At 34.3% G+C, this 57,671-nt stretch carries 33 protein-coding genes and 1 pseudogene; 24 read left to right on the top strand and 10 right to left on the bottom strand.

Translation table 11 applies throughout. The features are described from left to right. Positions 1-427: 427 nt before the first annotated feature. The 24 genes from GTZ96_RS09340 to GTZ96_RS09225 all read left to right on the top strand — a co-directional run bounded on the left by GTZ96_RS09340 (position 428) and on the right by GTZ96_RS09225 (position 47,496). Complete coding sequence (locus GTZ96_RS09340) at positions 428-2,161, top strand: glycoside hydrolase family 13 protein (RefSeq protein ID WP_161643518.1); 1,734 nt, start codon at positions 428-430, stop codon at positions 2,159-2,161. A 195-nt stretch (positions 2,162-2,356) separates the two neighbouring features. Beyond that, positions 2,357-2,872, top strand: coding sequence for a cupin domain-containing protein (locus GTZ96_RS09335; protein WP_161643411.1), 516 nt, complete (start codon positions 2,357-2,359; stop codon positions 2,870-2,872). A gap of 268 nt (positions 2,873-3,140) precedes the next feature. Then, complete coding sequence (locus GTZ96_RS09330) at positions 3,141-7,313, top strand: hybrid sensor histidine kinase/response regulator transcription factor (protein ID WP_161643409.1); 4,173 nt, start codon at positions 3,141-3,143, stop codon at positions 7,311-7,313. A gap of 231 nt (positions 7,314-7,544) precedes the next feature. Beyond that, on the top strand, positions 7,545-8,144 hold the full coding sequence (locus GTZ96_RS09325) for an RNA polymerase sigma factor (protein ID WP_161643406.1): 600 nt from the start codon (positions 7,545-7,547) through the stop codon (positions 8,142-8,144). 87 nt (positions 8,145-8,231) lie between these two features. Further along, positions 8,232-9,404 carry a FecR family protein gene (locus tag GTZ96_RS09320; RefSeq protein WP_161643404.1) on the top strand — a complete coding sequence of 391 codons (1,173 nt, stop codon included), beginning with the start codon at positions 8,232-8,234 and terminating at the stop codon, positions 9,402-9,404. A gap of 180 nt (positions 9,405-9,584) precedes the next feature. Continuing rightward, a complete protein-coding gene (locus tag GTZ96_RS09315) occupies positions 9,585-12,890 on the top strand; it encodes a TonB-dependent receptor (protein ID WP_161643402.1) in 3,306 nt (1,101 codons plus the stop codon). Positions 12,891-12,918: 28 nt separating this feature from the next. Beyond that, entirely contained in the window at positions 12,919-14,409 is a 1,491-nt protein-coding gene (locus GTZ96_RS09310) for a RagB/SusD family nutrient uptake outer membrane protein (RefSeq protein WP_161643400.1), read from the top strand. Positions 14,410-15,027: 618 nt separating this feature from the next. Continuing rightward, on the top strand, positions 15,028-17,484 hold the full coding sequence (locus GTZ96_RS09305) for a family 43 glycosylhydrolase (RefSeq protein WP_161643398.1): 2,457 nt from the start codon (positions 15,028-15,030) through the stop codon (positions 17,482-17,484). Between the two features lie 35 nt (positions 17,485-17,519). Continuing rightward, positions 17,520-18,482: a family 43 glycosylhydrolase gene (locus GTZ96_RS09300; RefSeq protein WP_161643396.1), complete on the top strand. Its 963-nt coding sequence runs from the start codon at positions 17,520-17,522 to the stop codon at positions 18,480-18,482. Position 18,483: 1 nt separating this feature from the next. Further along, complete coding sequence (locus GTZ96_RS09295) at positions 18,484-21,105, top strand: alpha-L-arabinofuranosidase C-terminal domain-containing protein (RefSeq protein WP_235972931.1); 2,622 nt, start codon at positions 18,484-18,486, stop codon at positions 21,103-21,105. A gap of 50 nt (positions 21,106-21,155) precedes the next feature. Next, positions 21,156-24,299: a glycoside hydrolase family 2 TIM barrel-domain containing protein gene (locus GTZ96_RS09290; RefSeq protein ID WP_235972929.1), complete on the top strand. Its 3,144-nt coding sequence runs from the start codon at positions 21,156-21,158 to the stop codon at positions 24,297-24,299. A gap of 74 nt (positions 24,300-24,373) precedes the next feature. Continuing rightward, entirely contained in the window at positions 24,374-25,408 is a 1,035-nt protein-coding gene (locus tag GTZ96_RS09285) for a family 43 glycosylhydrolase (RefSeq protein WP_181033167.1), read from the top strand. Positions 25,409-25,539: 131 nt separating this feature from the next. Further along, positions 25,540-27,042 (top strand): family 43 glycosylhydrolase, encoded by a 1,503-nt coding sequence (locus tag GTZ96_RS09280; protein WP_161643394.1) that lies wholly within the window; start codon positions 25,540-25,542, stop codon positions 27,040-27,042. Positions 27,043-27,914: 872 nt separating this feature from the next. Then, positions 27,915-28,952: a GntR family transcriptional regulator gene (locus GTZ96_RS09275; protein WP_161643392.1), complete on the top strand. Its 1,038-nt coding sequence runs from the start codon at positions 27,915-27,917 to the stop codon at positions 28,950-28,952. Between the two features lie 216 nt (positions 28,953-29,168). Continuing rightward, positions 29,169-32,426, top strand: coding sequence for a SusC/RagA family TonB-linked outer membrane protein (locus GTZ96_RS09270; RefSeq protein ID WP_207720169.1), 3,258 nt, complete (start codon positions 29,169-29,171; stop codon positions 32,424-32,426). A 16-nt stretch (positions 32,427-32,442) separates the two neighbouring features. Then, positions 32,443-34,218 carry a RagB/SusD family nutrient uptake outer membrane protein gene (locus tag GTZ96_RS09265; RefSeq protein WP_235972927.1) on the top strand — a complete coding sequence of 592 codons (1,776 nt, stop codon included), beginning with the start codon at positions 32,443-32,445 and terminating at the stop codon, positions 34,216-34,218. Between the two features lie 66 nt (positions 34,219-34,284). Further along, positions 34,285-35,613 carry an alginate lyase family protein gene (locus tag GTZ96_RS09260; RefSeq protein WP_161643390.1) on the top strand — a complete coding sequence of 443 codons (1,329 nt, stop codon included), beginning with the start codon at positions 34,285-34,287 and terminating at the stop codon, positions 35,611-35,613. 53 nt (positions 35,614-35,666) lie between these two features. Continuing rightward, positions 35,667-36,905, top strand: a complete 1,239-nt coding sequence (locus GTZ96_RS09255) for a DUF5013 domain-containing protein (RefSeq protein ID WP_161643388.1) — start codon at positions 35,667-35,669, stop codon at positions 36,903-36,905. Between the two features lie 542 nt (positions 36,906-37,447). Further along, positions 37,448-38,758 carry an alginate lyase family protein gene (locus tag GTZ96_RS09250; RefSeq protein ID WP_161643386.1) on the top strand — a complete coding sequence of 437 codons (1,311 nt, stop codon included), beginning with the start codon at positions 37,448-37,450 and terminating at the stop codon, positions 38,756-38,758. Between the two features lie 564 nt (positions 38,759-39,322). Then, positions 39,323-41,278, top strand: a complete 1,956-nt coding sequence (locus tag GTZ96_RS09245; protein WP_161643506.1) for a glycoside hydrolase family 97 protein — start codon at positions 39,323-39,325, stop codon at positions 41,276-41,278. Between the two features lie 657 nt (positions 41,279-41,935). Next, a complete protein-coding gene (locus tag GTZ96_RS09240) occupies positions 41,936-43,114 on the top strand; it encodes a DUF4861 family protein (RefSeq protein ID WP_161643382.1) in 1,179 nt (392 codons plus the stop codon). A gap of 10 nt (positions 43,115-43,124) precedes the next feature. Further along, positions 43,125-44,789, top strand: coding sequence for a glycoside hydrolase family 43 protein (locus tag GTZ96_RS09235; RefSeq protein WP_161643380.1), 1,665 nt, complete (start codon positions 43,125-43,127; stop codon positions 44,787-44,789). 59 nt (positions 44,790-44,848) lie between these two features. After that, a complete protein-coding gene (locus GTZ96_RS09230; RefSeq protein WP_161643378.1) occupies positions 44,849-46,090 on the top strand; it encodes a glycoside hydrolase family 88 protein in 1,242 nt (413 codons plus the stop codon). An 86-nt stretch (positions 46,091-46,176) separates the two neighbouring features. Next, positions 46,177-47,496, top strand: coding sequence for a sugar porter family MFS transporter (locus tag GTZ96_RS09225; protein WP_161643376.1), 1,320 nt, complete (start codon positions 46,177-46,179; stop codon positions 47,494-47,496). Positions 47,497-47,759: 263 nt separating this feature from the next. Here the strand turns inward: GTZ96_RS09225 and GTZ96_RS09220 are convergent, their stop codons facing one another. From GTZ96_RS09220 to GTZ96_RS09175, 10 genes and pseudogenes are all read right to left on the bottom strand, one after another. Beyond that, positions 47,760-48,599 (bottom strand): energy transducer TonB, encoded by an 840-nt coding sequence (locus GTZ96_RS09220; RefSeq protein ID WP_161643374.1) that lies wholly within the window; start codon positions 48,597-48,599, stop codon positions 47,760-47,762. A 431-nt stretch (positions 48,600-49,030) separates the two neighbouring features. Beyond that, complete coding sequence (locus tag GTZ96_RS09215; protein ID WP_161643372.1) at positions 49,031-50,419, bottom strand: MFS transporter; 1,389 nt, start codon at positions 50,417-50,419, stop codon at positions 49,031-49,033. A 728-nt stretch (positions 50,420-51,147) separates the two neighbouring features. Further along, entirely contained in the window at positions 51,148-51,828 is a 681-nt protein-coding gene (locus GTZ96_RS09210; RefSeq protein WP_161643370.1) for a hypothetical protein, read from the bottom strand. A 245-nt stretch (positions 51,829-52,073) separates the two neighbouring features. Further along, positions 52,074-52,625 (bottom strand): RNA polymerase sigma factor, encoded by a 552-nt coding sequence (locus tag GTZ96_RS09205; protein WP_161643368.1) that lies wholly within the window; start codon positions 52,623-52,625, stop codon positions 52,074-52,076. Beyond that, positions 52,616-53,722 (bottom strand): glycosyltransferase, encoded by a 1,107-nt coding sequence (locus GTZ96_RS09200; RefSeq protein ID WP_161643366.1) that lies wholly within the window; start codon positions 53,720-53,722, stop codon positions 52,616-52,618. Before GTZ96_RS09200 ends, GTZ96_RS09205 begins: the two co-directional genes overlap by 10 nt. Before the next feature lie 108 nt (positions 53,723-53,830). Beyond that, positions 53,831-54,895: a UDP-N-acetylmuramate dehydrogenase gene (gene murB, locus GTZ96_RS09195; protein ID WP_262890578.1), complete on the bottom strand. Its 1,065-nt coding sequence runs from the start codon at positions 54,893-54,895 to the stop codon at positions 53,831-53,833. An 81-nt stretch (positions 54,896-54,976) separates the two neighbouring features. Beyond that, entirely contained in the window at positions 54,977-56,047 is a 1,071-nt protein-coding gene (locus GTZ96_RS09190) for a glycosyltransferase (RefSeq protein ID WP_161643362.1), read from the bottom strand. A 47-nt stretch (positions 56,048-56,094) separates the two neighbouring features. Next, positions 56,095-56,772 carry a DUF2461 domain-containing protein gene (locus tag GTZ96_RS09185; protein WP_161643360.1) on the bottom strand — a complete coding sequence of 226 codons (678 nt, stop codon included), beginning with the start codon at positions 56,770-56,772 and terminating at the stop codon, positions 56,095-56,097. 19 nt (positions 56,773-56,791) lie between these two features. Further along, positions 56,792-57,181, bottom strand: coding sequence for a rhodanese-like domain-containing protein (locus GTZ96_RS09180; protein WP_161643358.1), 390 nt, complete (start codon positions 57,179-57,181; stop codon positions 56,792-56,794). Between the two features lie 371 nt (positions 57,182-57,552). Beyond that, positions 57,553-57,671: pseudogene (locus GTZ96_RS09175) on the bottom strand (IS1595 family transposase); the annotation flags it as partial.

The following is a 57,671-nucleotide window of genomic DNA, read 5'->3' as shown; positions in this document are numbered from 1 at the left end:
CTGATTTTGGGTCACGCTATCAACAATGACCGATTTTTAAAAATTGATTACTTTTTTTTTTAAAATGTCTCTAAATAAGATTTGCCCGTTAGTGATAGAATTTATGTGTTTATAAAAAATTATCATTACCTATTGAAACTGTCAAAAGCTGTTTTGTAAACTATTGGTTACTCAGATTAGGTGTAAATGAACCTTTTAAAATTCTAAAATTGCTACTTTTTTTTATTAGCTGTGTTTTTTAAGTTGTTGATTTCTTTAATTTTATAATTAAATAGATGATTTGAAATCTACTTTTTTTCAACAGCAAAAACCTAAGGAGAGTAAAGCAGCTAACTTTACTTGTTCGCAATTGAAAAACACCACTAACCTATTTTGTCTTTTTTATGAATTGGTTTCATTAAAAAAACAAAAACTAAAAACCAACCAAATGAAATTACAATTTTCAAAATGCATGGCACTTCCTTTACTTTTCCTGGGATTGCTGTCAACAAACCCAATCAATGCACAAGAAAACAAAGCAGTTACAAATCCTAAATGGTGGAAAGAAGCAGTTGTATATCAAATTTACCCGAGAAGTTTCAAGGATAGCGATGGCGACGGCATTGGCGATTTAAAAGGAATTATATCTAAACTAGATTACGTCAAAAGCTTGGGAATCGACGCGGTATGGCTGAATCCGATTTATACTTCACCAAATGACGACAATGGTTACGACATCAGTAATTATCGTGAAATCATGGCCGATTTTGGAACCATGGAAGATTTTGATCTGCTGTTGAAAGAAATGCACAAACGCAACATCAAACTTATCATGGATTTAGTGGTCAATCATAGCAGTGATGAACACGAATGGTTCAAGCAATCCCGAAGTTCCAGAAACAATCCCTATAGAGATTATTACCATTGGTGGCCTGCCGAAAAAGGGAAACCGCCTTACAGGTGGAGCTTTTTTGATGTAAACAGTGATGCGTGGAAATATGATGCACAAACAGATGCTTATTACTTGCATTATTTTTCACAAAAACAACCTGATTTAAATTGGGAAAACCCAAAAGTGCGAAATGAAGTCTATGATCTCATGCGTTTTTGGCTTGATAAAGGAATCGACGGATTCAGAATGGATGCTTTTCAGTTTGCTTCCAAAGACACTACTTGGCCTGAACTCCCAAAAGGTTTCGAAAAGAACATCATAAAATATTATGGCGTAGGCCCGCATTTGCATGAGTATTTACAAGAAATGAACCGGGAAGTTTTCAATAAATATGATATAATGACCGTTGCCGAAGGAGCAGGAAGTTCTCCGGAAGATGCTATGCTTTTTGTAGATCCTGACCGAAACGAACTGAACATGGCCTATCATTTTGAAAGTGTAGATATTGGAAGGCATGTAAAAGATTTTGGTTTGGTAAAATACAAAGAGATTTTCTCCAAATATGACAAAGCTTTTAAAGACAAAGGATGGCTGTCCATTTTCCTTGCAAACCATGACCAACCAAGAATGGTCAGTAAATTTGGAAACGATGCTCCTGAATTCAGAGAAATATCATCCAAAATGCTGTCGACTTTTGTAATGAGCATGCGAGGAACACCTTATTACTATCATGGGGACGAATTAGGAATGGTTAATATTCGTTTTGACTCCATAGAGGATTATCATGATGTAGATACCCGAAACAAATATTTTGGATTAAAAAACCGCGGTGGGGATTTAAAAGCATTTTTAGAAGAACAAAAACAAACGGCCAGAGAAAACGGAAGAACTCCTTTTCAATGGGATACTACAGTTAATGCCGGTTTTACAACAGGTACACCATGGCTAAAAGTAAATCCAAACTATACATTCATCAATGCGGAAGCACAGGAAAAAGATCCTAATTCGGTTTTGAATTACTTTAGAAAATTGACCCAATTGCGCAAAACTCATCCCATCCTGATTTACGGAAAATTCAGCTTACTAGACAAGGACAATCCTGATGTTTTCGCCTATACCCGGGAATTAGAAGGAAAAAAAGTATTGGTATTGCTTAATTTTTCTACCAAAAACGCCAAAGCAAATACTGGTTTAAATATCAAAAAGGCAAAAGTCTTGATTGATAATTACGGTAGTGTTGCTAAAGATAGGGTGTTAAGACCTTATGAAGCGGTTATATACCAATTGTAAATTTATTGAAAAAAAGAAGTTACGGTGATTAACTAAGTTTATCACCGCATTTTTACGGTAAAAAAAGTGTGATCATTTGTTATTTTTAATATTTTCTGAACTCAGTATAGTTCAGAACGGTTAGTTTATTTTAAATGAATAATTTTATCGCTTTTAATATTGATATATAAACACTAAATAAAAACAAAGAATAGAATGGATTTTAATTTATCTGAAGAATTAGAAAAGGACATCGTTTTTGAACAGATTGCTTCTTTCTTGAAAGATGAAAATTTTACCGTAGTACAACAGGATCAAACCAGACCTTGGGGAGGTTTTTTTGTAATAGATGAAAAGCAGGCACAAGCTTTTGCTGCCAAATTTTTCCCGCATCTTGAAATGTCTGAAATTCAGATTACCAATAAATTGAGTCCGAAAATTTTGGTTGTTGCACCCAATAAGCGTTTGTCTTGGCAATATCACTTTAGAAGAGCTGAGATTTGGACAATTCTTTCGGGTTCAGTAGGAGTGAAAACCAGTGCTACAGATGAGGAAGGAGAACTTCAACAACTTAATCAGGGAAGTTTTATTCAAATGAATAAAGGCGAACGTCATCGTTTGATAGGTTTAGGTTCTTGGGGAATTGTAGCTGAAATTTGGCAACACACAGATTCTAATAATCCTTCTGATGAAGAAGATATTGTTCGTTTGCAGGACGATTTTGGACGATAAAAAGTTATTTAAATTATTTCTAAAATGAAGAATCATTTTTAAATTAGAGTAAAAAACAATATTGTTTTTTGCTCTAATTTTTTTATGAAGATGCGTTTTCGACATATAAAATGAAAATTCAGCTTTCTTTTCTTACACACAAATGAAACATTAAAAAACAAACTTAAAAAAGAATTTTTAAGCTAGTGTTTTCCTATTTAATTTACTTATTTTTGATAATATTAACTGTAATCCTAGAAATTATTTAATGTTTTAGGAAAAAAATAGAATGAAAATAAAAAATAAAATTGGGTTCTTATTTGTATTATTTACTTGTTACGTTCAAGCTCAATATTCAAATTTGAAATTCGAAAATTTTGATACCTCAAAAGGGCTTTCAAGCAGTACTTGTGTTGATATTTTTCAGGATCATGAAGGATTTTTATGGTTTGGAACTATTGATGGTCTAAATAAGTATGATGGATATGATTTTGAAATTTATCGCAATATTTTAGACAATCCAAATTCAATTAGTAATAATAGAATTACTGTTATAACGGAAGATAAGCAGGGGCGTTTGTGGATTGGAACCAGTAATGGACTGAATATTTTTGATAGGAATACGGAGAAATTTTACAAGATTGATTTATACAAAAAAAAGAAAGAAGGAGTAAATTATCGTGAAGAAATCAATGGGCTTTTATATCATAAGAATGATAATACCCTTTGGGTAGCTACTAAAAATGGGGTTACTAAATTATTGTTGGACAACATAGAAGATAGTACTTACGATAAAATCAATTTTAGTCATTATAGTTATAATTCAAAGAATCCTCAATCAATAGACAGTAATGATGTTACAAGTATTATCGAGGATCGTAAAGGGAATATCTGGATTGCAACTAAAGCGAACCATTTGCATAGATACAATCCTAATACAAATAATTTTACAAGATTTCCGATTGATTTCAAAGGAAGCCAATATTTGAATCATTTACCTAAACAAGTTCTTATCGATAAAGATGGAGATTTTTGGATTGGGAATGATATCTCTCATTTATTTCTGTTAGATATTAATAAGGGTACTGTTAAAAATGTATCTCCTTTAAATAAAAGAGTTCCGATTTTTCACCTATATCAAGATAAAAAAGGAGTCATTTGGGCCTCAACAGATGGGGATGGAATATTTCTCTTAGACAAAAAAAAGGGTTTACTGCAGCATTTACAACACAATCCATTTAATCCTTTTTCATTGTCTAATAACCAAGCTTCAGAAGTTTTGGAAGATAAAAATGGAATTTTTTGGATTGCAACTTACAATACAGGACTGAATAAACTGGCTATTTCTAAATCTTCTTTTGGACATTATTTTTATAAGTCTGAGAGTAACGAGGGGCTGAGTGCTAAAATAGCACAATCTGTTTTGGAGGATAGTAAAAAAAGAATTTGGATAGGTACTGATGGTGGAGGATTAAATCTTTTTGATGAAAAAAATGGAACTTTTAAGCATTACAGAGCTAGACAGGGAGATCCAAACTCGTTGAGTTCTGATAAAATTGTAAATTTAGTAGAAGGGGATAATGGAGTTTTGTGGGTTTGTACCTGGGATGGAGGACTTAATAAGTTTTACCCTGATTCAGGTATGGCAAAGTCTTATCAGTATAGTAAAACAAATCCTTTTTCTATTGGACAAAATACGGTTTGGAATGCTAAAAAAGATTCAGAAGGACGTATCTGGTTAGGAACATCAACAGGCGGGCTGAATTTGTTTGATCCTGTTGCGGAAAAATTTTATCAATATAAAAATGTACCAGGAGATTCAAAAAGTCTAATAAGTAATTTTGTGTTTTCGCTTTTTATAGATTCTAAAAATAGACTTTTCGTAGGGACCTCACAGGGTTTGTGTGTTACCAATCTAAACCGTATAAAAGGACAGATTCCTGGTAAAATTAATTTTGCTGAAATTAAAATTAAGAATATTCAAGGAACTCGTGTTAACTACATTACTGAAGATTATAAAAAAAACATATGGGTAGGTACTGATATGGGATTGTATGAATTGGATTCCAGATTCAATTTAAAGCACTTTTATTCTTCTTTAAATGGGTTGCCTAATAATCTAGTGGTAGGTATTCAGGAAGATAATAATAGAAATTTATGGATTACCAGTAAGGGAGGATTAACTTATTTTAATCCTAAAACTGGAATTTTTAAAAATTTCAATACTCATGACGGATTACAAGGAACTGAATTTCAAAGTAAATCTATTGGAAAAACTCATGATGGACGTATTATTGTGGGAGGAATAAATGGATTTAATATTTTCAATCCCAATGCTATTTCTTTAAAATCAAATGTTGTAAATCCGGTTATTACTGAAATACGATTGTTTAATAAAAAAGTAAGTGCGGGAGAAAGCATTAATGGCAGAGTGTTGCTTGATAGTGAGGTAACTAAAGTTAAAGAGATAGAACTTAAGTATGATCAGGGGTATATCTCATTTGGTTTTGTCGCTTTAAATTATCAAAATCCGGAACGGGTAAAATATGCTTATAAAATGGAAGGGCTTGATGAGGATTTTATCAATGCTGGAAATACCAGAGTGGCGAACTATTCTAATTTAGAGCCTGGAACCTATACTTTTGAAGTAATGGCTTCTATTGACGGACAATGGGATCAGGCGAGAAAAACTGCTGTGAAAATAAAAGTACAATCGCCGCCTTGGAAAACCTGGTGGGCCTATACATTGTATCTTTTGGTATTTGTATTTATCCTGTGGTATTCAATTTATTTTTATACTAAAAAAGTTAGAGAAGAGAAAGAACAGGAATTGGATCAAATGAAATTAAACTTCTTTATCAACGTTTCTCATGAATTTAGAACACCTTTGACTCTAATCCTCAATCCGGTTGATAAAATTCTTTCTTCTTTTAATGATCCTGAGGAGGTTAAAAAATCGGCACTTATTATTCAAAGAAGTAGCCGAAGACTTTTACATCTTGTCAATCAGTTATTAGATCTTAGGAAAATGGATTTAGGGAAAAAACCTTTGGAGATTTCCCGTATGAATATTGTGAAATTCAGTAAAGATATTTTTTTATTGTTTGAAGATTTGGCTAAAGCTAAAGGAATCGATTTTGTTTTTGATGCACCTAAAAAGCAATTGTACGGCATGTTTGATCCAGACAAAATCGAAAAAATATTGACTAATTTACTTTCTAATGCACTTAAATTTACTGATAAAGGAGGCGAAGTAACTTTGTCAATACATGAAGTAATGATTGAGAAAGAACATACTTATTTAAGATTTTTTAAAAGAAAAACAGTAGAAAGGGATGTGGAAATTAGAGTAGCTGATACCGGAATAGGATTAAAGAGAGAGCAATTGAATGCCGTTTTTCAGCGTTTTTTCCACGCCGATAGTTCTAAATCAGGAACTGGAATTGGACTGAATTTTATTAAAAGTTTGGTCGAGTTGCATCAAGGAGAAATTCTGGTTGAAAGTGAATATCAGGTTGGTTCTACTTTTATAGTGCGATTACCGGCTGATCTTCCCGTTGAGAAAAATCAATCTGATTTATACGAATCCGGTAATTATAAAATTGATAAGGTTTCTATCACTTCTGCCGAATATGAAATTGCGATATCTAATGAAGACGTAGATGATGAAGCGGTTACTACTGATAAAAGTAATCGTCCTGTTGTGCTTATTGTTGAGGACAATAAAGAGTTGCGTAATCATTTAAAAAGTGAATTGAGTTATCAGTTTCAGGTTAAAGAAGCCGCCAATGGACTTCTTGGATTAAAAATGATTAAGAAATTTTATCCTGATATTGTTATTAGCGATGTAATGATGCCTGAAATGGATGGATTTGAAATGTGTCGCCAGGCTAAAAATGATATTGAAACCAGTCATATTCCTATTATTTTGTTGACAGCAAGAAGTTTGGAAGAAGATAGAATCGAGGGTTACGATACAGGAGCCGATGAGTATTTATCAAAACCATTCAATATTAATGTTTTAAAAGCTAGAATTAAAAATCTTTTGGAAGCCCGAAAAAGAGCTAAGGAACGATTTGCTTCTATAGGGACGATTCTGCCTTCGAGCGAAATAACGACCAACTCTATTGATGAAGCATTTTTAGATAAAACAACTAAAATTGTGATGGATAATATCTCCGATCCTGATTTTAGTTTAGAAGATATCATAAAATCATTAGGAATTGGTAGATCTCAGTTTTATAGAAAAATCAGTTCGATTACAGGACAAAATCCGAGTAATTTTATTCGAACCATTCGTTTAAAATATGCTTCGGAATTATTGTTGACCAAAAAATATTCGGTGAAGGAACTAACACATATGTGTGGGTTTAACTCTTCGGCTTATTTCACCAAAACTTTTAAAGAACTTTTTGGTATGACACCAACTCAATTTGTGGAACAAAGTCAGGAAGAGAAATAAAAATACCTGATTTGGTTTTTTTAAAGAGTGAATTCATACTTTTAATTTTATAAGTCCGAAGTTTATTTTTTATTTAAAGGATAGACTTAGGATGGAATTTTTAATAAAGATAAAAGAAATCAATTATACGAATGATTTAACAAATCCCATTCTTAACTTCTATACTTTTATTTATTTTAGCTATGTTTGCTCTAATCGTATTGCATTAAAACTAATTGCCGATCATATAATATGAACTCTAATTTGATATCTTTAAATGAATCTGCTCTTTTAGTGAGTATTTCGGCAGGCGATGAATCGTCTTATACCTTGCTAGTTGAAAAATATTGGCAAAAGGTGCTTCAACATGCTCTCAGTTTTGTGAAATCATATCCGGTTGCCGAGGAATTAACACAAGATGTTTTTATTCAGATTTGGGAAAAACGAAAAAAACTATCTGAAGTAAACAGTTTTGAAAACTACCTTTTTATTGCAAGTCGCAATTTAATTATTAGCCATATACGGAAAAAATTAATAGAAACGGATTCGCTAAAAGGAGAAAAGTTTCAAGAGCTATTTTTAAAACCAGACGAGCAATATGAGTTTCAGGAATTGGTCAAAATTATAAATGAAGGGGCTGCACTTTTGCAAGAACCCAGACGCTCTGTTTTCCTGTTAAGCCGCATGGAAGGTAGGGATGCCGACTATATTAGTAAAGAATTGGGGATTGCTACAAGAACCGTTCGTTGGCACTTGGTACAGGCTTTAAATTTTCTTAGAAATTACCTTCATAAGCATTATAATATCAATTTATTAACGCTAATTTCTTTAGGGTTAAAATTTTTTTCATAATTTTTTCATTTTTCATTGCCACTTTGGTAACCGATCTGCGTCTTTATATATAGAGACTTGAATTAGGTCGCCCCAAAACCTTATATTATGTATCAAAAAGAAGTATTTAAAGAACTTATGGAGCAGTTTATTTCAGGAGAGATTACTCCTGAAGGTAAAACAATGCTACTCGTGATGTTGGATAATCCCCAATATTCGGAGGAACTGAATGCGATTCTTCGAGAAAATTATGACTCTGTAGAAATTCCTACAGTTAGTCCTGATGTAACTAAAAAGTTTATCGAAGAACTTAGGAAGAAAATGTATGCTTCTTCAAAAACAAAAGAGTCGTCTGTTATAAGGTTATTTAACTGGAAAAAAATAGCGGTAGCTGCAAGTGTTTTAGTAGCCATTGGTATTGGAACTTTTGCTCTTTTTCAAAAAAGAGATCAATCTCCTGTGATGGTAGCTTCAAAAGAAAGTAATGATAAAGAGCCTGGAAAAACGGGAGCGATACTGACCCTTTCCAATGGTTCCAAAATTGTTTTGGATAGCGCAGGGAATGGATTGTTAGCCAATCAAAACAATACGGCTGTTTCAAAAAAGAATGGCGGGGTTGTATATACGGCTGGCAGTGGTGCGCAAGCGGTGTACAACACCATGACCACTCCCAGAGCGCGACAGTATAATCTGGAATTATCTGACGGTACAAAAGTATGGCTTAACGCCTCTTCATCAATTACTTTTCCAACTTCTTTCGCGGCAAACGAAAGAAAAGTAACCCTAACCGGGGAAGCTTATTTTGAAGTTGCCAAAGATAAAACCAGACCTTTTAGAGTTTTGGTCAATGATATGATGGTCAATGTATTAGGGACTCATTTTAACGTAAATGCGTATGATGATGAAGCTGCCGTAAATACCACCCTTCTAGAAGGAAGTGTTTTGCTTACTGAGAAAGGTAAAAAAGTGTTGTTGAAACCCGGGCAGCAAGCTCAAAAACAAAAACTAGGTCCTATTGTCGTAAATGATAATGTGAATTTAGAAGAAGTGATGGGGTGGAAAAATGGCGTGTTCTACTTCGAAAATGCTAGTATTCAAACGGTCTTACGACAACTAAGCCGTTGGTATGATGTAGATGTTGTATTTGAAAAAGGAATACCTGAAAGAACATTTGAAGGAGAAATACAAAGGAATTTACAGTTATCACAAGTATTAAAAATTTTAGAAAAGAATAAGGTACATTTTAAAATCGATGGAAATATTTTAAGAGTGATGCCATAATTAGATTAGAACGGGGAAACCCTTTTTTATAAAATATGTATTTGTTATTAATAAAAAAAGCCAGCAGATGTTGGAAGCATTGCTGGCTTGTTCCTAAAATAAAAAGGAACAGTTATGGAAAACAGATAGATAAACCAAGCAAGGAGAATTTATTATTAACCAAAAACCATTACCAAAAGTATGAAATTATTACCAAAAATCAAGCCGAAAAATCATTGGCTAACTACTAACGCCTGGAAAGTTATGAAATTAACATCCATATTAGTTATCGCGCTGACTTTCCAAGTTTCAGCAGCAGTGTCCTCACAAACGATTACTTTCTCAGGAAAGAATGTTCCGTTTAAGAAAGTAATATCGGTCATGAAAAGTCAAACTAATTATGTTTTTTTCTATGACATGGCTATCTTAAAAAATGTTAAGCCAATTTCTATTAATGTTGTAAGTGCCCCGATTGAGAAGGTGCTGGAACAAGCTTTTGCAGAAACTTCAATTACATGGATTATTGAAGGAAAAACAATTTCTTTAATTCCTAAAGTTGAAAAGGCAAAAGAATCAACTAATTTGTCGATACAGCAAAATATAATTAAAGGTAAAATTACTGACGAAAAAGGAGCTCCTTTACCTGGAGTTACAGTACTTGTTAAAAACACAAAAAAAGCAACGACTACAGATTTTGACGGTAATTTTGAATTAAAAACCGCAGATAGCGAAAGTACATTAGTCATTTCTTATATCGGTTTTGCCACCCAAGAAGTAAAAGTTTCTAAATCGGAAAACTTAAAAATTGTCCTGCTACAAGAAACAAGTAAATTAGAAGATGTGGTGGTAGTTGGTTACGGATCCAAAAAACGTAAAGACTTAACTGGAGCTGTGACAACATTGTCTTCGGATAGTTATAAAGACCAACCTGTTCTAAATTCTGCAGCTGCTATACAAGGTCGTGTTGCCGGTGTGGCTGTAAACAATAATTCGGGTGCTCCTGGAGGAGGTATAAAAGTCCGTATTAGAGGTGCAAATTCTGTTAATGCAGGGAATGAACCTTTATATGTTGTAGATGGTATTGCTTTAAGTAGTTCCGGTTTTCAGGATGTTAATATAAATGATATTAGTTCCATGGAAATTTTAAAGGATGCTTCAGGTACAGCTATTTACGGATCAAGAGGGGCTAATGGTGTAATATTAATTACTACTAAATCTGGAAAAACCGGAAAAACAAAAATTCAATATTCTTCTTTTGTTAGTTTTAACAGCCCTATGAAGAAATATGATTTGATGGATGCAGTAACTTATGCTAAAGTAGCCAATGTTGCTGCAGGTACTACTGTATTTCCAAATCCTGATTCATTTGCAAATAAAACAACTGATATGCAAAATAAGATTTTTGCTAATGCAGTAACACAAAACCATCAAGTTACAGTATCCGGAGGAACCGACAATACTAAGTACTTTATTTCTGGATTTTACACAGATCAAGAAGGTTTACTTTTAAATTCGAATCAAAATAAATTTGGACTTCGTTCTAATTTAGGAATAAAATTGAGTGAGCGTTTCAATTTAGATCTTGGAATGTTTGTTAGCAGAATTAATTCTAAAAACAATACTGATATAGGAGATAAAGGGAATCCCGTGATGTCAGGGATGACTTGGGCTCCAACAGAATCAATATATGATGATGAAGCCAATGGTTTATATAATGTTAGAGCGGTATCACCAATTTGGCAAAATCCTTATATGATACTTAAAGAAAGAAATAGCAATGATTTTTCAAATGTGGGTATTTTTAATGGTAAATTAAAATACAAAATTACCGATTGGTTGACTTTTACAGTTAATACAGGTTTAGATATGAAAATTTCTAAAGGTGCATTCTTGAACAATCAATGGATTAGCCCTGGTAATATGGGATCGGGTCAAAGCTATAGAGAAGCCTATACTTTTCAAAATAGTGATATTCTTACGTTTCATAAAACATTTAATACTGTTCATGACTTAACAGTTACAGCTGTTTATGAGAATACTTCAAATAAAACTTCTGGATTTAGTGCCAGCGGTTCTGGTCTCTCATCTACTATCAATGGATATGATAATCTATCGCTAAATGCCAGTCAGGGTATTTCTTCTAATTATACAAATTGGGGCATACTATCTTATATGGGACGTTTTGAATATGCCTATGATAGTAAATATCTTTTAACTGCAACGATGAGAAGAGATGGTTCGTCTAAATTTCAAGGGAAAAATAAATGGAGTAATTTTCCATCTGTTGGTTTAGGATGGAAACTTTCTGAAGAGTCATTTATAAAAGATATGGATGTTTTTTCAACTCTAAAACTAAGAGCGGGATGGGGAATTACAGGAAATCAATCTGTACCTCCATATAGTACTCTTGGATTACTTAATCCTTTTACCTATTCATATGGTACGCCTACTGGATATTTAGGGTATTCCATAGGTAATCCCGCAACTCCGGATGTAAAATGGGAAACAACGAGTCAAGTAGATGTGGGTATTGATGTTAGTTTATTAAATAACCGATTAAATTTTACTGCTGATTATTATAATAAAGATACTCGCGATTTGTTGTTATTTACCAATATCCCAAATTACAGTGGCGGTGGTACATTCTTGAAAAACGTAGGAAAAGTAAATAATAGAGGTTTTGAAATGGCTGTTGATTTTGATGCTATTCAATCTGAAAATTTCAAATGGTCATTAGGTGGTAACTTTTCGACCAATCAAAATAAAGTAATGAGTTTAGGTGATGAGTCTATAGTATTGAGAGGACCAATTAATGGTTTAATTTCAAATCCGATTCAAGCTATTAAAAAAGGGGAACCTTTAGGTTCATTTTACCTAATACCATGGACTGGTATTTATAAAAATGACGATCCTACACTTGGTTTCAAAGCTGGGGATAACCGTTATACTGATGTAAGTGGAAATAATTCAATTGGAGATGAGGATAAAGTGATTTCAGGTTCGGCAACACCTAAATATCAATGGGGATTTACTAACAACTTTAGTTATAAAAATTTCGAATTGAATATATTTATTCAAGGAGCACATGGAAACAAAATGTTTAATGCTACCTATGCTGCAACTGCAGTACCAACATCAGATGTTGCTTATCCTACTTTGAACGAAGTATCTAATTATTGGACACCTCAAAATACAAATGCAGTTTGGGCTAATCCGGGAAGTACCACAAATAGAAATATTATTGAATCAACTCGTTTTCTTCAAGATGCAAGCTATGTAAGAGTTAAAAATATTAGTTTGTCATATTCTATACCAAAAAGTGTGGTTAATGTATCATCAGCTAAAATATCAATTAGTGCACAAAACTTTTTGACTTTTACTAAATACAAAGGATTTGATCCTGAAGCATCTTCAACTTCATCAAGTAGTGATGCCGATGCCGGAATCGATTTGGGAGCATATCCATCTCCAAAAACAGTCACTTTATCACTAAACATTGGATTGTAGAAAATTCAACTTAATTAAAACTAAAAAAATGAAACTATATATATATTTAATCGTAGTGATGATTGGTTTTTCATCCTGTGACAACAGTTATTTAGACGAAACTCCAAAGGGGAGTATTACCCCTTTGAATTTTTACAAAACAAGTAGTGACCTGGATATGGCAACTATTGCATTGAGTCTTAAGATTAATGGTGCATTTAATACGTCATCTGGTATTGCAACTTGTTATGGTGCAGATGATTTCTCTGTTCAAAGAGCAGGTAATAAATTTAATTTTTCAGACTTCGACACCTTTAATGCTACATCATCTAATGACAGGATGACTGCATGGTGGAATAATTTCTATGCCACTATTAAATCGGCTAATGCCTTGATTGCAAATTATCAAAATGCAGTACAAGCTAGTGAAGTTGAAAGAAACAATACTGCCGGATATGCTTATTTTAGTCGCGCACTTAGTTATTTCTTTTTGACCAGAGTTTGGGGTGCAGTGCCTCTGCCAACTGAATCAAAAGTTTATACTGATTTACCAAATTCTCAACCTACTGATGTTTATGCCTTGATTGTTGAAGATTTAAAAAAGGCAGAGATTATGTTACCTGCACATTGGAGTGGTGTTAGAGTTCAAAACGGTGTTGATATTTATCCTACCAGTGGATCGGCTAAAGCATTGTTAGCAAATGTTTATCTTACAATGGCGGGATGGCCACTTAAACAAACCGATAAATATGCATTGGCTGCTGCAAAAGCTAAAGAAGTTATTGATAATAAAGGAACATGGGGCTATAAATTAGAAACTAATAGTGCTGACTTGTTTGATATACAAAATAAGTATAATCATGAGACCGTTTACGGATGCTATTACAATAATAATTTACCTGTTTTTAATTTTGAAAATGGTAGTATGACCGGTCCAAATTCTTATGCTCCTGAAGATGAAGGTGGTTGGAGTGATGGCTACGGTGAAATTGCCTTTTACAACAAGTTTCCTGCAGGACCTAGAAAAGATGCAACCTATCAAAAAGTGTATTTTTTAAATGGAAATCCTAATACTCCTGGAGATTACACTCAAAATTTGCGTAAGCATCCTTATTTTTTGAAATACCGTTTTGATGATAGTTACAATAAAACAACTCACACAGCTGCAAATTGGTGGGGAAGTATGACTGTTCCTGTTATACGCTATGCTGAAGTATTACTTACCTACGCCGAAGCAAAAGCGATGTCGTCTGGTCCAGATGTCACTGCTTATGCAGCTATCAATGAAGTAAGAACCAGAGCAGGTTTAGCTAATCTTACATCTGGTTTGTCTCCAACTGATTTTAAGGCTGCAGTTGTAGCTGAAAGAGGTTGGGAATTTACAGGAGGTGAACCTGCTGCAAGATGGTTTGATCTTATTAGAACTGAAACTGTTGCAAAAGCTCTTATTGATCGTGATCCATCTGAAGTACCTTTAATCAATCATCCAGATGATACAAATCATACCTATTATTGGGCTCCAATTCCTAATGTAAAATAAAGTGTTTTTTTGGATGTACACTGGATTACATTAGATAATGTTTTAAAATAGATCTAAGTAAGAATAAATCCAGTTACTAAATAGAAACTACTAAATAAAGTAAGCTAGGTTCAGATTGAATTTTGAACCTGGCTAATTTTTAAATATGCATTGGTGAAAAGATTTGTACGGTCAATTTTCCAAAATAATCAATTTATGATTTTTAATTATTTATTCTTGATAATCTGTAAAATGAAATTATTTTTTACTTAAAAATATAGTATCACAAAAAAAAGCCTTGTTTTTAGTAAGTTAATGCTATAATTGGTCTATAATTTATAAATTATGAATGATAATTTATCTCCAAAATTAACGGTTCTGGCTAATTTTGTTTATTAGACATTTAAAATAAGTGTATATTTAACATTAATAATAATTTGCTTCTGAAAAATATAATCATTTTAAATCTATTTGATGTTTTTTAATGCTAAAAAAGTCATGATTTTAATGAGTCAAAGTGAAAAGAGGTTTTTTGTTAAAAAAGACTTTTTGAATATGTTGTATCTTACAAGAGGGTATCGGTTGTTTTAATGATTATCCCCAATGTTTTTAAATTCTTAATAAATAACTAACTAAAATATGACCAAAATTAAATCTCTTTTTCTTTTATTATCTTTTTTATTTTGTTGTACTTTAACAATAATAGCTCAGGAATATCCCAAAGCTATTTTGTCTGGAGATTATCCTGATCCAACGATTTTACGTGATGGAAAGGATTATTACATGACACATTCTCCATTTTATTATAAGCCGGGTTTTTTGATTTGGCATTCTCAGGATTTGGTTAATTGGGAACCTATTACCCGTGTAATACCAGAGTATGAGGGTTCGGCTATGGCACCTGATCTTGTAAAACATAACGGTAAATTTTATCTTTATTATCCAGCAGCACAAACAAACTGGGTAGTTTGGGCTAATGATATTAAAGGGCCATGGAGTAAACCAATTGATTTAAAAGTTCCTGGGATTGATCCTGGACATGTGGTAGGGAAGGATGGACAACGTTTTTTATATGTTAATGAGGGAAAAGTAATTCGTCTTTCGGATGATGGTTTGAGTACTATTGGAGAACTTAAATCAGTTTATGACGGATGGGTATATCCCAAAGGTTGGAAAACAGAATGTATGTGTTTAGAATCTCCTAAATTAACCTATAAAGATGGCTATTACTATATGACTTCAGCTGAGGGAGGAACAGCAGGTCCGGCAACAAGTCACATGGTCGTTACAGCACGTTCTAAGAATCCTACTGGTCCTTGGGAGAATTCTCCGTATAACCCAATTGTGCATACTTATAGTGAAACAGACAATTGGTGGTCAAAAGGTCATGGTACATTAGTAGATGATGTAAACGGAAATTGGTGGATTGTGTATCACGCTTATGCTAATGGTTACCATACTTTGGGTCGTCAAACATTAATTGAGCCTATTGAATGGACTTCAGATGGCTGGTATCGTACTATAAAAAAAGCAAATCCAATTGTAACCAATAAAACAACAAAACAAGGACTTGAATTGTCTGACGATTTTAAAGGTTCAGAATTAGGTTTACAATGGACATTTTGGAAAGAGTATGCGCCTGAGGCTCTAACATTAAAAAATAAATCACTTACGGTAAAAGCAAATGGAGATTCTCCGGATAATGCACGAAAATTATTAATTACTCCAACTGATAAATCTTATGTAACTCAGGTTGAGGTTCAGGTTGATAAAGACAATCAGGCAGGATTGATTCTGTTTTATAATGAGAAAGCTTTTTCAGGGATTGTTTCAGACGGTAAAAATTTCACCGTTTATAAAGACGCGGAACACAACACTAAAATACCAAATAAATTTGGAAAACACTTTTTTGTAAAAATATTAAACAAAGGAAATAACTGTACTTTCTTAGCGAGTAAGGATGGATTAAAGTGGACAGTTATAGCTAAGGATATTGATGTTTCTAAAATGCATCATAATAATTACAAAGGATTCTACGCCTTGAGACCAGGTTTGATTTCTTTTGGAAAAGGAAAAAGTATTTTCAAAGATTTTCGCTACGCAAATGCTACTCCTACAGAGAAGGATATGAGTGCTTATTTGATGGTTTTTCATAAAGATGAAACACATAGTTTACACATGGCTTTGAGTCCTGATGGATACAGTTTTACAGCATTAAATGATGGTAAACCAATAATTGGAGGCGATACTATTGCCAGTCAAAAAGGGATTCGTGATCCACATATTTATCGTGGTCCTGATGGAGCATTTTATTTGGCTATGACTGACCTTCATGTATTTGCAAAAAGAGATGGTTTCCGCGATACCGAGTGGGAGCGTGATAAAGCAAAATATGGTTGGGGAAATAATAAAGGTTTGGTATTAATGAAATCTTGGGATTTGATTAACTGGAAGCGTAAAAATATTTACCTTAATGAATTTTCAGCTGCATTTAGTGAAATAGGTTGTGCCTGGGCACCTGAAGTTATCTATGATGAAGAGAAAGGGAAATTAATGATCTATTTTACCATGCGTTTTCAAAACGAAGCTAACAAATTATATTATGCTTATGTAAACGATGATTTTGATAAACTAGAATCAATACCACAACTGTTATTTGAATATCCGGATTATAAAGTTTCGGCGATTGATGCAGATATTACAAAAGTAAAGGATAAATACAGGATGTTTTATGTGGCCCATGATGGAACTCCGGGTATTAAGCAGGCGGTTTCTGATAAAATAAATGCAGGCTATGAATACGATCCACGGTGGTATGATCCAGAACCTAAGCCATGTGAGGCACCAAATGTATGGAAGCGAATTGGTGAAGATAAATGGGTACTAATGTATGATATCTATGGTATTGATCCTCATAACTTTGGTTTCAGTGAAACTTCTGATTTTGTGAATTTCAAAGACCTTGGTCATTTTAACGAAGGGGTGATGAAAACAACCAACTTTACTTCTCCAAAACATGCGGCAGTAATTCATTTGACAAAAGAAGAAGCAGCAAAGCTTGCCGAAAAATGGAAACTTCAGTTGAAATTTAAATAGGGTTGAATTTATACTGTATAGTGAATGTGAAAATTATGAAAAAAATTAATCTTCAGGTAATACTGCTATTGTTTTGCTCATATAATATTTATGCTCAAAATCCAATATTGCCTGGTTTGTATGCAGACCCACATGTTTTATATGCAGAAAAGACTGGTAAATATTATATCTATCCTACATCTGATGGATTTAAAAATTGGTCTGGAACTTATTTTAAAGTTTTCTCTTCGGATAATTTAAAAAATTGGAAAGATGAAGGTGTTATATTGGATTTAAAAAAAGATGTTTCATGGGCTAATGCTAATGCGTGGGCGCCAAGTATTGTTGAAAAAAAAGACAAAAATGGGGAATACAAATATTATTATTATTTCACTGCGAATAAAAAAATAGGGGTTGCTGTTGCTGATAATCCTACAGGCCCTTTTATAGATTCGGGAAAGGCGTTGATTGATAAATTTCCTGAAGGAATGAATCGCGGACAAAATATTGATCCGGATGTTTTTACGGATCCAAAAACAGGAAAATTTTATTTGTATTGGGGAAATTATTTTATGGCGGGTTGTGAGTTAAATGACGATATGATTTCGGTGAAACCCAATACTACTCAAATTATAATAAAGAATGATACTTATTATAGCGAAGCGCCATTTGTTTTTTATCGCAAAGGTTTTTATTATTTCTCCTGGTCAAAAAATGACACAAGAAGTGAAGATTATGAAGTTCGGTATATAAAAGCTACATCGCCACTTGGACCAATAGATTCTTCTCAAAGTGTGGTTGTCATACAAAAAGAACCTAATAAAGGCATATTTGCTACAGGTCACCATTCTGTTTTACAAATACCAGGTAAAGACAAATGGTATATTGTATATCATCGTTTTCAGCGACCGAATGGGATTAAAATGGGTACAGAAGCAGGTTTCAATCGAGAAGTATGTATCGATAAATTAAAATTTAAAAAAGACGGAACAATAAAAAAAGTTAAACCAACTATTTAAAATGAAAAAAGTAAGAGATTTAATAATTAGCGATAATAAAAAAACGAATTACAAGAAAAGGATTTTAATGCTCTTGTTGATTTTTTTCATAGGACAGTTAGGTTCATCTATTTGGGCAAAAGAACCAGATTCAGTTTATTTATTTGCCTATACAAAAAATGAAGGAAAAAGGGCAAATGGTTTGATGTTTGCTTGGAGTCCTGATGGTAAAAAATGGCATACTATAGGAAATGAGTACAAATATTTAAAAAGCGACTACAGCCATGATAAAACTATCATACAGCCTTTTTTATTGAGAGATGAACAAGGAATTTGGCATTGTTTCTGGACATTGAACGAAAAAGAAGGGCTTTTAGCACATGCAGCTTCGGAGGATTTAGCAAAATGGAAAAGGCAATCCTACATAAAAATGCTTTCTGACGATAATTGTTTATCAATTGAGGCAGTAAAAAAAGGAGATGGTTATAATCTGACTTGGGGAGGTAAGTTAAGCGGAAAGGAGAAAATTTATTCGGTTACTACACGTGATTTTAAAGGCTTTTCGGAGGTGAAAGAAGTTTCATCCAGAGTTAATACAAATCTACGTACTACTATAAATATCAATGGAGAAAATGCTACGGGAACGGTGCATAAGGTGAAATGGAATGTTGTTGATGGTTTATTAAAAACACAACAAATGGCAGCTTACAAAGGAATGTTGAAAGGAGAATCAACAAAGGATGACAGTAATCGTTTTGCTTATTTGAAACCGATAGAAGCTAAAGTGAACCTAAATAGTGCTGAAAGTAAATCTATTAGTGATATGTTAATAGGGATATTCTTTGAAGATTTGAATTACGCAGCTGATGGCGGACTTTATGCTGAGTTGATTCAAAATCGTGATTTCGAATATAAAGCGAGTGATAAGGAAATCAAAGAAAATGATTGGAATAGCCGTAAAGCGTGGGAATTGAAAGGAAATGGAGCTTCTTGGGTGGTAGATAGTTTGTCTCCGCTTCATCCTAATAATAAACATTACGGTAAATTAAAGTTAGAAGAAGCTGATGCAGCTTTGGTAAATGAAGGTTTTAGTGGTATATCCTTACGTGCGGGTGAGAAGTATGATTTTTCTCTTTTTGGTAAAATACTTGAAGGTAAAGGAGGTATTATATCAATTCGGTTAGTTGATAAGTTAGGTCGTGTATGTGCTGAAAACACAATAAAATGTACTTCTGCAAGCTGGAAGAAACAAGAAATTGTTCTTAATGTTAATCAAACTATTGCTGATGCAAAGTTAGAGATTTGTCCACTTTTTAAGGGAACTCTGGCAGTGGATATGATTTCATTGTTTCCACAGAAAACTTTTAAGGGACACAAAAATGGATTGAGAGCAGATTTGGCACAAACTGTAGCTGACTTAAAACCAAAATTTATGCGTTTTCCTGGTGGTTGTTTGTCACATGGCGATGGTTTAAGTAATATGTATCGTTGGAAAAATACTATTGGTTCATTGGAAGCCCGTGTACCGCAAAGAAATATCTGGAATTATCATCAAACGGTAGGTTTGGGTTATTTCGAATATTTTCAATTCTGTGAAGATATTGGTGCACTACCTTTACCTGTGGTTGCAGCGGGAGTACCATGTCAAAATTCACATGGAGGGCAACAAGGTGGAATACCAATGGAGCAAATGGGTGAATATGTGCAAGAGGTTTTAGATTTAATCGAATGGGCTAATGGAGGAGTAAATACCAAATGGGGTAAGATACGTGCTGAAGCAGGACATCCAAAACCATTTAATTTGAAATACATTGGTGTGGGTAATGAAGATATGATAACTGATGTATTCGAAGAACGATTTACGATGATTTACAAAGCTATCAAAGAGAAATATCCCCAAATTACCGTAATAGGAACAACTGGGCCTATGTTAGATGGTACAGATTATGAGGAAGGTTGGAAAATTGCAGACAAACTGGGTTTGTCAATGGTGGATGAGCATGGCTATCAATCTGTAGGTTGGTATATTAATAATCAGGATTTTTATGATAGCTACGATAGAAATAAAGCCAAGGTATATTTGGGAGAATACGCCGCTCGTGCTAAGGGTGGTCCTAACTTGGAGTCGGCATTGGCAGAGGCATTACATTTATCAAATATAGAACGCAACGGTGATGTGGTGGCCATGACTTCATATGCTCCATTATTGGCTAAAGAGAATTTTACCCAGTGGAATCCCGATATGATTTATTTTAATAATACAGAGGTAAAACCAACAGTGGGTTATTATGTGCAAAAAATGTTTGGGCAAAATGGAGGAGACACTTATATTCCTACTACATTAGACTTATCTGATAGATCTGAAGCTGTAAAGAAACGTATTAATGTTTCTGTAGTTCACGATAAAGCTTCTGGAGATTATATAGTTAAGATTGTTAATTTGCTTCCTGTATCAGTTAAGACTAAACTGGATTTGAGTTCTTTAGGTAATTTGGAAACTAAAGTTTCTTATACTTGTTTGAGTGGTCGTCCTGAAGACAAACAGCTTCTTCCTGTGACTAATAGCATTTCGTTGTCTGAGGTGGCTGATAAAGAAATTCCTGCCTATTCTTTTTCGGTATTGCGATTTAAAAAAGTGAAATAAATAAAAGTTGTTAAACAGGCTCAGTTGGCTTGTTTAAAATATAAATAAATATGAAAATAGTTATGAGTGATTTTTTTAAAATGTTTGCCGTTGTCTTAGTTTTACTGACAAGCGGGGCTTCAAAAGCACAAAAAGCAATGTGGCTTGACGAAACCAAAAATGAAGAAAACAGGCTTCCGATGCACGCCTCTTATTTTGTTTATGAATCGGATGCGGCAGCATCAAAGAATGATTGGAAACAGTCTTCCAATTATTCCAGTCTCAACGGAGCATGGAAATTTTTCTGGGCTGAAAATCCAGAGGGAATGCCTAAAGGATTTGAGTCCAAAGATTTTAACGATAATTCATGGAAATCATTTAATGTTCCTGCAAACTGGGAATTGAATGGCTACGGATTTCCAATATACACTACAAATGGTTTTGAATTTACTTACTTGTTAAAGAATGGTAAGCAGCCACCTATTGTTCCGATGGATTATAATCCTACGGCTGTTTATCGCAGGGAGGTTATTCTTGATCCATCCTGGAATGCTAAAGAGGTTGTATTGCATGTTGGAGCTGCAAAATCAAATCTTTCGGTTTGGGTTAATGGCAAATACGTTGGTTATGGAGAAGATAGTAAACTTCCTTCGGAGTTTAATATTACTCCTTTTTTGACCAAGGGAAAAAATCTGATAGTGATGAAGATAATGCGCTGGTGTGATGGAAACTATTTGGAAGACCAGGATATGTGGCGTCTTAGTGGTATTGACCGCGATTGTTATTTGATGGCCAGAAATCCGGTTCATTTATATGATGTTGAAATCATTCCTGATTTGGATGCAGTTTACAAAAATGCTACTTTGGATATCAAGTTAAAATTGAATAAAAAGCCTGTTGCTCCGCTTACAGCGTTATTTGAGCTTAGAGATGGGCAAAAGTTAATCAGTTCGAAAAGTTTAGTATTCGATAATTCTGTTAATGCTTCTGCAAAACTTGAAATAAATGCTCCGAAATTATGGAGTGCAGAAGCTCCTAATCTTTATCAGGCAGTAGTAAAAATTAAAGATGCCGCCGGAAATATTCTTGAAGTTATTCCTCAAGTAACAGGATTTAGAAAAGTTGAAATTAAAAACGGCTTGTTTTTAGTGAATGGAAAACCCGTATTGATAAAAGGAGTTAATCGTCATGAATCAGATCCTATTTCTGGTCACGTAATTTCAAGAGAAGCGATGATCCGTGATATTAAGCTTATGAAGCAGTTTAATATTAATGCTGTCCGTACCTCTCATTACCCAAACAGTGAAATCTGGCTGGAGCTTTGTAATCAATATGGACTTTATGTAGTGGGTGAAGCAAATATTGAATCTCATGGGATGGGATTTAATGTTACTAAAACGCTTGCCAATAAACCAACGTGGGTAAATGCACACCTGATGAGAGTGCAGCGAATGGTTGAACGAGATAAAAACCAACCATCCATTGTAATCTGGAGTACAGGAAATGAAGCCGGGAACGGATATAATTTTTATTCCTGCAATCTCTGGCTGAAAGAACGCGATAAAAGCAGACCTATTCAGTATGAAGGAGCCTGGATTGATTATAAAACATTGACTTGGGATTGGAATTCAGATATTATAAATCCGATGTATCCAACTCTTGATGTGATGTTGAATTATATAAAGGCAAATCCAACACCTCAAAGACCTATGATCATGTGTGAATATGCTCATGCTATGGGGAATTCTTTAGGGAATTTTAAAGATTATTGGGATTTGATACGCGGCAATAAAAAGCATTTCCAGGGAGGTTTTATCTGGGATTTTGTGGATCAGTGTTTCGAGCGTGTAAATGCCAAAGGTGATACAGTATATACTTATGGAGGGGATTATGAACCTAAAGAAGCAGCCACTAAGTGGAATTTTGCTGCAAAAGGAATTTTTTATGCTAATCGAACTCCTTATCCGCATGCATGGGAGATGAAAAAAGTATACCAGGATATTCACACAAAATTGGAGGAAACTAAAAGTTTGAGTATTTACAATGAAAAATTCTTTACCAACCTTGATAATGTTAAATTGCATTGGGATGTAATAGTAGATGGTAAGACAGTTCAGCAGGGAGATGTATTGTCATTAAAAGTTAATCCTCAGGATTCAACGTCGATTACGCTGCCAATCATGAAATTAAATAATGGTGAGGCATTTCTAAATCTAACTTATAGCCTTAAATCGGAAGAGCCTTTAAAACCAGCTGGACACATTATTGCAATTGAACAATTAAAACTGGGCGGAGAATACAAAAATGATGTCACCTTGGCGAATAAAGGAAATATCTCTAAAAACGAGACTTCGGATGAATTGAATATCAGTTCCGATAAGGTTTCTATTGCATTTGATAAGAAAACAGGAATGTTGAAAAAATATACAGTTGGAGGTTTAGTATTACTGGATCAAAATTATTTGTTCAGGCCAAATTTCTGGAGAGCACCAACTGATAATGATTTCGGAGCCAAATTTCAAACGAAACTGAAAGATTGGAAAGATGCAGGATTAAATCCTGTACTGAAAGAAATCTCATCTGAAACTCAAAAAAATGGTGTCATTGTAAAAGTTAAGTATGAGCTTCCTCAGGTTTTTGCTAATCTTAACATCGAATATTTGATTAATGCTTCTGGGGAAATCCTTGTTAATGAGAAATTATCGGTAACAGACAGCAGTAAGAAAGTTGAAATGCTTCCACGCTTTGGGATGCAATGGGTTTTACCTCAAGGTTTCGAATCTGTTGAATATTATGGACGCGGTCCTCATGAAAACTATGTCGATCGAAATTTTAGCGCACATTTAGGGATTTACAAACAATCGGTAAAAGATCAATATTTTCCTTATGTTACGCCTCAGGAAACGGGTAATAAAACAGATTTGAGATGGCTTAAAATAAGTAATGTTAAAGGAGCAGGCCTTGAAATAAGAGGAGTACAGCCTTTGAGCATAAGTGCGAAACATTATTTTGACAGTGATTTAGATAGTGGGGATGAAAGAAATCAACGCCATGCAACAGATGTTGATCCGCGTCCACAAACGCAATTAAATATTGATTTAAAACAGATGGGTGTTGGTGGTCTGGATAGTTGGGGAGCAAAACCTTTGGATCAGTACCTGATGCCATATGGGAATTATGAATTTAGTTTTCTTATAAAGCCCTTGCTTCCATAAAGGTTTTAACTGCTAATGTTTGATTTTTATATAAATAATTTATAAATAAAATGAGTTTAATAAAACAAGTTATTATGAAAGCAAAAGGAAAAAGTATGCTCCTGATACTTTGTAGTATTCTGGTATCTGCTGTTGCTTTTGGTCAGGAAAAAAATAAGGGGAAATTGGCTAATAAGCCGGTATTTAGTGATCCAATTTATGATGGTGCGGCTGATCCTGTAATTATTTGGAATAAAAAAGAGAAAAAATGGTTTATGTTTTATACCAATCGTCGTGCGACAGATATGACTCAGGAAGGATCTAAATGGGTACATGGGACACGAATTGGGATTGCTGAATCAACTGATGGCGGTGCAAACTGGAAGTATCGGGATACGGCGAACATTAAGTATCGTCCAACAAAGGAATATACGCACTGGGCACCCGATGTGTTTGAACACAAAGGAGTATATCACATGTATCTGACTTATGTTCCCGGCGTTTTTGCCAGTTGGAATCATCCCCGTGAAATCATTCATCTTACAAGTAAAGATCTTTTGAATTGGGATTATAAATCAACATTGAAATTGGTTAATAATAATGTTATTGATGCAACAGTATATCAATTACCAAATGGTACGTGGCGACTTTGGTATAATAACGAAAAAGATGGGAAAACTATTTATTATGCAGATAGTAAAGATCTCGAAAATTGGGATCTGAAAGGCAAAGTTATAGAAGAACGAGGAGAAGGGCCAAAAGTATTTCGTTGGAAAGGGAAATATTGGATGTTGGTTGATAACTGGGCTGGTATGAGTTTTTATTCTTCCGATGATGCAACTACCTGGGTTAAGCAGTCTGGAGAAAGAATTTTAGAACTTCCGGGTAAAGGAAAGGAAGATCAGGCTATTGGAGGTCATGCAGATGTAGTGGTTTCAGGTGATAGGGCTTTTGTGTATTATTTTACTCATCCCGGTAGAGTTACTAAAAAATATGCTGATAATGTTGAAACTCGTAGGAGTGTAATTCAGGTAGCTGAGCTGGAATATAAAAATGGAATTATCTCGGTAGATAGAGATAAACCAGTGTATGTTAAACTAGATAAGCAAGCAATTAATAAAAGGAAATAAGAATAGGATAAATTTCTATTCACTTAAATAGCATTTTTTATTATATCTTCTTTCGGATGAGATAATAAACCATGTAATCTTGCAGCAAATTGACATTGGATAAAAATTAAAAGTTTAGTAAAGTAATGTGTATGAATAATAATTTTTTAAAGAGTTTAGAGCTATTATGCTTATTGTTTATTGGTTATCAGGTTGAAGCACAACAAAATCTGCCTTTACCACAACCGGTTATACCGGATTATGTTGCTGATCCCTCTGTTTCTTACTTTAATGGGACCTACTATTTATACGGGACGTCCGATATTGACCATGGTTTGCTGGAAATGGGACCACCGGTGGTATGGACGTCTAAAGACCTTGTAAATTGGAGTTATAAAGGAGTACTTTTTAAAGGTTTTGATTGGCAAAAGGCTCATACTTTTGGTCCTGAAGGAAAAAAGAAAACGGGTTATTTCAGGTATTGGGCTCCTGGTGCTGTAATCAAAAAAGATAAATTGTACCATTTGTATCCTACAATTCTAAAGCCGGATAATAAATTGGGTACGTACCATTTAACATCAAAAAGTCCGGAAGGTCCTTTTGAATTTAGCAATGGGAAAGGGATTTTCTTTAATGAGCCAGAAAAAGAAAAAGAAGAGACTCAGCCTGTTTTTGCAGATATAGATGGAGATCCTTTTGTAGATGACGATGGTCAGGCCTATATTTACTGGCGCCGAAGAAAAGCTGCTAAATTAAGTAAAGATTGGAAAACAATTGACGGTGCTGAAGTTACTATTCCAACTAAAAGAGGTGGCTATTCAGAAGGTCCCTTTTTATTTAAACGTAAAGGGATTTATTATTATTTGTACACTTTATCAGGCGGAGCTAATTATGTTTATGCTTACATGATGAGTAAAACAGGGCCCTTAGGACCATTTTTTGCTCCAGATCAGGACATGATAACTAAATCAAATATTGAAAAAGGAGTTTGGGGTCCAGGTCATGGAAATGTGCTACATATTCCAAAGACAGATGACTATTTGTTTTTTTATCTGGAATACGGTCAGGGAAATACTACTCGTCAAGTTTATGTTAACCGCTTACAATTTAATGCCGATGGAACTATTAAGCCTGTTGAGGTAACAACTACTGGTATTTCAGAAATAACTAATTTGAACAAAAAGGCTCTTATTCGTCCTGCTAAAGTTACAGCTTCGAGTGTAAGGAGAGATACGATTATTAAAACTACTATCGATACGGTAATCGAGAAGTTAATCAACATGCCTCCAAAATTTGTTGAATCTGAATTGGCAAATGTTCAGCGAACTATGGATTTTAAACCAGAAAATGCTATTGATGGTTCAAACGGAACCTTCTGGATGTGTGATACTGCCGATAAGCAGCCTTGGTATCAAATTGATTTGGGTCTTGTAAAGCGAGTGAAGAGTCTAGAACTCTTTTTCTTGAAATCTACTTTGGGACATACATTTAAAATTGAGAAGTCAGAGGATGGCAAGGAATGGCAAACAGTAAATACAGCTATGTCAGAACTAATTCAATCTCCAGAAATTATTAATAAAATAGGAAAAACCCGTTTCCTTAAATTAACCATTTTGTCAGGTGCACCAGGTTTATGGGAAATTAAGATGTATTAGATAATAGTCTCTGATATTTTAGATATAATAAATTGGTTTTAATGTAAGTGTAAGTGGTCGGAAGTAATTCCGACCACTTTTTTTGTTAGTTATCTAAATTATTGAAAGTAAGACGGCTTGTTTTTGTTGTAATTGTATAGGGAATAAAGAGTGGATTCAGGTATATATTGAGTGTGCTCCTGAATAAAGCATTTAGTTTATGATAACGTATTATTTGAAGTATTTATGTTGTTTAATTCAATTGGAAAATGATTGTTTGATTCAAAAAAATCTCAATAAAAGTATAATGGCAACAGTAGTTTTTGATTGAATTTTATAAAATTAAGTTAATGTTTTTTTTAGTTTTTAATAATGTGTAAAATGAAATTATTTATCAATAAAAATACGATATCGTGAAAAATACTTACTTTTTTGTGCGCTAATGCTGTAAATGGGTGATAATTTATGCAGAATGGGTGATAATTTATCTCTTAAAAAAGACATTCTAGGTAATTTTGATATGTTGATAATCGGATAAATTGTTAATCTAAGGTTAATTTATTGTTTGATGTCAATTTTAAAAGTAGGTATTTGAAAAAATGGATTGGATTTAAATAATTACAGTTTTTGGTTGGCTTGTAGTTTTTGCCATAGCGGTTGCTGATTAAAAGTATTGGCAGCTGTTTATCAAAAACAGTCCATTTTATACCTACCTATTATTATTGTAATTGTACAGGAATAGTTAACGTTAGTTTGGTTAGTGATTTTTAGTTTTTACAACTACTGATTTACAAGATTGGTAGTTGTAAGCTAAAAAGCAAAAAGTTAGGCTGATCATGTCAAAGACAAATTTTGATTAAAGAAGTTAATAAAGTATTTAATGTGTGAATCGTATGAGAAATTATAACAGTTTTAAAGATATACTATCAATAAGCGATTATTCTAGAGTTCGTAAACACAGACAGATTATTAATTCTGTTTTAAGTGCTACAACAATTGGTTCGTTGAAATTAAATGACAAATTGCCTTCGGTTAATGAGTTAGCTATTGATTGTAATATTTCAAGAGATACGGTGGTAAGAGCCTATACTTTTCTTAAAGAGAATGATATTATAGATTCAGTTCCAGGAAAAGGCTATTATATAAAATCAATAACAAATACGTACAAGGCTAAAGTTTTTTTGTTGTTCAATAGCTTAAGTCCGCAAATGAAAAAAATTTATGATGCTTTTGCTGAGGCACTTCAGGATAGAGCAAATATTGATTTTTACATTTATCAAAACGATTATAATCAATTTAAAAACCATATTCTGGATAATAACTCAAAAGAATACACCCATTATGTTTTGGATGCAAATTTTGAGGATAAAGACTATATCGATTTTATAAAAAATGAAGTGCCTGTTGATAAGTTGATATTGCTTAATGGTAGTTCGGAAGAATTAGAGGAAGAGGTAGCTTGTATTTATCAAAATTTAGAAACTGATTTTTTTCAGGCATTAGAAGAATTAGAAAGTCATTGGAGAAAATACAAAGGGATCAAATTGGTTTTGCCAAAGAACAATAACATGCCAAATGAAATTAGACAATCTTTTGAAAAATTTTGTCTTCAATACAATTATAACTTCGGAATAGTAGAAGATTTGAATAATGAAAAGCTGGAACAAAATATAGTATATGTAGATTTTGATGATGATGTGAGTTTGGTAAATCTGATAAAAAAAATTAGCAGTACTAATTTTGTACTCGGAAAAGATATCGGTTTGTTATCCTATGATGATAATCCATTAAAAGAATTGCTAGCAGGAGGAATTACGGTAATAAGCCGGGTTTTTGAAAAAATCGGATATCAGCTAGCCGATATCATTTTGAATAAAGAAAGTAAGCAACTCTTAGAACCATTAAATGTGATTGTACGAAAATCATTGTAATGCTTTAAGTTGTTATTCTTTGTGACAGAAATGAGATTAAAAAGATGTGAGATTTTTGTTGTCAGAATTAAAAATGATATTTTTTATGATATCGTTTTAGTTCAGAACAATCAAACAATTTAAGCATCATAATTATACAGAATAATGCTATTGATGAATACCAATAGTGTTAAAGTTAAAAGACTAAATTAATTATTAACCAAAATGAATTGTTTTATGAACAGACCAAAAATCATTCAGCATAAGCTGAAATTTTTATCAAAACCAACTTTGTTAGCGTTATTATTAGGAAGTAGTGTGGTAGGGGAAGTATACGCTACAAATTCTGATAGTTCTGTTAATCTAAGTTTGAATGTTGTTAGGCTAGAAAGCGTGCAACAAAACATTACGATAACGGGGAAAGTAATTTCTGCCGATGATAATATGGGGATTCCCGGAGTTAACGTTTCCATAAAAGGAGTTAAAGGTGCAGTTAGTACTGATTTTGATGGGGGATATGTTATAAAGGTTTCGTCAACTGATGCGGTATTAGTATTTAGCGGTATTGGTTTAAAAACCCAGGAAATTAAAGTGGGTTCGCAAAAAGTAATCAATGTTACTTTAAAAGCGGATGTTTCAACTTTAAATGAAGTAGTAGTTGTAGGGTACGGAACCCAGAAAAAAGCAACATTAACAGGAGCGGTAGAAACGATAAGCTCTAAGGTATTTGAAGATCGTGCAATTACAAACGTTGGTTTGGCACTTCAAGGGCAAACACCAGGTTTAGTGGTTACCAGAAGTTCTGCCCGACCAGGTAATGAAGGACTTAATTTTCAAATTCGTGGTGCTTCTTCTGTCAATGGGTCTGAGCCATTGATTATTGTAGATGGAGTACCGGTATTAAATGCTCAATCTTTTCAAAATATGAATCCTGATGATATAGAAAGTATCTCAGTTTTAAAAGATGGTTCAGCTGCTATTTATGGTTCTCGTGCATCTAATGGGGTTGTTTTAGTAACTACCAAAAGAGGTAAAGGAAAGGTTAAAGTGAACTTTAGTACTAATCTTCGTTTTGTTACCAATGGTCTGGTTGGCTATTCACCTACTATGCAGGAATATGCTACAATGTGGCTAGAGGCCAACAAAGAAGAGACTACACCTAACTGGTGGATTTGGGGTAATAAAGATAATTTGTTAAACATGCAGAAGGGAGTTGAAGGAAAATACGATCTTTTTGGTACAGATTTCTTTATCTTCAATGCAAACCGTATTGAAGAAATGTTTTCTACCCGTTATTCCTACCAGCATAACCTTAGTGTTTCTGGTGGAGGTGATAAATCGAGTTATCGCTTATCTTTAGGGGTAGCAGATAATCAGGGTAATTTAGCAACGGCTTATGATGGTCAGAAGCAGTTAAATGCCCGTTTTAATTACGACTACAATTTATCGGAAAGATTAAAATTAGAATCGAGTATCAGTATTACTAATACTAATACAGGTCAGCCTTCTAAAGGGTTAGGAAATATCCTTTATTCCACAGATATGCCTTTCTACCCGGCAAAAAATCCTTATGGTCAATGGTTTGCTCCTTTTAATGGGATTGATGGTGGGGCTATTAAAAATGCTGCTGCAACTTCTGCAGATGGAGGTAGATATGTTAAAAAACAATTAACAGGTCGTATTGATTTAAAAGCTACTTATAAAATATGGAACGGAATATCAGCAGAAGGATTGGCTTCTATTCAAAATGAGCGATTTACTCATGAAAGATATGTGGTACCCGTAAGATTATATGATTGGTATGGGAATCCTAAAGGGAATGCTTATCAAACTGATGGAGTAAACAATGTTTATGAAGCTAGTGCTGAGTCTAAATTTTACCATTATTATCAGGCATTATTACGTTACGATAAAACCTTTAATGAGAAACATAATGTTTCGGTTATGGGTGGCGTGAGTGCTGAAAAATGGACAGCTCAAGGGATTGGTGCATCCCGAGTAGGATTTGAAGATTTAGGTGTTTATGATATCAGTCTAGGAGCTACTACTACACAAACAAATGGTGGTTATAAAGATCTTAACGGTCGTTATTCCTATTTAACCCGATTAAATTATAATTATGATGAAAAATACATTGCCGAATTGACAGGAAGAAGGGATGGTAATTCTCGTTTTGCAGAAGGTTACAAGTTTAAAAACTTTGGATCGGCTCAATTAGGTTGGGTGTTTACAAAAGAGAAATTTTTAAGTTCTATTGGCAATATTCTCAATTTTGGTAAAATTAGAGGAAGTATTGCATCTACAGGTAATGAGGCAAAAGGATTAGGAGCATTTGACTACCTTTCTCTTGTAGGTATTGGTTCTACAGTTTTAGGTCAGCCAGCTTCACAACAAACGGCATCTTATAATAGTGCTTTGATCAGCAAAACACGTACTTGGGAACGAGTGACACAAAAAAACGTGGGTATAGATCTTGGATTTTTCAAGAATCGTTTGACTACTACTTTCGACCTTTATGAAAAAGAAAATATAGGGATGTTGATTGGTGTAACCTATCCATCTGTGTTGGGAGGATCTCCACCTAAAACCAATAGTGGGAATTTCAATACCAAGGGATGGGAATTTGTTATAGGCTGGAAAGACAATGTGAAAGATTTTAGTTATAATGTATCCTTTAACATGGGTGATGCAAAAACTATGGTAAGTGGGGTAGAAGGTGCTGATAGCTATGGGGCAGGTACAAATGGAATTGTAAATGGACTTCCTTGGAAACCTATATTTTTATTCAAGACGGATGGCTATTTTAAAGATCAGGCTGATGTAGATGCCTATTACCAAGCCTATGGTGGTAGTGATCTTTTGGCAGGTATGCCAAAAAACAATCAGGCTGTTGCTTTACGTCCCGGGGATACAAAAAGAGTGGATGTTGCAGGAACAGGGAATATTACAGCTAATGGGAATAAGAATAGCTCATTGGTTTATATGGGAGATGGTACACCACATTACACTTATGGGATTAACATGGGAGCATCCTGGAAGGGGTTTGATATAAATACTTTTTTTCAAGGTCATCTGGAGCAAAATATCATGCGTTCGGGATATATGGCTTATCCATTCAGGGCGTTATTTACCAACCAGAATCCAACCTTTTTGGGAAATACCTGGACAGCAGAAAATCCAGATGCAATGTATCCTCGTTTAACGGTTAACCCAACCCGTGCAGGATGGAACTATGGCAATAACGATTTTATGTTACAGAATAGCCGTTACATTCGACTAAAAACATTAGTAGTAGGGTATTCACTACCGGAAAGCTTAATAAAACGTATGAAGTTAGATAAAGTAAGGTTTTATTTCTCTGGTAATGATTTATGGGAAGCATCATCTATTAAAGATGGATTTGATCCTGAAGCAGGTGAAAATGCAACGGATGGTGATAATGCAGGATATCCTTTTGGTCGTACTTGGTCTTTTGGATTAAATGTTGGTTTTTAATAACTTAAATTAAAAAATGATGAAAAAAATATTGAATTATATAGTTCTAGGAGGTCTTTTTTTAGGCTTGTCGGGTTGTCAGGATGAATTTATTGATTTAAATCCAGAAGGACAATTTACAGATGCAGTTTATTTCAAAAAACCTAGTGATTTTAAAGCATATACTACTGGTTTTTACGGACAATTACAAGGATGGGATTTTGGAAACATGGATAATGGTTCAGATTTGTCGGCTAATGCCAATGGAAATGGTACGGCTTTAGGACAAGGAACAATTGCAACAGCCAGTACTAATTGGGATTATTCTGGGATTCGTGTTTGTAATATTTTATTAGCTAAAGCAAATGAATATACAGGAGAAGGAAGTATCAGCCAGTATGTGGGTGAAGCTCATTTCTTTCGCGCTTATGCTTATTTTAATTTACTAAAAACTTTTGGAGGTGTACCTTTGGTAACAACAGTTTTGGATACTAATTCTCCTGAGTTATTTGCGCCTCGAAACAGCCGATATGAGGTAGTTGCGCAAATTTTAAGTGATTTAGATAAAGCCATTTCAAATCTTCCAACCGAACAGAATTTGGTAGCTACTGATAAAGGCAGGATAAGCAAATGGGCAGCTATGGCCTTAAAAGCACAAGCCGAACTATATGAAGCCACCTGGGAAAAATATGTAGGTCAGCAGGCTGATGGAGATGGTACTGCAATTGGTGCTGGAACAACAGGATACAATACTGCTAACGTAAATATTTACCTGGCAGATGCCGCAGCAATGTGTAAAGAAATCATGGATAATGGGGGATACGAACTGTGGAACAAGAATGCTGATTCCAAAATGACTAATTTAAGTTCTTGGTATTTGTTTAATCTTGAGGATGCAGGATCTAACCCGGGAGCTTATGATAAATTTACAAATAAGGAATTTATTTTATACAGCGTGTATGACTATACACTTAAGCAGTCCAGAAAAAATATAAGTTGGACATGCTGGCAATTGTATCCAAGCCGTAAATTTGTTGATATGGCAGTATGTACGGATGGATTACCGGCAGCTAAATCACTTTTGTTTCAGGGGTATCAAACAACAACCTCTGAATTTCAAGCCAGAGATTTACGTTTGTTAAACTATTTATATAGTGCAACTACGGCACCAACCTCTGTTACTTTAGATTTTGGGAGCTTAGGATTTAGTGGTTACGGTAACTCGAAATATGCCGTGTATGGTTTTGGTACTCGTAGATTAGATAATACCGAATCAGCCAACTGGCCTATTATTCGATTGGCAGAAGTGTACTTAATGTATGCAGAAGCATTGTACGAACTAAACGGAAGCATTACGGACACGCAATTGAATGCCTCAATTAATAAATTAAGAGACCGTGCAAAGGTAGCTTACTTGACTAATGCGCTGGCTTCAGCCAATGGCTTAGATATGAAACAAGAAATAAGGAGAGAGCGTGCTGTTGAGCTATATCGTGAAGGCAAACGTTTTGATGATTTGAAGCGTTGGGGTATTTTAGAAGAATCTTTAAATCCATCCCGTTTGGGGAGAGTAGTGGGCAGTGCTTCTTACACAACCCCTTTTAAAGATGCTTCCGGTAATCCTACAGCTGCTTATAAAGCAAACACCTATGTGTTTGGTGAAGAGACAGTAGAAACTCCGAAAGGGGTGTTGAATTGTGTGGTAATTGATAGTAAATTAAACCATACGGTGGCTAAAAAACATTATTTGTACCCTATTCCTCAAAGCCAAATGTTGTTGAATAATAAGTTACTTCAAAATCCTGGGTACTAGTAAACTGAAATTTGATAGACCTTGCAGGTTTTATGCCTGTAAGGTTTGTTTATAAAAATAGTAATTATGAAAAAGGAACAATTTAATTTTTACCGGTTAGTTGCGCCAACACTAATTTTAGGTGTATTTGGTCTGGTGATTGCGTGTTCAAGCCCTTCGAGTGGGGGAGATACCCCAACCCCAACCCCAACCCCAACCCCAATCGTGCTGGCTATTAATACTTTGGACCCTTCTGTTCCCATGAAGCATATTGGTGCGATTCATACCGAAGAAGACTATGCAAGGATAAGAGCTAAAATTGCAGTACAAGCAGAGCCATGGACGTCTGGATGGAATAAATTAATAGCCAATTCGCACGCACAATCAACTTATACCGCCAGTCCTGTTGCAACATTAATAAGAGGAGGAAGTTCGGCTGAAGAACCTCTGCCAGACAATTATAGTCGTGCTATGAATGATGCGGCTGCAGCTTATCAACTGACATTAAGATGGAGGATAAGTGGAGATGCTATTTATGCACAAACAGCAGTCAATATCCTTAATGCCTGGGCAAAAACATGTACCCGTATTAGTGGAGATTCCAATACCGCTTTGGCGGCAGGGATATACGGTTCTCAATTTGCTATTGCGGGAGAAATGCTGAGAGGTTATCCGGGTTGGAACCCAACTGATTTTGCGGCATACCAAAAATGGATGAAAGATGTTTTCTATAATTTGAATAAGGCCTTTTTAGAAACCCATTGGGGTACTTGCCAATCTCATTATTGGGCTAATTGGGATTTGGCTAACTTGAACTCTGTATTGGCTATAGGTATTTTAACAGATGATAGAACTATTTATAATTATGCCATTAATTATTTACAGAAAGGTAATGGCAATGGAAATTGGTATAAAGCCATAAACCATGTTTTTGATGGAGATGACGCGGGCTTGGCTCAGCTTCAGGAAAGTGGACGAGATCAAGGGCATGCAACATTGTGCATTGCATTAATGGGACAGATTTGCCAGTTAACATGGAATCAGGGAGATGATTTTTACGGATTGGATAATAACCGCTTCTTAAAAGCTTGTGAATATGCGGCAAAATATAATATAGCAAGGCTAAATGTCCCGTTTTTCGAGTACACTAGGAATTATAAAGATGCCTGGAGTGCTTGTGGGGGAGTGGAAACACATACCCAAATTAGTGACGCTGCTCGAGGATCATTTCGTCCTATGTGGTCTGCGCCATATTTTCATTATACAAAAATTAAAAACATCTCAGAAAGTCTTACAAAATATACTAAAATGGGTTTAATGAGCTCTTTACCGGAAGGTGGAGGTGGTGATTATGGTCCTAATAGTGGAGGGTTTGACCAATTAGGATTTGGAACACTTTTGTATACCAGAGATTAAAAATAATATTATAATTATTTCATATAATAGATAAAATTTAAACAACAAGAATTATGAAAATATTTAAAAATAATAGTATCCTCATCAGAGGATTCATGATGGTTATTTGTTTTACTTTTTTTACGGCCTGTGAAGAAGGTCCAAACTTTAGAATTCAGGAGTACCCTGAACAAACGGCAACAGGAATAAGTCATACTTCTGGATACCCTGGTATTAATGTAACCATTACAGGAACTGATTTTGGGACTTTAAAAGGTGCTGTAAAAGTATATTTTGGAGGTATTTTGGCTACTAATGTAGTTTCCTGTGAGGATACTAAAATTGTAGTTCAGGTGCCTGCTGCAGCAGTTAGTGGAAAAGTAAGTTTACAAGTGTGGAAACATCTTAATGATTCTTTTGCAGAATTTACCGTTTTGCCTGCTCCGGCAATTACATCAGTTGTTTCAAGTAATACGATTAATACCGTTGCGTTTCCCGGAGTTGATATCGTAACTATCAATGGTATTAATTTTGGTACAGACGCATCAAAAGTAGCGGTAAGTTTTAATGGAACTGCAGCGACGATACAAACCATTGCCGATAATAAAATTACTGTGACAGCACCAGCAAATTATGCTACTGGTTTTGTTTCAATTACTATGGGAGGATTAACTGTTCAGGGAACTCCTGCCATCATTAACCCAACAGCAGCGGGTGATATAACTCCATATTTTCTAAGTAATACTGGGAATTTTGTTTCCGGAGGTGGATTTGTTAGTAATACAGATGCGTATGCTAGTAATAGATGGGGTACATTAGGAGCACCTTGGATAACTAATGCAGGTGCTAAAAATAAAACCAATGCTTCATCGGTAAAAGTTGGTGGATGGTCTAAAGATGGTGGAAGTCGTCTTTGTTTTGAAACTTGGGGTGATACACCGGTTGTCGATGGAAAGGTATATCAACAAACATCAATGGCTTTGCCAGCAGGTAGTTATACCGTATCATTTACTTATTATTCAGAAAACCACCCAACATCTTCTGTTTATTGTGTGGCAGCTGCAGGAGATGGATTGCCTTCGTTAGCAAATTTAAGTACTGCTTTAGGTTATGTTGGTACCTGGAATAGTACACCAGTAGGAGCAACTGTTCCAAATAGTTCAACTGGTGCAACTGCACTTGTAACAACACAATTTAACTTTACATTAGCTACTTCTCAAAAAGTATCCATAGGATTTTTAGCTAATATGGCAGGAGCTACTACTAAAGCCGATTATTTTAATGTGGGTGGGATTAAATTAGTTAAAAATTAATTTTGGAATTATAAGGCAGGGGTATTAAAAAAATCCCCTGTCTGTTTTATTTGGCTGATTTTTTTAAAATAGTTATAAATAGACAGGCCAAAAAAATATTTAAACAGATAATTCTTAAAATGTTTTTATTGTCTATTATAAATACTTGATCTCCAATGTTAGTTTATTTAAACTGATGACAAATGAAATTGTCATTAACAACAAGTTTACGTAAGCAAACACTAATAAATAAAATGACAACGCGAGCGCTAACAAACTGTTGAAGAATAACGTATATGAATGCTAAAAAACAATTTTTGCATATATAAAAATCAGTAATAGTCTTATGAATTATGTGTTTTATTGGTTTGTATAAAGAAAGAAATTTTAATTGAATGGGAATTCAATCAGATTACAAATTAAACGATTAACAGATTATATAATAATCAAATAAATTATCTCAGGGAAAGTACCTGAAATGTAAAAATGCAGAAAGTTAATTGATTTAGAAAAACTTTTATTACTATAAATACTTCTGGAATATTATTACAAAATTAAATATTATGAAACAATTAAAAATAAACTGGATTTGTAAAATAGTTGCAGGAGCAGCTATTTTTACAAGTTGTTCATCAGAAGATGGGAAAAAATCGGATACTACAATCACTCCACCAGTAACAACAGTTGACCAGATAAAGACATTAGATCCTTCTGTTCCCTTGAAACACGGTGGCTATGTTAAAGATGCTGATTTTGTAAGTATAAAAGCGAAGATTGATGCTAATCAGGAACCTTGGGTTTCTGGATATAATAAGTTGATAGCTAATTCGCATGCTCAATCAACTTATACTGCCAATCCTGTTGCAACATTAATAAGAGGAGGAGGTTCGGCAGAAGAACCTCTGCCAGACAATTATTCTCGTGCGATGAATGATGTGGCAGCTGCTTACCAATTAGGCCTTAGATGGAAGTTAACAGGTGATGCTCAATATGCACAAGCCGCTGTTAATATTTTAAATTCCTGGGCTTCAACTTGTACCAGGATTTCTGGGGATTCAAATGCAGCATTGGCAGCTGGGATTTATGGGTATGAATTTGCAATAGCTGGTGAACAGTTGAGAAATTATTCTGGTTGGGCTGCTGCTGATTTTACTAAATATAAAGAGTGGATGCGTACTGTATTTTATAATTTAAATTATAGTTGGTTGTCGACTCATTTTGGTTGTCATCCTCAGCATGCTTGGTCTAACTGGGATTTGTGTAATATGGCCTCGGTTATGGCTATTTCTGTTTTAGTAGATGATAGATCTATGTATAATTATGTGATTGATTATTATCAGAACGGGAAAGGATGTGGAAATAATTTTGTTACCATATTTGAACCGTTTCCTAGTCCTAATTCCAATATGGCTCAAATGCAAGAGAGCGGAAGGGATCAAGGACATTGTATGTTGTCTTTAGCATTGTTAACTACGGTTTGTCAGATTGCTTGGACACAGGGAGACGATTTATGGGGATTTAGGGATAATATTGTTTTGAAAGCTAGTGAATATGTTGCTAAATACAATGTAGCTTATTTGGACGTTCCATATACGGTCTATAGTTGGCATGAAGGAGATCCTTGGACAGGATGTGGAGTAAAATTGACCGAATTACCTGCTATTGGATCTTCAGGTAGGGGAGGTAACCGCCCAATGTGGGCAATGATTTACAATCATTATGCTAAAATAAAAAAACTTCCTGCTGCGAGTGTGTATTATACTTCCTTAGGAGTGAAATCAGCTCAGCCTGAAGGTGGAGGAGGTGATTATGGAGGAAACAGTGGAGGGTTTGATTCACTTGGTTTTGGTACTTTATTATTTACTTTAGAATAGTAAGAGCTTGAAATACTATTAGGTAACTTCATTTAGATAAGTTTAATTTCTTAAGTTGTTTACCTAATAGTCTTTTAATCTTTTTTTTTCAATTAAAAATATTGTTTGAATTAAGAAATTAAGACTTTCAGGAGAAAATTTAATAAAATTAGTAAATCTAATTTTATCTTTTTTTTTAAGTCAGTTTTAAAAATTATAGCAACGATTGTATTTTTAATCATATCATTATTTATAATTCTTAGATCCTATTGATTTAGAATTTTTTTTGGTTCTTCACCAAATTAGTAGAATAAAAAAGACATTTATTGATTAATGAAAAATTTTGTAATTGTAGCAAATTATACTTTAAAAATAGGTGTTTATTTAAACTTTAATTTTCCAATAACCAAATTTGGCTTTTCCATTAATCTTGGAGAAGAACTATTTTTTTAATCTTTTTTAGATTGTAAAAAAAGATTTTATCAATAATTAAATGTAAGAATTCTGTTTGATTTATTTCTTTTTGAAACTTAATATTCTAAAAGATTGAAAGCCATCATCAATCAACTTTATAACAATGTAAATATGCATAAAACCCTAAAATTATTTTTTAATGTTCTTTCATTTTTAATAGTTGTTGTCACTACGGCTCAAACTTCTAAAATTAAACCGCTATTTGAAAAAAAACTGTCTTCCCCTGATAAAAATTATGAGTTTGTTATACAACAAAAACAGGATGTTTCAGGGGCAAATAGTTTGACTTATCGTTTGAATTTTAAAGGAAAAACAGTGGTGATGGAGTCTGAATTAGGTGTGTTGATAGAGAATCAAACTTTTGAGTCCGCTCTTGCCGTGCCTAATGATACTTGTAAAGTATGGGGAGAGAATTTGAAATTTAAAGATGTTCAGATAAATAGTGTGGATCAAACCTGGAAACCTGTATATGGGGAAAATAAATTGATTCGTGATAATTATAATGAAATGATTTTGTCTTTTAGTAAAGGTGACGAGACGAAAAAAGTAGCTACAGATGCTTATGATAAAAGCAAGGGATACTTTATGAATGTAGTTGTCCGTGCTTACAATGAAGGTATTGCCATACGTTATCATTTTCCGGAGCCAACAAACGGATTGTTCCTTCATATAGTAGGTGAGCAGACTCAATTTACAATGCCTGAAGGAACTTTGGCTTATTATGAGCCATGGGCACAGGGACCTTATTCTTTGTTACCGTTAAAAGATTGGAAAGGACAAAGCGAACGTCCGCTAACAATGAAGCTGAGTAATGGATTAACTGTGGCTCTTGCCGAAGCACAAATGACAGATTACGCCCGAATGAAATTTAGTTTGAACGAGACTAAATCGAATACACTTCAGGCTACAATCTATAGCAGTGTTGATGTAATTCCGGCTTATTCCACTCCCTGGCGTGTTATTATGGCTGTAGATAAAGCAACTGATTTGATTGCTAATAACAGTATTATTTTGAATTTAAATCCTGAAAGTCAATTAAAAGACGTGTCTTGGATTAAACCGGGAAAAGTGATACGCGTAGCAAAACTAACGCAGGCTGATGCTAAAAAATGTGTTGATTTTGCAGCCGAAAGAGGATTACAATATATTCATTTGGATGCCAGCTGGTATGGGTCTGAAATGAAGATGAGTTCAGATGCTACTAAAGTATCAGAAGCAAAAGATCTTAATGTTCCTGAACTGGCTGCTTATGCTGCTTCTAAAGGGATTGGGCTTTGGGTATATGTTAATCAGCGTGCATTGATACAGCAATTAGATACGATTTTGCCATTATATAAAAAATGGGGTATCAAAGGAATAAAATTTGGTTTTGTGCAAGTAGGAAATCAACGTTGGACGACATGGTTGCATGAAGCGGTAAAAAAATGTGCCGAATATGGTATGATGGTAGACATACATGATGAGTATAGACCTACCGGTTTCAGTCGTACTTACCCTAATTTAATGAGCCAGGAAGGAATTCGTGGAAACGAAGAAATGCCTGACGCTAATCATAACACCATTTTGCCATTTACCCGATTTTTAGCTGGGCCAGCCGATTATACAATAGCCTATTATTCTAAAGCAATTAAAAATACGCATGCACATCAATTAGCATTATCGGTGGTTTATTACAGTCCTATTCAGTTTATGTATTGGTACGATCAACCTTTGGCCTATCAGGGGGAACCCGAAATAGAATTTTTTGATAAAGTACCTACGGTTTGGGATGAAACCAAAGTTTTGAACGGTGAAATTGGGAAATATATCACTACTGCGAGAAAATCAGGAAAGGATTGGTTTGTGGGAAGTATTACCAATAATGAGGCACGAACTCTGGAACTGAATTTTGATTTTTTGGATGCCAAAAAAGAATATAAAGCCAGAATTTATTCTGATGATGAAAAAGTGAAAACCAAAACTCAGGTAGCCTTAAAAGATGTAGTTGTTAAAAAAGGGTCGAAAATAAAAGTAAATCTTAAGGTGTCCGGCGGGGCAGCGATTTGGATCAGCGAAATTAAAAAATAATGCATTTGATATAACTTAAAATTATTTATGAAATAGGATATATGTTTTAAAAAAGAAACTATAACGAATTATAATAATCTCTAATTAACATACTATGACAAAAGTAATTATTTACAGACTCTCTCTTTTGATTGGCATTTGTTTTTTAATAATTGGATTTTATCTCGTGAGATTGGAAAATATTATAGGAGATTTTTTACTTGGACTAGGATTTATTTCGGCACTGATTGTTCTTGTTTTAGGACTGAAAGATGTTTTTTCTAATGAAAGAATTAATTGAGGAGAAAGAATTATGCAGTTAATAGGATTTATTTTTATTACATGTATAGTCGGATATTTTATACTTCCCGATTTATAAAAACAGAATTGATAAATAAAGTCTGTAACGAACAAAGGCTATAAAAAAATGGGGTGAATTAAATAATCGGAAGTTTTGTTATCCATACTTATTTGATATCTATTACAAAGGCAACAATAAACTAAGCTTTCTAGAAGAATTTAAGTATGAAATTGCCATTTAAGAAAATTTTACGTGAGTAAATGAAAGCAATTGAATAGCTGTAAAAATAAATAGTAGTTGAAAAAGCTGATAAATATAAAACCATTCGAGTTCGCGAAGCATACCATAATATAACAGTAGCACATAATAATTTAAAAATGAATAAAATAGTCTCTTTCATAGGAATTCTGATTTTGTTTTCCAGCTTTTCCAGCGAAAATAAATTAAGCAAAAAGCTGGTAGTCGAAAACAAACTTCATTTTGACAGAAATGAAGTAGTAAGTATTCGTTTGAATGCCAATAAAAGTCTTTCTAAAATTAAAGATTTTAGTACGGTATTGGTGAAAGATGCAACTGGGAAATTAGTAGTAACTCAATTAATTGACAATAATCTTGACGGTACTCCAGATGAGTTGTTGTTTCAGGCGACTGTTCCTGCAAGGTCTAGAGTAGTTTATACTCTTTTTACAGATTCTAAACTTAGAACACCAAAGAGTTCTAATACAACCTATGCCCGTTTTGTCCCAGAACGTATAGACGATTTTGCTTGGGAAAACGACCGAGTGGCTTTTCGTACTTATGGCCCACAAGCTCAACGTTTAGTAGAAGAAGGGAAAGAAGGCGGAACGCTTTCAAGTGGTATTGACCTTTGGTTTAAAAAAGTAAATCATTCGATTATTGATTCCTGGTATGCCAAAAATGTAGTGGCTCCCGGATATTATCATATCGAACACGGCGAAGGATACGATCCGTACCATGTGGGAAGCAGCAGAGGTTCTGGAGGAACAGGAATTTGGGAAAAGGACAGTTTGTATATTTCTAAAAACTATACTAAATACCGCATAATTGCAACAGGTCCTTTGCGAACTATTTTCGAATTAGATTATGCGCCTTGGAGTAAATATGAGGTTAAGGAAACTAAAAGAATCTCTCTTGATTTGGGTTCTAATTTTTCAAAATTTGAAAATAAAATAAGTTCAAGCAGTGTAATTCCAAATTATACTTTAGGAATTACACTTCATAAAGAAAAAGGAGTGGTGGCCATCAATGCTCAAAACGGAATTTTTCGTCATTGGGAACCCATCGACAATTCTTTTGTAGGAGAAGGAATTGTGATTGATCCCAAAGTTGTAAAATCAGCAATCGATCATCGCTCTAAAGCGGCTGACCAAAGTCAGATCCTGATGGTAACAACGCCTAAAAATAACACATTGACGTATTACGTAGGTTTTGCCTGGACAGGAAGTGCTCAGGTGCAATCTGTTCAAGATTGGGATGCGATGTTGGAAAAACAAGCACAAATTATTCAAAATCCATTAGCTGTTACAATTAAATAAAATGCGAATAATGAGAAATAAAAGTTTCTTTTTGGGTATAGGTATTTTGATTATCAATGGATGCAGTTCTATTGATAAAAAAAATAATGCTCGTATCCTTCAAGAAAACAAAATAGAAAACTATGTGTCTGAGGTTTGGAAATCAGATCAGGGCGATGGCACTTTTATCAATCCAATTTTGCATGCTGATTATTCCGATCCCGATGTGATTCGCGTGGGGGATGATTATTATATGACCGCCAGTAGTTTTAATTGTGCCCCAGGCTTACCGATTTTACATTCCAAGGATTTGGTGAATTGGACCATTATTAATTATGCGATTAACAAAATAGTTCCTGAAAAGGTTTTTGATGTTCCGCAACATAGCAAAGGAGTTTGGGCTCCGGTAATTAGATACCACAATAATGAATTTTATATCTATTGGGGAGATCCTGATTTTGGGGTGTATATGGTAAAAACCAAAAATCCAGCCGATGTTTGGGAAGCTCCCGTTTTGGTTATGGAAGGCAAAGGGATTATTGACCCTTGTCCGTTATGGGACGGAGAAAAAACTTATTTGATTCATGCCTGGGCGGGAAGCCGCGCCGGAATTAATAGTCTGTTGACCATCAATCAAATGAACACTGAAGGGACTAAGGTTATTGACGAAGGAAAACATGTTTTTGATGGTCATGAAAAACACCATACGCTGGAAGGACCAAAATTATATAAAAAGGACGGTTACTATTACATTTTTGCTCCTGCGGGAGGCGTGGCAACAGGATGGCAGTTGGTATTACGTTCCAAAAATATTTATGGTCCTTATGAAGAAAAGGTAGTATTAGAACAGGGAAGTACGAAAATCAATGGCCCACACCAAGGAGCTTGGTTAACTACACCTAATGGAGATTCCTGGTTTTTTCATTTTCAGGACAAAGATGTGTATGGAAGGGTTTTGTTTTTAGAACCGATGAGTTGGGAAAAAGACTGGCCTGTATTGGGGAAAGATTTAGATGGGAATGGCATTGGCGAACCAGTTTTAAAATATGAAAAGCCAAATATTGGCAAGCAATATCCTGTTCAAACACCACAGGAAAGTGATGATTTTAAGGATGGGAAATATGGAATTCAATGGCAATGGTATGGAAATCCATCTATTAAGTGGAGTGCACAAATTCCGGGAACTGATTATTTGAGGCTTTTTTGTATGAGTAAAAAAGAGTTGCCCAATTTATGGGATGCTCCCCATTTATTATTACAAAAATTACCGGCAGAAAATTTCACGACCACTACCAAAGTAAAGTTGAATATCGAATGGGAAACAGCCGGGAAAACGGCTGGTTTGTTGATGATGGGGCAGTCGTATGCCTATGCTGGAATCAGTTTTGAGGACGGTCATTTTTGGGTGAAGCAAGTCTCTTGTACGGATGCCATCAGTGGGAAGTCGGAAAAAGTTATTGAAAAGAAAAAAATCCAAAAAAATGAGGTCTTTTTGAGAATGGAAGTAAAGGCTCCGGATGCCAGCTGTTACTTCAGCTACAGCGAAGACGGGGTTCATTTTCAATCGATAGGAGAAAGTTTTAAGGCGCAAAAAGATTTATGGATCAGTGCTAAAATGGGAATTTTTTCTGTTAGTGAAAGTACTGTCAGAATGGGGAGTTATGCCGATTTTGATTGGTTTAAAGTGTCAAAATAAGCCGAAATATATTTAAAAAATTAAAAGAAAAAATAGTAAAGTAAAAGTAAATCAGTAAAATGAAAAAAATATTGTTTTTTGCCATGACAATGACAATTACCATGGCTAGCTGTCAAAATAAGAAACCAAAAGCGTTTGACATCGATAAAAATTTAGCATATTGTGTGGTACAAGCCAAAAAGACCTTGACTGTAGCACCTGATAGTCTGGCTATTCCCAGAAATATTGCTCCAGGTGCTAAGAACTGGAATTATGTTGGTTATGAGGATTGGACAAGTGGATTTTGGCCAGGGGTTTTATGGTATTTATATGAATATACCGGAGATTCTGTTTTAAAAACTCAAGCAGATAAGTATTCTCGTTTCTTAACCCCATTGTCTGTTCGTTCTGCAACCGATCATGATTTAGGGTTTCAGGTATATTGTAGTTTCGGTAACGGATTGAGATTGACCCAAAATAAAGATTATAAAGATATTATCCTGAAAACATCCGATACTTTGGCAACCTTGTATAATCCTAAGGTGGGAACTATTTTGTCCTGGCCGGGAATGGTGAAAGAAAAAAATTGGCCACACAATACCATCATCGATAATATGATTAATTTGGAAATGTTATTTCAGGCTTCAAAAATGGGAGGCAGTAAATCTTTATACGATATGGCTGTAAAGCACGCTGAGGTAACTATGAAAAATCAGTTTAAAAAAGATAATTCAGTGTATCATGTAGTGGTGTATGATACGCTTACAGGTAAAAAAATAAAAGGAATGACACATCAGGGATATTCTGATGATTCGATGTGGGCCAGAGGTCAGGGTTGGGCTATTTATGGTTACACGATGGTGTATAGAGAAACGAAAGATCCTAAATTCTTAGATTTTGCACATAAGGTGACTAAAATTTACCTAGATCGTTTGCCTAAAGATTTAATTCCATATTGGGATTTTGATGCGCCAAATATTCCCAACGAACCAAGAGATGCCTCTGCTGCGGCACTTGTTGCTTCGGGATTAATAGAATTATCAACCTATACAAAAGATAAAGCATTGGCCAAAACCTATTTAGATAAGGCGGAAGCCATGTTAGCTGAATTATCGAGTTCAAGATACCAAAGCGGTAATGCCAATCCAGCTTTTTTATTGCATTCAACGGGGCATTATCCGAATAAGAGTGAAATAGATTATTCGATTATTTATGCCGATTATTATTATGTGGAAGCTTTAGTACGTTTGAAAAAATTGAAATCAGGAAAGGATATTTTAGCTCCGCTTCAAAATAATAAACTTATTGTCGCTAAAAAATAATAATTATAAATCCATCCTGATTTGGGCTGGGTAAACAACGAATCTATCAACAGGATTTTTACTATTCAAACAATAAAACAAATATTATGAATAAAATACTTTTATGGTCTATTACGGCAGCACTGGCCGGTTTCTTATTTGGTTTTGACACCGTTGTGATTTCGGGTGCCGATAAAAAATTACAGGAACTATGGCATACTTCAGATGTTTTTCATGGTTCTGTAGTCATGGCAATGGCATTATGGGGTACTGTTATTGGAGCCATTTTTGGGGGAATTCCAACCAATGCCTTAGGAAGAAAGAAAACATTAATCTGGATTGGGGTTTTGTTTCTGGTTTCAGCGATAGGTTCGTCTTTAGCTAGTGATCCTTATACATTTGCTTTTTTTAGATTTTTAGGAGGTTTAGGAATTGGAGCTTCTACTATTGCGGCACCTGCTTATGTTTCTGAGATTGCACCTGCAAAAGACAGGGGGCGTTTGGTTTCCTTGTACCAGTTTAATATTGTGTTGGGAATTTTAATGGCATTTTTATCTAATTATTTGTTGAGAGACGTAGGAGAAAATGCCTGGCGATGGATGATAGGGGTAATGGCTTTTCCTGCATTTCTTTATACATTAATAGTTTTTGCGATACCGGAAAGTCCAAGATGGCTGTTATCTAAATCCAGAAATGAGGAAGCGAAGAAAGTATTACAACAAATTAATCCTGATGCTGAAATTGAAGAATTAATTGCGGAATTGCATATTGGTGAAGACCATCATGTAAAAGGCGAAACTATTTTTTTAAAGAAATACAGATTCCCTTTGATATTAGCCTTTTTGATTGCGCTTTTCAATCAGTTATCGGGTATTAATGCGTTCTTGTATTATGCACCGAGGATTTTTGCAGAAGCAGGATTAGAAGAAAGTGCTGCTTTGATGAGCAGTATTGGAATTGGTGTGACCAACTTAGTGTTTACCCTTTTTGGAGTGTTTTTGATTGATGTTTTAGGGCGTAAAGTACTGATGTATATTGGTTCTATAGGGTATATCATTTCTCTTGGTTTGGTTTCGCTAGCTTTTTTTCTAAAATGGCAGGGAATGGCAGTGCCTATTTTCTTGTTCCTGTTTATCGCCTCACATGCTATCGGGCAGGGGGCAGTAATCTGGGTATTTATTTCTGAAATTTTCCCCAATCATCTACGTGCCAGCGGACAGGCATTCGGTTCCTCAACACATTGGGTGTTGGCTGCCATTATTCCATCAATGGTTCCTTTTTTATTCTCGACAATAGGAGCTGGAACGGTGTTTTTAATCTTTGCCGTAATGATGGTATTCCAATTGCTTTTTGTGATGTTTATGATGCCGGAAACTAAAGGGAAAACTTTGGAAGAATTGCAGGAAACGGTTTTTAAGCAGAAGTAAAATAGTTTTTTTTAATAATTTAGAAAGAGGTCTTAATGACCTCTTTTTTTGTTCCAAGATTTAAGTATAATACCATTTAGAATTATAAAACAGTTTTTTGTTTACCTCACCCCAACTCTCTCCAAAGGAGAGGGAGTTGGAAAATTGGATTATTTTATATTCCTAAATGGTATTATTTTAGCATAAAAATAAAAAAAGTCGGAAGATTTTTCTTCCGACCATGACTACACTATGGCTGCCTTTAATTTTATGGGAGAGTAATGCTAATTGATTAGTACCGTGATAGGCAGGTTGTAAGCCGTTCTTACTGGTTTTGAATGAAGCATTCCCGGAGTCCATTTGGCTTTTATGGATTGTAATACCCGAATGGCTTCTTTTTCTAAAACAGCTCCCGGATTGTTCATGACTTTGATGTTACTCATACTGCCGTCTCTCTCCACTACAAAAGAAACAAAGATGCGAACATTTCTGTTTTCGTCTAATGTTGGACTGTTAAAGTGATTTCCAATATAGCGGTAGAATTTTTCTATTCCTCCCGGGAATTGTGGTTTACTGTCTAATAATTCAGTGGTCACAAGCTCGGTTCCATTAGTGTTCGAAATTTCCGTTCCTGTTCCGTTCCCTGTTCCATTAACGACACTTTCGCCAGTTGAAGTGCCAGTACCATTAAGGGCTGTTCCTGTGGTAGTATTGTCAATAGGATTATTTCTCTCTAAGATAAATTTAGTATCAACGGCTTGGGTTGCGCTTACCACGGTTGGGTTAATGAGTTGTTTGCTGTCTATTTTATCGACAGCTTTTTGCTGTTGAGCTGCTGGAAGTGGAGCTGAGGCAGCCTTCTTTTTATTTTCTATTGAATAAATATCTTTTAGCTGAATTACTGTTTCTGTAAAATCAGGAGCGGTGGGGACACTAATGCTCTTTGGACGGAGTAGTAAATTGGGTAGAATTATTAATGCGGTACATACTAAAATACCAATACAAAGGGCATGAAAAGAAGTTTTGGTGGTTTCTTGACGTAGTTGAAATGCGCCGTACTCTTTGTTTCTGTTTTCGAAAACTAGGTTAATCCAATTGCTTTCATAAAGACTGTGATGTGACATAAGATATAGATTTAATGGTTAAGGATTCAGTTAAATCGGTATGCGTATGTGGTATTTTTATTTAGAACGATTAAGATACGGATTTAGTATGTAATTTCCGTAGTGTTTTTGAAAATAATTTAGAATAATTATAAAGATGGTAATTAATGCCTTTAGATTAAGGATTCGTTTATCAATTGCGTCTGGCTTTAGCCAGATGATGAAATTGATATAAAGATAAGGCTTTAGCCAAAATCAATACGATTTAGGCTAAAGCCAATTTAGATTCTTATTTTAAAACGGGCTAAAAGCCCGTTCCAATTCATTTTACACAATCTTATTAAGTAACTTCACAAAGTGTTTAAGCTATTTGCTTATCCTTGTGTTGATATATCCGAGCGATCGGGTACATTTAATTTATTCCTAATATCCTTTGTGGATTTTAAATTATGTTATTTTGATTTTACAAAAGATACAGCAGGTACTAGTTCGCCGTTTACTTCGATTACCGCTTCTTTATCTTTAACTGCAAATTTTACAGCTAAAACAACTGCTCCCGTTATTAGAATGATGATTCCTAATATATAAAAAGCATTTGTGTAATCAATTAAATCTTTAGTTTGAGACACACCCGTTTCATCAATTACATCTTTAGTAAACTTAACTGCTTTGGCTTTGAACAAGAAAGCGATTAACATTGCCCCAATATTTCCACCTGCTCCTACAATTCCTGCAACACTTCCTATAGCTTTTGGATTTATGAATGGTACAAGACTGTATGTTGCACCGTTTGCCATTTTTAAACTCATTCCAAACAAGAACATTAAGAAGATAGCAACCCCTAATTGATCAGTCATACCAAAGAAAATAACTCCGATGCCTTCCAAAACAAGCAGTAATGCGAGCAATAAATTTTTACCTGAAAAACCATAGCTTTTACCTACTTTGTCAGCAACTATTCCTCCTAGTGGTCTTGCAAAAATATTGATAATCCCAAAAATACCTGCGCAGATTCCTGCTGTTTTTAAACTTGCACCAAAAGTGTCCGTGAAATAAATAGGAGCAAAATTATCAATAGTGATTTCAACACCAAAACAAGCAGCATAAGCAATGGTTAAAACCCAGGTACGGTAATCTTTAACAGCCAGCATAAATGTGTTTTCTTTATTCTCATTTTCAATTCCAAGTTCTTTATAGTTACCATTTGGTAAATCTTTGGTAAATCTGAAATATAAAAAAGCAAAAACCAATAACATTACTCCAGGAACAATCATTGCATATCTCCAGCTGTCTTCCTGAGTACATACTCCTAATCCTACGAATCCTGCTGCTATAAGAGGCATGGTAATATTCGCTAAACCGGCACCTGCGTTTCCGAAACCACCTGCTGTCGCATTTGCAGTTCCCTTAATAGATGGAGCAAACATTACTGAAGTATGAAACTGTGTAATAACAAAAGAAGCTCCAATAACACCGATAGCCAATCTAAAAAGCAAGAAACTTTCATAAGTCTGTGAAGTACCAATTAATAAGACCGGTACGGAACAAATTGCTAATAACCAGGTATAAGTTAATCTTGGTCCAAATTTATCAACTAATCGGCCTATTAATAATCTGGCGATGATAGTTGCCGATACAGAAGCAATTTGAATGTTACCTAATTGGTCTTTTGTCAGGTGCAATTGTTCTTTAGCGATTGGCATAAGTGATGCCATACCAAACCATGCAAAAAAGCAAAAGAAAAAGGTTAGCCAGGTAATGTGGAATGTACGCATTTGAACGCCCTTGCCACTAAAAATGTTTAAACTAGAAAGCGGTTGATTTGTTGAAATTGAACTCATTTTTAAAAAAATTAATTGTTTAGCACTTTTTTTTCTAAGTATCTAACTTATCTCTAAGTATTAAGCTTAACTTTAAGTATATTACTTATTTACAAGGCAAAATTAGACGCATTATTTTGATTAAAAGTTGCGAAAACGCAGTTTTTGAAAAAAAATTAAGTATTTTTACGTAAGTATTTGTTCTAAGTATATTAAGGTTGGTCTTATTAGGGTAAAAAAAATCCACAGTTTACAAGGGATGTAAGGCTGTGGATGAGTAAATTTTTAGGTAGTTAGAAAAATTTATAAGGATTGAGAAAATTTTTAATTTTTCTGGTATTTGTGCGAAAAAACTTTTTTTTAAATGTTTAAGCATTAAGAGATTATGAAATTTTGGTTGGAAATTAACACAGAATCTTAATGATAAAAAAAATATCGTTTATTATGGGGTTTAAATGTGAGATGCGTTCTTTAATGAGCCGCGTTGCAAACGCTCTGTTTTGTTTTAAAAGAAAGTAGGTCCTCGTTGCAAACGAGAACCGGAGGAGGAGTTTTTACCCGCAATCTTGTCATTCCGAGGGACGAGGAATCTCATCTAGTAACTCCATTAAGTGTTAAAGCTATTTGATTATCGTTCTGGGCACGGAAAACATTCCGGCGCTATTGTTGTGTTGATATATCCGTGAGGTTGGGTCTAAAGCCCATTCCAATTCATTCATTTCAAGAAGTATTACCGCACTATCATTGCATTATAGCCAAGGTCTGAAGTGTAATTTTTCAGTCATAGAATCAATTGATCTTCCATACATATCGCTATATGTTATTTGTATAGAAAACTTATTTAGCTGAATTCTAATGAATTCTGTAAAGTCTTGATTATGATTGTTTTCGTCTAAGAAATATAACTTTAAGATACAGTGAGATTTTTCCTTTCCGATTGCACCGCTATCAGAATTTATTGCGAATGAATCAATTTTTGGTGTCACACTATATTCAAATTCTTCATTTTCTATAATATCACTTAGAGCATCATAGAAATCATTAAATTTTTTTCCAGAATTATTATTAATTGTAATATTTGTAAGTATCATTGGTCCTAAACCAATATTCTCTATTGAAATACTTAAAACATCTCCAGTATCTTCATATAATAAATTTGAATATGGTCTAGCTAATTCTTGCAAAGTCCATTTATTTCTGTCATCTTCAATTTTTATTAATTGAAAACTCAAGTAAGCGAATATAATTAAGTTTAATAATGTAAGAATGGGATTCAGTATTCCACTAAAGTAATTTGCAAAATTAATCCAATCATCATTAATGTCTGAAAAATTTAGACTCCCAAATTTTGATAGATATAAAATTACAGATATAAATATGAATAACATACTCAATACCAATATCACAATTATTAATTTTCTTCCGTTCATAAGTATTTATTTTGAGTGGTCTTTGATTCGGTTGCGCTAAACTAATTTATACTTGTGTAAAATTATTCAGGTTTGTTTAAAACTGTAGTATAACAACGTTAATTTTGTTCTACGGATCATTTTTATTTGAGTTACACAAATTTAAAAACTTTTCTTACTTGTAAAAGAAATGGCAGTATTATTTACAGCGACACTAAAAATCAATTCTTAATGCAACTTAAATCTCTTAATGGTTTGAAAAAAAATTATCTACGGTTGTTGATAATCTCAGCTAATAGTTTCTTAGCTCTTAGGAGTTTTACTTTGACGTTGTTTAGAGGTTCGTCAATTTTATTAGCTATTTCCTGATAGCTCATTTCCTGAAAGTAACGCAGTTGGATTACTTCCTGATAATGCGGTTTTAATTCTTTGATGTATTGCAGCAATTGCGAGAGGTTTTGCTCGGTAATCAATTCGTCTTCTTTTGACGGACTGGTGTCGGCAATATTGTAGGCTTTCTGGTCTTCCTGTTCAGTAATTTCGACAAAAAGACTGGATCTTTTTTTGCGAAGCATATCAATATACACATTCTTCGCAATAGAAATCAACCAGGTGTTAAATTGGAATTCAGGATTGTAAGTGGCTATTTTGTCGAATGCTTTCGAAAAAGTTTCAATGGTAATGTCTTCGGCGTTGGTCTCGTTTTCGGTGCGTTTGAGCATGAATCCATAGACCTCACTCCAATAATGATTCAATAGAAAAGTAAAGGCCGTTTGGTCTCCTTGTTTGGCTTTTTCTATTTGAGTTTTTATTTCCAATTGACTGGTTTTGAAAAAATATTAGTGATAAAGACATTGATTTGTGTAAAAACAAGCGCAATCTCTACAATTGGAAACCAAAATTTAATGTCCTTTTCTTTTAATTTTCCAGCTGAAATACCAATGATAAACCAAGCACATAAATAACGTAAACCAACTAAACTCAATACTAGAATCCATTGGAATTGGAAAGATAATAATAAAGTTGCCAAAACAATAAATAACAATTGCGAACTATAAAATAAACCCAATTGCAATTGATCTGTGGTTTTGTAATGCTTTGCGGTAGCTACATGTCTTCTTTTTTGGGTAAACCAATCTTTGTATTTTGTTTTTGGTGCCGAATACGTAAAACTTTCTGGCGTGTACGCTACTGTGGTGTTACTTCCGTTAGCGGCTTCGTTAATAAATAAATCATCGTCGCCTGAACGCACTTGGATGTGATTGATAAAACCATTTACATTGAAAAATTCTTCCTTTTTATAGGCTAAATTTCGACCCACTCCCATATAAGGATGTCCCAGTTTTGCCCAGGAAAAATACTGAACTGCGGTAAGCAAAGTTTCAAAACGAATGACTTTGTTCAGGAATGAATTGGCAATTTTTTCATAGCCTCCATATCCTAAAACAATCGTTTTATGTAATGTAAATTGCGAACTCATAGCAGTGATCCAGTCTTTAGATGTTGGGTGACAATCGGCATCAGTAAATAGCAAATATTCTTTTTTAGCGGCTTTGATACCTAATGTTAAAGCATATTTTTTATTTCCCCAAAAAGCCTCGTTGTTTTCTACTTTAACGAGACGAATGTTAGAATATTGTTTCTCGAATGCTTCAAAAAGTTCTAAGGTGTTATCGCTCGAAGCATCGTCGATTAAAACTATCTCAAAATCAGGGTAGTTTTGCTCGGCTAACAACGGAACAAACTTCGCTACATTTTCTTCTTCATTTTTAGCACAAACGATAACCGAAATAGGAATTCTTTTGGGTGTTATTTTTTGCGCTTTGGCGAAAGCAAATTTCCCAAAAACACTTAAATAATACGCAATTTGAATAGCAACAATAGCAATAAAAAAGTAAAGAATCAGTATAAGCATCAGAGTTTAATGGGTTTTTTAATCGAGTGCAAAGGTATGAATAGAATTAGGATTTGAAAATGATAAAATATGAATTTTAAAAGAAAAATTTCAAGTCTGTTTTTCTGTTTATATAATGTTTACTTCGGCCTCAATATGAATGCCAAAAGTTTCAAAGACAGTCTTTTGAATGTCTCTGGAAACGGCTAAAATTTCTTGTCCTGTTGCGTTGCCATAGTTTACTATAACCAAAGCCTGATTTTTATGAATTCCTGCATCACCAAAACGTTTTCCTTTAAAACCAGCTTGTTCAATTAGCCAACCCGCAGGAACTTTTACTTCGGTTTCTGAAACATTATAGAATTTCATCTCCGGGAATTTTTGGTGTATTTTTTCGAAATCGGATTTTAAAACAATTGGATTCTTGAAAAAACTACCGCTGTTTCCCAGTTCTTTTGGATCGGGTAATTTACTTTGTCTGATAGTAATTACGGCGTTGCTTACGTCTTTTAAGGTAGGATTTAGTCCCGAGGCTTCGGAATTGTTTTTTTCTAATTCAGCTAAAATATCTCCGTAAGAAGTATTGATTTTATGGTTGCGTTTGGTCAGTTTAAAAACCACCGAAGTTATAATGTACTGGTCTTTTACATCGTGTTTAAAAATACTTTCGCGGTATCCAAAATTACATTCTTCGTTGTGGAATACTTTTGTTTCCTGGGTTTCGATATTAATTGCATCGCAAGAAATGAAAGTATCTTTGATTTCGGCTCCATATGCGCCAATGTTTTGAACGGGAGTTGTACCCACATTTCCTGGAATTAGCGACATGTTTTCCAGTCCGCCAAAATTTTGTTCGATGTTCCAAAGTACAAATTCGTGCCAGTTTTCGCCCGCCTGACTTTCAATCCAAACAAAATCATCGTCTTCCTTAATGATTTTCTTTCCTTTTAAATCAATATGAATCACTAAAGCATCAACATCTTGAGTCAATAACATATTGCTTCCACCGCCCAAAACGAATTTTTTCTCAGAAGAATATTGTTCTAAAATGGTTTTCAATTCGGCGATACTGTGAACAGCAACAAATTGTCTGGCTTTGGCTTCAATGCCAAAAGTATTGTAGTTTTTTAAAGAAAAATGATTTAGAATTTCCATAAAAGAAAGCGCTTTTTTAGTCGTGAATTGAAGGTTCAAAAGTAAGGATTATAATTTACTAGTATGATTTTTTATGAAGTTTAGACCACTTTTTAATTAAAAATAACCTTAGTAAACTTGTCATTTGACAGCTGTGCTATTATCAATCAATTCGTGGTATTTATCCGCAATAATTTTCATATTGGTTTTGTAATTGACATGATCCTCCATGAATTTTCGGTTGTGTAGCACAGCATTGTTTCTGAAATCTTTGTTTTCAAAAGCCCAAATTAGTTCATTGGCAAGCATTTCAACATCGTCAACAGTAATTAATTGTCCGTTTTTGCGATGGCGAATCCAACTTTGATTTCCGGAAATGTCGCTAACAACGGGATAACATCCGCAGGCCATGGCTTCAAATAAAGAAGCCGAAACGCCTTCGGTTATAGGCATACTTAAATAAAAATTGGATTCTTGTAAAAGCTTGGGTAAGGCTGTATTTAGAATTTTTCCCGTGAAAAGGACTTTGTTTTCAATGTTCAATTCTTTGGCTAATTCTTTTAAAAAAGGAAGTTGCTCACCATTGCCAATGATAGTCAGACTAAAATCAATTTCTTTTTGATGTAAAATCCCAAATGCTTTTAAAACATGATCATGTCGGTATTCCGGTAAAAGAGAGCGAGTAACAATGGCAGAGATTTTATCAGGCTGAGCCGTATTTTTATTTTTGAATTTTTCTAAATCAATTCCCTTTGGTAACACCATAACTTTTTCCATATCCACTTTGGCTATAAGCATAGAATCAGCTATAACAGGTCCCCAAGCGTGAATGAAGGTAGCTTTTTTGAAAGCATAATTTTGAATGATTTTTTTAAGTGGAATCGTGATGGAATCTTCGGGCCATAAATCGGTTTTTCCTTGTTGGGCTATTGCTGTAGGTTGTAATCCCGAAAGTACCGCCAGAAAACCATAACTGGTGGTTCTTTCGGCAATAATCATATCGGGTTTTTGTTGGCGAATACTTTTTTTGATGCTGAAAATGGCCAATAGAAATTCCAACGTGCGCAGGATTTTATTTGGAAAAGAATTATTGGGTGTTTGCAGTTCCCAGGTGATAATTTCAAAATCCCCAAATTCCTTTAAGCCGTTCATCCAGGTTATGGCATCGGCACGATAGGTTTCACCAAGAAAAAGTATTTTTCTTTTTTTCATCAGCTAATTTGATTTTTTTTTTGCAGACAGATCTGTGGTTAACTTTTTTAAAATTCGTCGGTTTCTAAGGCTCGATTCATGAACTCGTTCAGTGGTTTCAAAAGGAGGAGTTTTTGGCTCATTTTCGAAACAAAATCTTTTTTAGTTACTTCAGAAATGTCGAATTTTTGAATGGTTTCGAAACTTTTTAATTTTAATAATTCAATGGCAGGATGGTCTTTTTCGTAACCTCTGGGTGGATTTTTAAGCAGGCTTTTTTCATTTCGGCTGAAATCGCCAAATTCTCTTTTGAAATTGGGTTCGTTCAAAATAGCTTCTAAATCTTCATGGAAAAAAGCGATTTCTTTACGCACTTTTTTTAAATCATCGGCTTCAGGGGCATAGAAACCACCGGCAATAAAAGAACCGTTTCTGTCGATATGCACATAATAACCCGCACGATTGAGACCTTTTAAACCTGAAGACAACCAAACCCCCAAGTGCGATTTATAAGGTGATTTGTCTTTAGAAAACCGAATGTCGCGATTGATTCTGAAGGTACAGTTTTTTACTTCGAGCATTTCTAATGCAGGATCCATAGGCTTCATGGTATCCAGAAAAACACTCACTAACTGATGATAATCTTTTTTGAAAATCTCATAGCGTTTTTTATTATCCTGAAACCATTCTCGGTTGTTATTGTCTCTTAAATCGTCTAAAAATTGTAGTGATTCTTTTGTAAGCATGAATGATGACTTTTGGTTTTTATTGCGCTGTTTTTGTTTCGACACTCCATTTAAGGTAACCGCCGTCTAGGTTGTAGATTTTTTTGAATCCTAATGCTGATAGTTTTTCAGATGCTTTCAGGCTTCTTCTTCCGCTTTTGCAATACACATAAACGGGTTTGTTTTTGTTGAATTTCTCAGTGTTTTTAACGAAATTTTCTCCTTGCCAATCTACATTTGTAGCATTGTCGATATGTCCTGCAGCAAATTCTTCGGGAGTACGAACATCCAGAATTTGTGGTTTTTGAGTTGTTTTTATTTCTTTTGCGAAAGCAGTAACTTCAACTGTTTTAATATTTGTTGCGGTTTGGGCGTTTCCGGAAAATAGTGTGAATAAGAAAATTAACGAGAATAAGATTTTAGATTTCATAGGATTTGAATTTTAATAGTCTCAAAAATAGTCAAAACGATACACTTTAATGCATTTTACTTTTAGTTTGTAAATTTTTTTTGCCACGGATTAACACAGATTTAAACGGATTAATCTAGTAGTAATTGAAATTATTCGTTGTTAAGTAATCAGAATGAAATAATGTCGTCTTTTTAAACATATAAGTCATATAAGTTTTTATTTTTTCATGATTTAAAACTTAGATTTTCAAAATATAAGTACATATAAGAATTTAGCATACGTAAGAATAATTTATTGTCACATAAAAACACTGTTTTATCTTATATGATCTAATTTATAAAACCATAATATTAATTAAGTAAGACACTAAAGAAAAAAAACTTATTGAGTTATACACTTAATATCTGTTTTATGTTTTTTTGATAAATCGGTTTTGCATTCACCATTCTTTCTATGGATTTATGAAAAATACTTGTTTTAAATTGAGAACGGTTTATCCTAAAACAAA

The organism is Flavobacterium undicola, from assembly GCF_009909155.2.
GTDB classification, from domain to species: Bacteria; Bacteroidota; Bacteroidia; order Flavobacteriales; family Flavobacteriaceae; genus Flavobacterium; species Flavobacterium undicola.
This window is presented reverse-complemented; position numbering and strand designations above follow the sequence as displayed.

Bases quoted from the DNA above. Each gene is read 5' to 3' on its own strand.
- GTZ96_RS09255 (WP_161643388.1), top strand. From the start codon at position 35,667: ATGAAAATATTTAAAAATAATAGTATCCTCATCAGAGGATTCATGATG.
- GTZ96_RS09300 (WP_161643396.1), top strand. From the start codon at position 17,520: ATGAAAAAAATTAATCTTCAGGTAATACTGCTATTGTTTTGCTCATAT.
- GTZ96_RS09200 (WP_161643366.1), bottom strand. From the start codon at position 53,722: ATGCTTATACTGATTCTTTACTTTTTTATTGCTATTGTTGCTATTCAA.
- GTZ96_RS09220 (WP_161643374.1), bottom strand. From the start codon at position 48,599: ATGTCACATCACAGTCTTTATGAAAGCAATTGGATTAACCTAGTTTTC.
- GTZ96_RS09180 (WP_161643358.1), bottom strand. From the start codon at position 57,181: ATGAAATCTAAAATCTTATTCTCGTTAATTTTCTTATTCACACTATTT.
- GTZ96_RS09325 (WP_161643406.1), top strand. From the start codon at position 7,545: ATGAACTCTAATTTGATATCTTTAAATGAATCTGCTCTTTTAGTGAGT.
- GTZ96_RS09310 (WP_161643400.1), top strand. From the start codon at position 12,919: ATGAAACTATATATATATTTAATCGTAGTGATGATTGGTTTTTCATCC.
- GTZ96_RS09275 (WP_161643392.1), top strand. From the start codon at position 27,915: ATGAGAAATTATAACAGTTTTAAAGATATACTATCAATAAGCGATTAT.
- GTZ96_RS09305 (WP_161643398.1), top strand. From the start codon at position 15,028: ATGACCAAAATTAAATCTCTTTTTCTTTTATTATCTTTTTTATTTTGT.
- GTZ96_RS09330 (WP_161643409.1), top strand. From the start codon at position 3,141: ATGAAAATAAAAAATAAAATTGGGTTCTTATTTGTATTATTTACTTGT.
- GTZ96_RS09265 (WP_235972927.1), top strand. From the start codon at position 32,443: ATGATGAAAAAAATATTGAATTATATAGTTCTAGGAGGTCTTTTTTTA.
- GTZ96_RS09240 (WP_161643382.1), top strand. From the start codon at position 41,936: ATGAATAAAATAGTCTCTTTCATAGGAATTCTGATTTTGTTTTCCAGC.
- GTZ96_RS09230 (WP_161643378.1), top strand. From the start codon at position 44,849: ATGAAAAAAATATTGTTTTTTGCCATGACAATGACAATTACCATGGCT.
- GTZ96_RS09280 (WP_161643394.1), top strand. From the start codon at position 25,540: ATGAATAATAATTTTTTAAAGAGTTTAGAGCTATTATGCTTATTGTTT.
- GTZ96_RS09270 (WP_207720169.1), top strand. From the start codon at position 29,169: ATGAACAGACCAAAAATCATTCAGCATAAGCTGAAATTTTTATCAAAA.
- GTZ96_RS09215 (WP_161643372.1), bottom strand. From the start codon at position 50,419: ATGAGTTCAATTTCAACAAATCAACCGCTTTCTAGTTTAAACATTTTT.
- GTZ96_RS09290 (WP_235972929.1), top strand. From the start codon at position 21,156: ATGAAAATAGTTATGAGTGATTTTTTTAAAATGTTTGCCGTTGTCTTA.
- GTZ96_RS09335 (WP_161643411.1), top strand. From the start codon at position 2,357: ATGGATTTTAATTTATCTGAAGAATTAGAAAAGGACATCGTTTTTGAA.
- GTZ96_RS09245 (WP_161643506.1), top strand. From the start codon at position 39,323: ATGCATAAAACCCTAAAATTATTTTTTAATGTTCTTTCATTTTTAATA.
- GTZ96_RS09315 (WP_161643402.1), top strand. From the start codon at position 9,585: ATGAAATTATTACCAAAAATCAAGCCGAAAAATCATTGGCTAACTACT.
- GTZ96_RS09295 (WP_235972931.1), top strand. From the start codon at position 18,484: ATGAAAAAAGTAAGAGATTTAATAATTAGCGATAATAAAAAAACGAAT.
- GTZ96_RS09320 (WP_161643404.1), top strand. From the start codon at position 8,232: ATGTATCAAAAAGAAGTATTTAAAGAACTTATGGAGCAGTTTATTTCA.
- GTZ96_RS09185 (WP_161643360.1), bottom strand. From the start codon at position 56,772: ATGCTTACAAAAGAATCACTACAATTTTTAGACGATTTAAGAGACAAT.
- GTZ96_RS09250 (WP_161643386.1), top strand. From the start codon at position 37,448: ATGAAACAATTAAAAATAAACTGGATTTGTAAAATAGTTGCAGGAGCA.
- GTZ96_RS09260 (WP_161643390.1), top strand. From the start codon at position 34,285: ATGAAAAAGGAACAATTTAATTTTTACCGGTTAGTTGCGCCAACACTA.
- GTZ96_RS09285 (WP_181033167.1), top strand. From the start codon at position 24,374: ATGAAAGCAAAAGGAAAAAGTATGCTCCTGATACTTTGTAGTATTCTG.
- GTZ96_RS09210 (WP_161643370.1), bottom strand. From the start codon at position 51,828: ATGAACGGAAGAAAATTAATAATTGTGATATTGGTATTGAGTATGTTA.
- GTZ96_RS09190 (WP_161643362.1), bottom strand. From the start codon at position 56,047: ATGAAAAAAAGAAAAATACTTTTTCTTGGTGAAACCTATCGTGCCGAT.
- GTZ96_RS09340 (WP_161643518.1), top strand. From the start codon at position 428: ATGAAATTACAATTTTCAAAATGCATGGCACTTCCTTTACTTTTCCTG.
- GTZ96_RS09235 (WP_161643380.1), top strand. From the start codon at position 43,125: ATGAGAAATAAAAGTTTCTTTTTGGGTATAGGTATTTTGATTATCAAT.
- GTZ96_RS09225 (WP_161643376.1), top strand. From the start codon at position 46,177: ATGAATAAAATACTTTTATGGTCTATTACGGCAGCACTGGCCGGTTTC.